The following is a 40,961-nucleotide window of genomic DNA, read 5'->3' on the forward strand; positions in this document are numbered from 1 at the left end:
ACCTAATGGGTGATGGACAAGACGGAGTTAAAGTTTGTTAAATCAACATTAGTTAGCGTTAAAAGAAAAACTATGAATTATTCAGGTATATATATAATATTTAATAGTATTTTATAATTTTCTTTAATTGAAAAATGTATCAAATAGGAACATAAATTCGATCTCTAGCTATGCAAACCCCATCTTTTACAATATAACATTCCACAAAATGTTTCCCTCTAAAATCAGAAGTCTCCGTTTGAGTATTGTTATTTGTTTTAAAAATCTGTCCCCTTATTTGATTTCGCTCATATGCTTTTGGGCCAACATTTCTAACTTTCCAGTAAATATCATATGGTTTTGGCACCGCAATTGACTGAATAAAAAATTTAATTTCCTTATTTTTAGGTATAAAGTGTCTCTTTTTTAAAATATTTGACAAAGTACTAGGTCGGAATCCTGATATTTCAATACTTGCATCAATTTCTAGGGGATACTTTAAGAGAACTGGAAATAATTCTTCGATGTACTGTTCTCTATAATTCTCCACTTTTGAGCTATCGTTCACTTTCTGTTCTTCTTCTGAGTATAATTTATCCCAAAAAGTATGATTAAAAAGAGTTTGCCAGGCTTCAATTGCATCCAATCTAGTACAATTAGGATTATTAAGTATCTCTAGCTTTTCTTTATGTGATTTTAATCTTTTTTTTAACGATTCCACTTTTTGTTTATCTTTTTCATTATACAGAATTGATTGGTATGGATATACCGGACTTGTAATATTTCCATCAATATCTAATCTATTGATGATATTTTCAATTGTATAATACAGGATTTTATCCAATGTATTATGTTCAGTGGCTAATGATTCTTCAACTAATATAGTCGTGATTAGTCCTCCTGGCATTTTCCAATGACCTCTTGATCTATTGAAAATTTTAATTAGTTTGATAATTACTGGCAAACTGTTACCTTTATATAATTTTTGTGTATCAAACCAACTTTGGATTGCTTCAGGGCTTCTTTCTCTCCACACACTTCCTGCGTGTTCCACTACATCTATGTCTCTATAAACAGCAAAATCAATTTGATACCCATCATAATATGTAAACCTAATACAGTTGGTATGTTTTTCAGGAGGAGTTTTAAAGTTTAAATTTTGTTGATTAAAAGCACTCAATATAACATTTTTTATTTTATCGCTGCCAATAGAATCTAAGCCATTTCCGTCAACTAAAATTCCAACATCAATATCATAATCTTTCTCTTCATTTTGGGTCACTGTTCCCATCCCCACACTACCTTGAACGTACGACTCTTTAACGACATAAGAAGTATTATTTTTTTCATTATATTTTTCTAATCCTTTTTCCAGTCTAGAGATATTTATGTCTTTTTTTTCAAATAATTCATCTATTCTATCTTGCGGTAGCTTGACATGCTCATTATAAAAATTAATTAGTTCTTCAGATAGATCGTACATAACTAATCCCTCTCTCTTAACCCTTCTTTATTAATTCTTCTTTATTATTTCCATTAACAACTATTCCATACTTATATCTTGAATTATATTGAGCAATATAGTGGTAGAAAATTATCTGCTGTAATTGATTTTCTCTATTTTTAATGCATCTTCCAAGCTCAAGTGATAACATCCCTGGAATAGCAGCTGCAACATGGATACTCGAAAATCTTTTAGAAATATTTATCAGCTCATTTACTATCTCATTTGCGATAGTAACAATTTCTTGCTGACTAGATAGATTGTTTTCAATGATATTATCAAAAGATATCTTTACTTGATTTGTTACATCAAACTTTGATAAATCAGTTTCATGAATATGAAAAGTACCTGAAATAGAAACCAATACCTCGTTTGAACTATTTGTTCTAGATTCGCAAAAGTCTTTTTCTACATTTATATTTAAGCGTTTTCTTTTCTTAATCTCATTAGGTAATAACTCAAATTCAGATTCAAGCCTATTATAATTTATATACTTAATATTACTTCTATTACTTAAGTAGGTTCCAAAAAGTACAGTATAAGGGATCGCAGCCATTGAAGTCAGATAAATGTTATCTTTAACCGGATAATTGTTAATGGTTTCAGTTTCTCTACGAATAATCTTATTAATAAGTTCATTAGTTTTTTCATTCATTTTCTGTGATTCTAATAACAACATAAAATCTATGCTACGTTCGCGTACAATTCCTGTTTTAATATTTTTTACTTTAAAATCATTTTTTATTAATTCTATTTTGTTATTTTCACCTAATAAATTAAAAACATGATATTGCTTCTTTTCACGATAGCTTATAAAGCTTCCTATAACAATTAATGTTAAACCAAAAACGTACTGGATAATATCTGTATATCGGAATCCTTTACTATCTGAATTGACTAAATTTAAAAGAAAATCAATATCAGTGGAAAAAATACTCAATCCACCTGTTATTAATAATGTAGGAATATCCTTCTCTTCTTCTTTCTTAAACATAGTTCTGAAAAAGTAGATTATAATTAGTAACCAAACTATGCCCTGTACCATATTTTCTATATTCATGGCAACCCCCTTTGTTTTTTATTTGATTTAAAAAAACACTCAGCTAATTAGTGAGTGAAACATCATACAGTTTAGTATTTAACAAATTTATTGTTCAGTTTTTCTTTCTAATTTATGAACATTATCTATTTTTATGATATATAGAATTCACCGCCATTTTTTCCTTCTGCGCTCGCAAAGTTACTTAAGAAATATTCATATACTCGTCCGATAACATCCTTTTCTCGACTATCTTCATCACCGACTTTAAATGAAAATAAATCAATTGTTTCACCTAGACGTGTTTTATCTAATTCCGGGCGTGCAAATGATTTAGGTAATACCCCCACTAATGATGGATTTTCTTTCTCAATTGCAACCATCGCAGCATCAATTAACTGACCTACTTCGGGTTTTTTAGCATTATCTTTAATAAATGACCAACGTGCTTCTTTCGGTACAAAGAATATATTCTCCGCGACATATTCATCACGGTCTTCCTCGTCCGCCCACTCATCTCCTTTTAACTCCGCATATTTTTCTTCAAATGCGTCAGACACATATTTTAAAAATAATAACCCTAATACCACATTTTTATATTCACCAGAATCCATTGACCCTCGTAATTTATCTGCCATTTTCCATAACTTTTCTTCAAAACCTAAGTTTGCTGTAGCCATGTTGTATCCTCCTGTAGCCATGTATTTTCTATACCTATTATATCAATTTTTCAGCACACAAAATTAGATGATTTTAGATAATAATAATTTGGCTCTATGTTCATAATTTTTTTTACTATGCTTCGCCTTCTGGATGGTAATGCCTTTGTCTTCAATCTCTTTCAACGATTCTTTCAACCATGCACCATTATCTTTGATCAAATTCCCTAATAATTGCTCAATAACAATATCCCAATGGATTCCCTGTTGTGCTTCTAAAATAAGCATCGAAAGGGATTTATACTCACGTTCTATTTCCAAAATGAAATAATGATGTCCCTTTAAGAGTTGGACACTTCCTAAAGCATATTTTCTTCTCGTGATTCCATCATCTAAGAAACTAAACTTTCTACTGTCTTCAAAAGTTGGTAACTCTTCAATTTTCACACTGACTGTCTGAACATCAGGAAAATCATTTAATTCGTTTAATATTTTTATAAACTCTCCTAGTTCCCCCATCATTGAAGCTTCATGTACGCTAATTAGTTCGATCCCTCTTATTAAACTATTTCCTCCCGTATCTGCGACGGTACGCTTGTTGGTATCTTCTACCCTGAATTGTTTTGTGTCTTCATTCTGGTCTTCTCTAAGTTTACTTGTGCTAGTCATCAATTTTTCTAGTTGTGGTAAATTCGTATAATTATGATCTTGATTATCTATTGAAACCAGATCAAATTCTTCACTAGCACCTGCATCTTTATGGTCCAGCTCATATGGTTCATCTACTACATCGCTTTTCAAAAATGTATACTTCTTCGCTTCACTGCTTTTCTCCTTCGTTGTGAATTCTGGATGTGTAAAAGAGACCTTAGCATACGGAATTTTTTTATTTCGCACAGAAAGAATTCTTAGAATTAAATTACTGCTCGCTCTTTTTTTAATAGCAACTTTAATAACAATCGGTTGATCTATCATCCATTCGAATTTCAGCTTTCCCGTATTTACAAATTCATAGCCAATGTTCATATACAAACTACGTACATCAGAGTTTGTAATTATCCATAACAATTGAAATAAAAAATCTTTTTTAGTGTACTTCTTTTCATAAGTAGAATGAAAATCAATATGAAGATGATCGTCACGCTGACTTTCTATAAAATAATTTAAGAAAGAATTATTCATTTCTAGCAAACGATAAAGTAAAAAACGATTGGGTGCAAAAATACTTCGAATACTTTCAATTAGTGGCAACGTATAATACTGATTTCCATATTTAAAATTAAAACCAGTTGATTTAGTCTTTTCTCCTGTATTAAAAATCTTCCATTCACTTTCAAAGTATTTAACTTGATCGGGATAAATCGTTATTTCTATTTCTTCGGTAGGTGCAGGAGTGATACTTTCACTAACTATTCCATCTACATATGAGTGTTGGATAGCTAAAAATGGTAGCATCCCCCAATCTAATAAAAGCTTTTCTGTTTTACCATTAGCAAAAAAGTAACAATGTATCATTAATTTTCTTTCATGCCAAAAAGGAGAGCTAATCCAAATCAATTTTGCATGCTCTCCCTTTTTAAATGGCCAATTACTTAATTTAACCGAGCGATTTCTCATCTTCTAACACATCCCTTCTATGCTGAATATACGCTTCTAAGATTGGTTTAATTTCTTTAAATTGCTGAGACTTGATGCCTGCTTTTCTTTGTACTTGCCATAATTTAATTGGCGCACCATCAATCATTAATTCATCTATTATTTTGTATGTGCGTCTGATTTGAAATTCTCGGACTGTTTCTGTGATTTGATTAAGTAGTGATTCTGTTAGTGGTAATTTAGCGAGATGATATTGTAAATTTGCTAGAATACTTAAGCGTCTACCAATGGCAGAAACAGTAATCCTTATTGGCTTTTCTTCTTTCAACATCTTTTTATGCAACAACTTAATTTGTTGTACGTAATGTTGATCTCGCTTAGCCCAATCAACTTTTATATTTGGAGTGGCTTTATATTGTAGTTTAGGACAGTTAGACAATAACCACTCTTTATCATGACGATATAAATACATATACACAGCTTTATTTTTCTCACGTAAAGCGGTGCGCGATATCTGTGGGTAAATTACTCGTAGCTCTTGCCACTGTCGTTTACATTCTTGTAGTCTACTTATGGGTAACTGCTTGCATTCCACTTTATTCAATTCCAACTGATCTCCCAAATATTTTTTAACCGTTTTTGAATCTACACCTAGCATCCGAGCCATGGCTCTAATACTCAAATTTTCGTTATTTAATTCGTGTAATCGCAGTTGCCATACATAACCAAACTGCTTCACCTTACCAATTTCAAAACGATTAGTGGTCTGTTTCCTTGTATAAATAAATCCACATGAACATGTGAATGTACCAATAAGATTTTTTGAATTAAAATCTTTTGTCACTTTTACTTCCGAAATAACACATTCCCTGTAATGAGATGCAGCCTTATTTAAACAAGGAAATGGCCCTTCTCCAAATACACTCGTACAATTAGGGATAGCTTGTAGTGTTTCAATATTTTGTTTCATAAAGTACAGGAATAATACGTGTCTAAATGGATGTACATGGCGCTTAGAATTACGTAATAAAACTTTTAGCCAATTGTATTCATAATCCTCATCAAGATTGCTCTCATATTGTTTTAAAAAATCTTGTGGATAAAATGCTGAAAATGCTTCATATAACTCTTTTTGACGAATACGTTTACCTGCTGTCATCAAATTTTTTTCTTGTAGCAATGAATTATATTTTATTCTAATTTGCGACCTATTTAATTGATGTAATGGAAGTTGTAACAACTGGTAAGCAAGCTTTGCTAGTCCTACACAAATAGGTTTGTGCGGGTCGACTTCTTCTAATTCAGAGAATTTCATATGTTTCATTTCAAAGCGAATATACTCAATTCGACTATCACTTTGAATTGGATATTTTCGCAATTTTATTTCATGATGTGAACAATAATTAATCGCTTCTAGTTGATGCTCTCGATGGATATAAGGTTCACCATATTTTTCAGCGTCAGCTTTTGCACACTTTGAGCAATAATATAATCCGTCTTTTCTGCAAATACCTCCAGCAACAAATCCTAACCGGGCATACAATCCTTTTCCATCGCCTTTTACATCTTCAAAGATTTCTTGTTGCCTTTCTTTCGATAAAAAAGAAGCGTAATAAGGATAAATCGTATGGTTAGCTAATAAATACTCTACCGAATATTGAGGTCCTAATTTCTCTACTAAATTAGTAAGATGGCTACCAATCTCAACACTCGGTATCACAGAACGACTATCAAATAACTCTTCTAATGTATCTTTACAATCAAGATTCCCACTATAAAAATGATAACGTGCAATTGCTGAATACAATAATTCATCTGGATATGGATTCGTGAAGAAAGGTAGCATTTAATTACCTCCTATATTCAATAAAAATTTCTAATTAAAACTGAAACTCTTCTTTACTTTTCTTAGTAATATTAGTACTTGTTACTTTACTAGAAAGATACTTTACATAAACAAGAAGTTTGTCAATAAAATAAATAGTTTCTTCATAACTAATTAAACTGAAATCAAAGTTGTTCCCATGCCTAATATCCTTATATTTATTATGAAACATGTTCCACATAGTAATGCCCTCTTTAATAATAAAACCTTGTCCCCATGTCTCTTCATCATCTCTCATAGCTTTATCAGCTGCTGAAATATCCGTCGTTTCTGTCAAATAAGTCATTAAAGCTTCCATAGCCGATAAACAATCACGTATAGCATCTTTTCTAGCTCTAAGTTCATTCACTCTATTCAGTTGTTCCCGTGCTTGTTTAATATGTTCTGCTGTTTGTCTACAAAGCTCTGAAGTAGTAATTATCAATTCTTCAAAATTCACTACCTCACCAACATTAGGATTAATACATAACCAGTTATATTTAGATTCATTTGTTAATTTGTAACCAAAATTATGATCTTCGAAAATATCATTTAAAACTTCGAAAACATTATCATTCTTCGCCAATTCACTCATAGCATCCATAAATTTATGGAATTTACCTATTTTAAAATCTACAACTTGCTCTTCAAAATCTCTAATAATAAAATCATATCCCCAATTTTTTGTTTTTTCATTATTAGTGTAAATCGATACTACATCGCAAGCATTTTTAATAGTTCTATCTAAATTTAAATACCTGTCTTCCTGTTTTTGCTGAATATATACCCTTGGTAGTCTTTGAGCAATTTCTCTAAGTAATTCCTCTGTTACAACATTCATTAAATACTCTTCATTTTTATAATTTAAATAATCAGGAAATTGTTTTTTAAATTCCATCAAAAATTCTACTCCTCACTCCAAAGTTACGAAAAATTCTACCATTGGATTTTTTATATAATTTTCTTCTTTAAGTCCTTCATACACATGTCTTTTCTGTTTCAATGCTTTCTCCCTAGTATCTAATAGTGGTAATACTTTACCCGAAGATACTACCTTCACTTTTTTCTCCTTAACCTTCTCATTCAACTCAATTAAATTAGGAATAAGTTGTATTTTCAGTAGGTTATAATCCGTTTCTATCGGTGAGTTTTCTACTAATTTCTTTGTAGCTTCTTTAATATCCCTAGGAGTTAACACATCAAAAATACCAATTGCTGCAACTTCTTCACTCAAACCTTCAATTAATTCTTGGCGCTTGTATGCTAACGTATTTTTTCGCTCTTTCATTGCCTCTTTAATACGACCTTCGTATTCAGTACTTTGCTTATGACTTTGCATCAATTCATCTAAATTAATCATAATATCTTCGTACTGATACATTGCCCTAAAATCATTTTTTCGAATAGCATTTAACATTGGCTGAATAATCTTCATATCTTCTTTTGCAGTTTTCTTCAAAACTCTCACATCCAATCGCTCTTCTTCATTCGATTCATCATATAAAGCTCTCTCTTGAGCTAATATGAACAGATTAACAGCAACTGAAGTAATTCCCTGGCATTCACTATAGAAAGTCTTTTTAACGTCCTCTGTAAGCTCTGAATACGTTTTAAGGCATTGTAATTCCCATAATGTTTCTAAGAAGAATTCCCATTCCTCGCTATCCTCACCCATGCGGTCCCAAATAATCGAACCTTCACTAGCTGCGCGACGAGCCTGTCGAAAGTTACCTTTAAATAATTGTTGAGCCTTAGAAGTTCCTATCAGAACTGTAGGAATACCAACTGTATTAGATAGTGTCACGAAGAAATTAAGCATCTCTTCTTGATCATTTTTAGCATGCAATAAATGCTGAATTTCATCGATTACCAATACACCAATCCCATACATACTAGCTAATGAGGTCATATGTAGTAGCATCGTTGACGTTACTCGATTCAAATATCCAAATTTCTCTAAATACCGTGTACCTAATAAATCATCAATCGCTTTAAAGAAACTTTTGCAAAGTGTGGAAAGGCTGCCGTCATATGGACAATCAATTTTCAGCCAGACAATTTGTGTGCGATTGAATGGCTGTTCTTCATATTTCTCATGCTTAATTACTTGTGGATACATTAGCAATAATCGCTCAATAGCTGTCGTTTTTCCAATACCTGAAATGCCGATAATAGATAAGCTATCTGCTGTCGAACGAATATAATTCAATCGTTCGTCTATATATTTATGGGCATCTTCTTCATTTTCTCTTAATTGATGTAAAACTCGAATGCGTTCCAGAAATGTTTTATCTAAAGGATTTCTAGCTAAATAGCCTCTACGAATTAATGTAGATAAACGACGTTCTACTTCAAAATGAATGGGTAAAGGTTGAATAAAGTTCTTTATACGTTTAAGCACATGATAGCGAATGTTTGTGGCACTTTGCTTATCTTGCCTTGTAATTCGTGGTGTCACCATAAATCGATCCATCACATCATCTTCACTGAAAATTGGTGGAAGCGCCTCAATAAAGGGGTTTTCACTGTATTCCGACAGCTTTTGCTCTTTATACTCAGCTTCTTCAAAGTTGCCTTTTAAAACTCCATTAGTCATCTTTTCCAAGCTGCTCATCTCGTTTCTTTCGTAATTTTGTCATCAAACGTGAACTAGAATGATGATTAGTTTCTTTTTTATTAAAACTAACAACTTCCGCCTTTCCAGATTTTTTTCTGACATCTAAATTAAACTTTTCATCCTGTCTATTCATTAATTTCTCTGCTTGTCGATTTATTTTAATATTTTTAAGTTTTTCTGCTTTTGTTTGATTTAGATTAAGCGTATTTTTCTTTTGGTTAGTTGCTTCTTTAATGATCAATTCAATTGCAGAATCTGTATTAACGGTATTCTCTAATTGCTGATTTTTTTCATTAGATTTCACTTCTTGTAAAAGTTGTTTATAAAATTCAACTTCGTCCAAAGAGTTATCTTTATATTGCACACTTGTATCTAATAAATAGCATATATCAAAACTTTTCCCACCATTATGTGGTATATAAATTTGATTCATTGACCTTGGATCATAGACTATTTCAATACTTTGATTTTTCATTTTTAAATACCATTGTTCGTTTAATGCTTTTTCCGAACCGTATGCTAATCCTTTAAATTTAATTCCTGCTCTAGTTATGCGAGCATTGGCTTTTGGCAGTAAGTTCATTCTAAATTGATTTCGATTAGTTACAGATTGCAACCTTCCTTTTTTATTTGCTATACCCCATCTCCATAAATTAATTGGTGTCGCTGTAATTTGGTCTACTATCATTTCTTTTTCTAAAGGATATTTATCAATATTTTTTTGATTATGGTTCAATACTAAATGGATAATAATTTGTGTGAATTCTTCAAGAGTAAGACTAGCATCTAAACGATAGTCCCTATCGCCACGTTCTCGATATTCTTTTTGTATAGCTCCCGGTGCTTTTCGTTTGATTTTTCCATTCAGTGTACGAAATTGACGTTCAATAATCCCTTTTAAGTCCCCACGATATGGTGATGTGTTTTCAATTTTTATATTCAGATTGTTTATTAAGCTCTCAACTGAATATCCTTCAAACTCTCCTCTATCAGCGATAATAATTTCTGGTAAATGATGAGCAGGCCATTGATTTTGATTAATTTCAATACCGTACTCCTTACAAAAGTCAACTTTGTTAGTCACCATATTATCTAATGCCATCATTGCACCCGTCCACGAAGGGCCCTCTAACCCTACATAAATCCCTACTAATAACCTTGAATAAACATCAACAACCCCATAGACTATTGGTCTACCTATTATTAAATTACGATCAAATGAACTAACTAAATAAATATCTGCAATTGTTGCATCTACTTGAAAACGTGTCCCTGGTCCATCAGTCTCAAGAGCAGAATGACTCAATATAGGTCTATGTTTTAATTCATACTCTTTTGAACTATTACGAAGTCTAAAATCTAATTGAGGTTCTTCAAACTTTTTAAACCAATAATAGAATTGGTGATATGTTGGGATGCGTGTATCATCCCATATCTTGTACTTTAAAACTTCACCTTCATAATACTTATCCGAATAAAATTCTCTTAATAAATGTTCATAAGTATCAGTAAGCGTCAGCTGTTCTTTCTGTCGATAATATTTTTTAATAACATGACTAAACTGCTGTTTAATATCTTCAGTAATATTAATACCTTTAGATGAGTAACTTCTAGGTCTTCCTACTTTAGCTGTCGCAGACAATTGACGTTCTTTTCCTTTTGCACCTGAACGTATATAATCTGGCAATAAAGCATTCTTATTTAACCCTCTTTGCCAAAAACGTGTAAACGAGCGTTTCACTTTCAATTTTGATACGTTATTATTTTCAGCTAATTCTTCAAATATCGCATTACGTTGTCTTTTATTTAGTAACTCTTTTTTATATAAATCCCAACCTATCGAAACAATATTCCAGTCTTTGTCACGTTTTTCTTTTTGTATATCTGTTAAATCCTTATCTACGTAAGTCATTAAATATGGATCTGAAACCAATAATAAAATGCTTGATTGAATTTCATTTTCTAAATCAGCTAAATTAATTGCTTTAGGCATAGCAGTATCACCGTCTAAGTCAACAAAATAAGCAACGAATTCATCCACTTCAATAATTCGAATTCGATTTCGATCTTCTCTATCCACATATTGATATACCTGATTGTAAAAAATCATATCGCTTCCACCTTCTTGGAAAAATCTCCTCTTACATATTTGATGTTTAATTGCTGATTGACATCTAATTTTTGCGTCATATCTATTTCAATAACCTTTGTCATTAGCAAATGTTTAAATAATGATAGGCCACAACCACTACTCATTCCAAAGTGATGATCAAAGTGAGAAGCAGTTCGACGTATCGTTTGCTTAGCTTCCAATAGTAACCTAATAAAATAAATACTCATGTCCTCTAATTCTTCAACAAGTATATTTTCGAATCCTTCAATGACAGAAAGGTTTGAATAACCATGAATAAACGCGATATTATGTGCCATATCTTTGGGTACTTCTAACTCTGTTACAATCCCCCAATCCACTTCTTGTCTTTCCCAAAAAACACGCTCTATTTCAAATTTTTCTAATACACGTTTATCCATTAATTCATCTTTATATTTCAATGTTCTAGCAAACTTTTTAACTTCTGTATTGTTCTTTGTTGTTACTAAAAAATCTGTTGTCATCACTATTGGTTCTCCACTTTTAAGGTCTGTGGGGTGTTTAATTCCTAATTCATTTGCAATAATAATCGTTTCCTCAATTGGTAGCAAAGGGTATTGTTCTTGAATATCTTCAACTAAATCCGAATATTCTAATAAATAAAAGTAATTTCGTTCTAAATCTGAAAGAAATTCAAATTGTCTTGGAATCTTATATCCTTTTAATCGAGTAACCCTTCCCAATGAAGGTACATCCTGAATAGTTATCCATGGTTTATAATCGATTCCGATACCTTGACCGTAACCCTCTTTCATTTTTTTCTCATACGAACTTGAACGTTTTCTTTTAGCCATATACACCCTCCTCTTTATTAATTTTTAATTTTAAAACAAAAAAACAACCTCTTATGGACATCATACCCATTGAGGTTGCTTTAATCAAACTTTATTATAAATAATCAAACTTTGTTTTAAATGAACGAACTTTATTATAAATAATCAATCTTTTTTATAAAACTACAAAATGTAATTTGTGATAGTGTTTATTATTCTACTGTTACTGATTTCGCTAGGTTACGTGGCTTATCAACATCTAAACCGCGGTCTAATGAGGCATAGTATGCAAGTAATTGTGTTGGAATGACTGATACAAGTGCAGATAACAACGGTTCTACAGCAGGTATGACAATGTCATCACCTTCACGGTCTAAACCTTCCATAGAGATGATTAATGTATTCGCTCCGCGCGAACGCACTTCTTCAATATTACCACGTGAGTGTGCAGCGGTATTCTCTTGTGTGATTACACCGATTACTGGTGTACCATCTTCGATTAATGAGATTGTACCATGTTTCAATTCACCTGAAGCGAAACCTTCAGCTTGAATATATGAAATCTCTTTGACTTTCAAGGCAGCTTCACGACTTACTTCGTAGTCGATACCACGGCCGATGTAGAAGGCAGATGCCTTGTCAGTGAATAATTCAGTTGCTAACTCGTGGATTTCATCTTTGTCATCGATCATTACTTGAATAGCGTTGGCGATGATTGATAGTTCATGTTCCATGTCAAATTGCGCTTCGAACCCTAAGTCACGACGTAAAGCTTCAGCTAATACAGCCATTACTGCGATTTGACCAGTGTATGCTTTAGTAGATGCTACAGCGATTTCTGGACCTGCATGTAATAATAATGTGTAATCAGCTTCACGTGATAAAGTAGAACCTTTCACATTAGTGATTGTTAATGATTTATAGTCTAATTTATTGGTTTGAACCAATACTTGACGACTATCGGCAGTTTCACCAGATTGTGTTAAGTAGATGAAGAATGGTTTTTCACTCAACACCGGCATGTTGTAAGCAAATTCAGATGCTACATGAACTTCAACTGGAATGTTAACCATTTTTTCGATGATGTTTTTACCAACTAAACCTGCATGCATTGAAGTACCTGCACCGATGATGTAGATACGGTCGCTAGCGTTAATCGCATCGATAATTTCTTGGTCAACTGTTAATTCGTTGTTATCATCAGAGTACTCTTGGATAATACGACGCATTACAGCTGGTTGCTCATCAATTTCTTTAATCATGTAGTAAGGGTATGTCCCTTTATCTAAGTCGTTGGCATCTAATTGTGCTGTATATGGTGCACGTTCGATTGTTTCGCCAGCTAAGTTTTTAATAGTAACGTTTTCTTCAGTTAAGATAACCATTTCACCGTCATGAATTTCAACGTATTGGTCAGTTAAATCGATTGATGCCATTGCATCAGAAACGATTGTGTTGAAGTCAGTTCCTTTACCGATTAATAAAGGTGATTTGTTTTTCGCTGCAAAAACAACACCTGGTTGTTCTGAGTCGATTAAAGCAAATGCATATGAACCTTCAATCACGTTTAAGGCTTTTAAGAATGCAGTTTCTGCATCTAAACCTTCTGTTAATGCAAAGTGCTCAACTAAGTTTACAGCAACTTCTGTATCTGTATCTGAGTGGAAAGTCACGTCAGATAAGAAATCTTCTTTCATTTCACGGTAGTTTTCAATAACACCGTTATGTACTAATGTGAAACGACCTGTTGATGATTGATGTGGATGGGCATTACGAACACTTGGTTCGCCATGTGTTGCCCAACGTGTGTGTCCAATCCCTGTGTGGGCATCTAATGACATATCCACTTCACTTTGTAGTTTAGCGATACGTCCTTCTTCTCTGAATAAATGACCGTTTTGACCATTTCCATCGACAACGTATACACCCGCTGAATCATATCCACGATACTCTAAACGCTCTAAACCGTTTAATAATACCTCTTGAGCTGATCCATTTCCAATATAACCTACAATACCACACATGTTGCAGTTTCCTCCTAATTAGGCGACATAAAATTAGACCCTATTCAGATAGGTGTCTTATCGCATTTTTTTATTTGGCTACTACGTACGTGGCGGTAATTTGATAAGGCAAGATGATGGTCTAGATCATTGATTACCTTACTTTTTTCCCACCTGTGGATTGTACAACCCCTGAATCATCCGCCGAACATTTCGATTAATTCAGTCCTCGTCACTTGCTAAGCAAGCCTGGCGCTATCTCAAAAATTACGTTTGAGATTTTATTAAAAGTAATAGCTCTTTACATTCTATAAATACAAAAACTTATTGTCAACCTTTTTAGCTGTCCGTGGCCATAATTTAACCTTCTCTTAAGAAGATATATAGGTTATCCGCTAACTAGATTGCAAGAATACAAAAAAGAGCCAGGAAAAACCTGACTCATTTGTTTGTATTTTAAATAACGGTTTCTATATAGAAGAAACTTTATCTTAGTACCAACCGTTAGCGTTCCAGAATGCTAAAGCAGCTTCCCATGAACCGTAACGTTCAGCAACATATTTGTCAGCTGCAGCTTCTTGTTCTGCTGGAGATGCACCGTAAGCTACTAATGTTGGGTTCAATTGGTAACGACCGTAGTAACCACCCGCAGCGTTGTAAGCTGTGTAAGATCCACCTGACTCACGTTGAGCGATGATTTCTTTAGCTGAATTGCTAGAGTATGAAGTAGTTGAAGCAGTTGTTTCAGCTGCTGGTGCTTCGTATGTAGTTTCTTCTGCTACATAAGTTTCTTCAGCTGGTGCTTCGTAAGTTGTTTCAGTTACTACTTCTTCAGCTACATCGTAAGTAGTTGCTTCTTCTGATGCAGAATCTTCAACTGTTACTTCGTTAACTTCACCAGTTGTTTCATCTTTAGTGAATGAAAGTTTAGTGCCTGGGAAGATTACGTTAGCGTTTTGGATGTCGTTGATTGCAACTAATGCATCTACACTTACGTCAGATGCTTGAGCGATAGCTGCTAAAGTATCACCGTATTGGATAGTGTATGAAGTAGTTGTATCGTCTGTAGCTTCTAAATCAGCCGAAACTTCAGCAACTGTACGAGCAGACCAAGTAGCTGCTTCTACGTTATTGTTGTTTGTAGCAGCGAATAAACCTGCTAATGCAAATGACGTACCTAAGATAATTTTGTTCAATTTCATGTGTTAATACTCTCCTTATAAGAATACTGCTTTTTAATTTTATTTTTTAAGTTGTCTGCTGCCATCTAGTGGATGACCCACTATTTACCGCATCTTTATTGTGCGACTATATTCTAGATAAAGAACACCTGTCTCATCTACAAGCAATATCTTAACACGGGCCTTTTTTTTAGTCATGTAAATCAGGTATCTGTTAAAGCCTCTTAACTATCTTGACATTAAATCTGGGGTTTTTGAAAACCTTATGTAAATTTGTAACAACTTTGTAACATTATAAAGGTGAAATTATATATATAAAGTGCTAAAAGCAATTATTTTCACAAACTATGTCATATTATTTGAAAAATTATGCGTTTTTATTATAAATCAAATAAACAAAGACTTTAAAAAACCCTTTGTATAAGTATTTTAAATTCATGTCAAATCGCAATCGTTCTGTAACATGACATATTATAATTGCGAAATATTCTTTTTTGATGTCTAATAATACAAATATTTAGATAGGCTATTGGGTGTTTACTTATTTCAAAGCAATAAAAAAGACCAGGCTACCGCCTAGTCTTCTTGGTTTATATTACTGGGATAGCTGGATTCGAACCAACGCATGACAGAGTCAAAGTCTGTTGCCTTACCGCTTGGCTATATCCCAATGTAATGGAGGGAGAAGGATTTGAACCTTCGAACCCGAAGGAACGGATTTACAGTCCGCTGCGTTTGGCCACTTCGCTATCCCTCCATATGGTAGTATTCTTGAGATTTTTTGCCTCAAAAATATCGTACTTGATTAGTATAGCATCAGATATTATAGATTTCAACAGTTTGGCCAAAAGTTTTTTGAAAAATTTTTTTGATCTTATTTTACCGCCTTTTTCCCTCAACTTTCTTTACGCTTATCATATAGAAGAAAGATGCTTTTGAGTGACTGGATTTCCGCTTCATTTAGTCGGCGATACCCCCCTTCCACTAGGCCGTCAATACTTAAATCGCCAATTGTTTGTCGGTATAAGTCTGTGACTTTTACCCCGCAAGCAAGGAACATTTTCTTCACTTGGTGGCGGCGCCCCTCTGAAATCGTGACTAAACCAGTTGAGGATTGCGGGCTTGCCGAAATGATTTCAAGCCTTGCTGCTTTACAGATCGTCCCATCCTCAAAAATGATACCAGCTTGAAATTGTGCGACCATTTTGCCATCAATAAGGCCATTCACGTTGACGCGGTAGGTTTTTGGAATATCAAATTTGGGTTGTTGGAAGATGTAATGGAGCTGGCCGTTGTTGGTGACGAAGACAAGTCCATGGGCATCGCGGTCTAGACGGCCGGTAATTGCTAAATCGCCGGGATTATCTGCTGGTTGAATCAGGTCAATGACCGTTGGGTGGGTCTGGTCTTTATTGGCTGACAGGTAGCCTTTGGGTTTATGGACCAAGTAATATGTATGGCCAAAATGGTGATCAATTACTACTTGGTCGACGGTAATTTCTTGCCAGCTGGGATCAACAACGGTGGCGAATTGTGTGACAACTTGGCCGTCAACGGTGACATGGCCATCTTTCAATAGGCGTTTGCAGGCCTTTCGGGTCACTTGCCCAGCATCCATAATCAATTGTCCAAGTAACATGCCATTCCTCCTTCACTCCAGTTTACTTGTTTCTACTATTATAAACATTTTTGGGAAATGTGTCTTAAGTTTCTATCGATAAAAGGCTGATATGGTATACTTTATAGTGAGAAAACTTAGAATGGAGGATAGACGCATGCAAATAGATTGGTCTGGTATTATTTCTTGGACGAATGTTTTCAATCTAATTGATATTTTGATTGTTTGGTTGTTTATCTACCAGCTCTTGAAGATCCTAAAGAATACGAAAGCCTTCAATATTTTGAACGGGGTTTTCATCTTCTTGCTGATTAAAATTATTTCCACCCTCTTCCAGTTGAAGACGGTAGATTGGATCATGAACAATATTATCCAATGGTCTGTCGTTGGTGCAATTGTCATATTCCAACCTGAAATCAGAAGAGGATTAGATCATTTGGGACAACAATTCTTTGCTGGTAAACGTGAGGCTGGGGCCCGCAATCCAAACGAAAAAATGGTGCGCGATTTAGTTGAAGCTTGCGAGTACATGGGTAAACGTCGGATTGGTGCTTTGATTTCCCTTCAACGTTCGCAACCTTTAAATGAATACGCAGCTACTGGGATTCGATTAGATTCAGCCATCTCATCTCAATTATTGATTAACATTTTCATCCCAAACACGCCCCTACATGATGGTGCCGTGATTATTCAAGATTTAGAAATTGCTTCTGCCGCTTCTTACCTGCCACTTTCAGAGAACTCGGAGATTCCTAAAGAATTAGGGACTAGACACCGAGCTGCTGTCGGCTTAAGTGAAGTAACAGATGCCATCACTATCGTCGTCTCAGAAGAAACAGGCGGTGTTTCAATTACTGAACGTGGCGAGATTACCCGCGACCTTAGTCAAGATGAGTTGTACACCATTCTAGCAGACAATTTCATCAACACTACTGATGAGGAAGCGAATGATAACTTCTTAACTAACTGGTTTAACCAATTAACAGGAGGTGGCAAGTCAGATGATCAATAAGTTTTATAACAATCGAATTGCCCTGTTAATATTATCGCTCTTCTTATCTATCTTAATGTTTGTATATGTGAAGGCTGAGCAGTATTCGGAAAACCCAGTGACTTTCTTTCAAAACGTCAGCGAAGCGACAACGGAAACGATTTATAACGTGCCTGTATATATAGATGGAAACGTGGATGCGTATTACGTCACTGGTCTACCAGATAGCGTTTCTGTCAGTTTATCTGGACCAAAAAACTTAATCGAACAAACACTTGAAGCCGATGACTTCCGCGTCATCACAGAAGACTTAACCAATCTAGGCGAAGGGTCTCATTACATCCAATTACAATTGGAAAATGTTTCAGAAGCCGTGTCTTATGAGATTTCACCTTCAAGCGTCAATATTTCAATTGATTCGCTACAAACAACTGAATATCCAGTCCAAGTGGAAATGTCTAATGAATCTGCAGTTGCGGATGGTTACGAAATTACAGATGTGTCTTTAAGCCAAGATTCTGTCACCTTAACTGGTTCGACATCTGACATTGAAAGCGTGAGCCAAGTTTATACAGTCGTAAATATTCCAGATAACTTATCTGAAGACTACACCACAACCGCCACTGTCATTACAGAAAATGCGGACGGTGATATCTTGAATATCAACACCGACCCAAGTGAGGTTGACGTGACCGTTCAAGTTTCGCCTGAAGGTGTGTCGGTCCCTATTGAAGCCAATATCACCAACGAACGCGAAGGCTACACCTATGAAGCAACGATTTTAGACAGCCAAAACGCGACTTTATCTGGTGACTACGATACCATCAATAACACTGAAAGCGTGTCTGCAACCGTTGATGTATCAGGGATTACAACAACAACTACTGTAGACGCGCCCATTGTCCTACCTGATGGTGTAACGAGTTCAGATCCTTCAAACGTTCGGGTCCAAGTGGTGCCAACCGCTACCGAGTCTTCGTCTTCGTCATCATCTAGCGCGTCATCTAGTGCCTCATCTAGTGCCTCATCAGAAAGCGATGAGGATAGCACCAGCTCAGACACCGCATCAAGCGAGTCTAGCGAAGAAAGTGCTACGAGTAGCGAAAGTGGCACTAGCGGTAATGAATCCACTATTGAAGAAGATACGACAAGTGATAGCGAAATCAGCGACAGCACCAGTTCAAGCACAAGCGAAGTTGGCGTAACGACTGGCGTCAGTAACAACTTACAAAATAGCAACGGCAATGTCCAAGCCGACCAAATCAATTCAACAAGCTCAGAAAGCGTCTCTAGCTCTTCTAGCGCAAATGTCTTTAACGGAATACTTGCTTTTTTAGCTAGTTTTTCCTAGTATTAACCAGTGTAATCTAGACTGCCTTTTTTCAAGGCAAGAAACATATCTTTAATTTTTAATTATGAATCATTAAATGTTATACTATAACGAAATCGACGACAAAATCGATATTCACTTTCGAAAACAAAGGAGTAAATTATGAGAAAATATTTTGGTACTGATGGGGTTCGCGGTTTAGCGAATGAAGAATTAACACCAGAATTAGCATTTAAATTGGGTCGTTTTGGTGGTCACGTGTTAATGCAACATGCACCAGAAGGAATGGAACATCCGCGTGTTCTAGTTGCCCGCGATACACGTATCTCAGGTCAATTATTAGAGCAAGCCTTAACTGCTGGTTTATTATCAGTAGGGATTGAAGTGCAACAATTAGGCGTTATTACAACTCCAGCTGTATCTTATTTAACTCGTACTACCGGTGCAACTGCTGGTGTCATGATTTCAGCAAGCCACAACCCTGCACCAGACAATGGGATTAAATTCTTTGGTTCTGACGGCTTCAAATTGTCTGACGCTCAAGAGGAAGAAATCGAAGCATTATTAGACCAAGAAGAAGATACTTTACCACGTCCATCAGCTGAAGGATTAGGGACAGTAATCGCTAACCCAGGTGCAGTTGGTAAATACTTAGAATTCCTAGCATCAACAATCTCTGGCGATTTATCAGGTATTAAAGTAGCAGTTGACGGCGCGAACGGTGCCACTTCACCATTAGTTAACCGTTTATTCGCTGACTTAGGTACTGACTTTACAACAATGGCGACTTCTCCAGATGGTATCAACATCAACGAAGGTGTTGGTTCAACACATACAGAGAAATTACAAGCCCTTGTAAAAGAAACAGGTGCTGATGTCGGTGTGGCCTTCGATGGTGACGGCGACCGCTGTTTAGCAGTTGACGAAGAAGGTAACCTAGTAGACGGTGACCAAATGATGTTCATCTGTGGTAAATACTTAAACGAACGTGGTAAATTAAACGACAACACAATCGTGTCAACTGTAATGTCTAACTTAGGTTTCCACAAAGCAGTTGAAGATGCAGGCATGAAAGCACCACAAACTAAAGTTGGTGACCGTTATGTGGTTGAAGAAATGCGTGAACACGGATATAACCTTGGTGGAGAGCAATCAGGTCATATCATCTTCATGGACTACAACAACACAGGTGACGGCCTTTTATCAGCAGTACAATTACTACATGTATTAAAAACTTCAGGTAAAAAATTATCTGAATTAGCCGGTGAAATGAAAACTTACCCTCAAGAATTAATCAATGTGCGTGTAACACGTGAAGGTAAAACAGAAGCAATGAATTCTGCAACGGTACAACAAGTTATTGATGAAGTGAACACAGAAATGGCCGGCAATGGCCGTATCTTAGTACGCCCTTCTGGAACAGAAAACCTATTACGTGTTATGGTAGAAGCACAAACCGACGAAGAAGCATACAACTACGCGAAACGAATCGCATATCAAGTAAGCAAAGAATTCGGCGTAGAATAAAAACAAGGTGTGACACAAACGTTTTATCGGAATGTGACCACCCTTATTAAGATGAAACAGCGTATGGCCATCGACATACGCTGTTTTTTGTACTTTTAACAGAATATATATTTATATAAACACTATTAAACTAGGGTCGTGATAAAACTATCGCGAGCCCTTTATTGTTTAAAAATACTCATTGGCACCCGCTTTCCACAAGACTTTTTTCTCTCTTCTACTTTTAGAATAGGATTTTATGACTATATTTTTATATTAGGTGATTTTTGATAGTTGCTTGCAAAAACGCTGTTGCCCCAGGTGCAATCTTCTCATAGTACTCCTTAAAACGCTCATCACTCATATACATATCCACCATAGTCATATGCATTTCTCCACTATATTGACCTTCTGGCCAGTAGAATGTCAGCCATTCTTTATGTAACTCGAAGACCTCTTTAGCTAGTGGTGAGTTAACATCTCCGATTATAGTTGCTTGAGCTAACTTTTCATGAAGTATTGCTGTCAACGCTTCAATCGATGTCCAAGTTTCTTGATCTACCGCCAGTAAACGATCATTGGCAGCATCAACTTGATCATCACCATATTTCTTCCGTACTTCTTCACCATAAGTTGCTTCATTTTCACCTACTAATGATTGTTTAAATACTTCAAATTTTTCTTCATTTAACATAATTATTTCGCCCCTTTGTGCTTTTATCGTTGTCTGCACCGTCTCTATTAACCGGTCAATACGACGGCGTTCCTTTGAAAGGTAAGTCAAATGTGCGTTTAATGTCGCCACCACTTGGTAATCTGGCGAGTGTACCAAGCTTCGAATATCCGCCAAGGCGATACCCATCTCTTTAAAGAACAGAATTTGTTGCAATAAATCGACTTCTGCTTGTCCATATAATCGGTAACCCGCCTCAGATAAAGTCTGTGGTTCTAATAAACCAATCTTGTCATAGTGGCGCAAAGTTTTTCTTGTCACACCAGTCAAATCGGCTAATTCTCCTATTGTATACATCCTACTCACCTCTCAATATATATAATAAAGCCTGCCCTTAGGTAAAGGTAAACCTCTTTTTTGAAAAAGGGCAAATCTTTTTAAGCTAAGTATCATTTCCCGCTATCTTCCTATTTTAATTTCAAAAAAAAGACGTGGCAAAATATCTTTCGCCACGTCTTTTACTACTATTCTACTTCATGATGGTGGTCATGTTTCTCCATTTGTGCAATCAAATATGCCCGGTCTTCGTCAGACATTTCCTCACGGTTGCGACGTAAGGTGAAATGGTCTGGTACTGGATCTAGCCCCCCTGGCACCATTGGGTTACAACGAATAATACGCGCTGTACCCATAGCTGCCCCCTTAAGTGTGCCATGTTTATTGATTGCCTGAATCATATAAGTTGAGCACGATGGATAGTAGCGGCAAGTCGGTGGAAACATTGGGGAAATATGCTTTTGGTAACCCCGCACCATTTTTACCAGGGGTTTGTCAGCCATAATACGTTACCCCTTTTTCTCTTCAACTATTGGTAATAATAAACCATCAGCAACCTCTTGTGCTTTAGCAACGCCTTTTAGAATTCGAATAATATCCAAAGCAAAATAAACTGCTGTGGCTGGTCCACGTGAGGTCAATACTTTATGGTTTTCATCGTAGTAGGTAATATCTTCATGGAACGTTTTATAATGTACTTGGTCTTCAAAGCCTGGGTAGCATGTTCCTTCCAAGTCTTTTGTGATGCCTGCTGCTTCAAGAGCGATTGGTGAAGCACAAATACTCGAAACGTATTTATCGTTCGCTACTTGTTTAGCAATCAAGTCAGTTACTCTTTTATCATTGGCCAATTTTTCTGCACCTGGGCGCCCACCTGGCGTAATGACCATGTCATAGCTGTCAGCATCAATATCATCTAGCATCTTATCTGCCATAATCTCAATGCCATGGTCACCAATTGTCGATAGCGTTTCGTTGATAGATACGATATCTATTGGGATTTGTGCTCGACGTAGGTAATCAATAACTGTGATTGCTTCTACTTCTTCGTAACCTTCACCTAGTAAAATCATTGTTTTCATCTTTAACCCTCCAATTTAAAATGCCGCTTTTCTTACCTCTATCTTACCTAAATTCTGGGGATAAGAAAAGGATCGACACTTGGCCGACCCCTCCTACACATGATAATAGATACTAGCTATCTATATATGTTAGTTATTATTGTACTCTTGAACCATCTGTAAATTCACCATTTTGGTGGGCACGACGGCGTTCTTCAGCGCGTTGACGTTCTTCTTCAGATTGTTGTTGTTGATAATCTGCACGTGTCATCACGTCGTTAACATTCATGTTCACTTCAACAACTGTTAAACCAGTCATTTTTTCAACGTTTGCTTTCACTTTTTCGATTGTTTGGTTAAAGGCTGCAGGAATGTTTTTGCCGTATTCAGCAATTACTTCTAAGTCGATGGCTACTTCTTTACTACCAACTTCAGCATTAACACCTTTTGTTTTATCATCTTCAGAAGAGAAGAAGCTTTTCACGCCAGATGTGAAGTTACCTTTCAACTCTAAAATGCCGTCAACATCTTGAACTGAGTTATTCGCAATACGTTCTAACACGCGAGGTTCAAAAGCTAAATTATTTTCGTGTTTTACTTGTTCATTTGTTTCAGCCATAATTTAATTCCTCCTAATATTTATGTTGGTCATCTAGCCAACTTTAAATAACCTATAAGTTAATGATAACGTGAATATTTCTGATTATCAACCGATAACCCTTCGACTATTTCATAAAGAACCGTAACCAGGCACGTAAGTCGACCTCACCATCAAAGTAAGCACCGATAATAAAGCCGACTGCTGCGATGATAAATACCAGTAACGCCATCCCGAAATTAAAGACTACCCACAATAGTGCAAAGATAAAGGCTGATAATAAGCCGATAATTCGCCCTTTGTATTGGCGCCAAATCGCACGTTCTTCTCGTTTATTCCGTTCTGACATATTATCCCTCCTCCTTATTGCACACGTGGTGCAGCTTTCTGTTTGGCTTGTTTTTCAGCTACGACAACACTACGATCAATTTGATTGACCATCACATTAACATCCGCAACTGGAATCCCCAATGAAACGGCCACCGTATCACGTACACGTTCTTGTACCCGACTAGCCAAGTCAATCACATTGGCTACGTCATCCACTTGGAAAACAACGCTTACTTTTGTATCTTCAGGACGTTTACCAAATCGCACTTTTGCTTCAGGGAATTTTACCCCTGACACACGCTGGCTAGCGCGGACTGCTGTATCTTCAACAGAATGTTTGGTAAAACTTAATACACCGGCATCCGTTTTGACTTCTAAGTGGTCACGTTTCGCTGGTGCCACAACCGCCTGTAGGAAAACAACTAACACAAGCAAGGCTACAAAGGCTAAACCAGCTAACATGGCCCATTGACCATAGGTATTGCCTAAGACAGTCTCTTTAACGAAAGGTGTTAGGTATTGAATTGGGTAAAACAAGGCAATTGCAGCTAATAATGCAACCAAGCCCACTAGGGTTAATATAATTTGTAGAAATCTTCTAAAACCACCCATCGGATCCCCTCCTAATTTATTTATATATTATAAATGATTATCTATAGGTTACAATAAAAGTTATGACAATTCAAACATTCCGCATAATATTTCGAAAACGAAACAAAGCGTTTTCCAAGCCTATCAAAACGTGTTACACTATATAAAAATAAGTAATTATTCAAATATATATTACCCATTATTACAATTGAAAAAGGAGTTTACCCACCATGAAGACAGTGGTTATCAGCGGATCAAATGTCGGCACCAAATCACGTGTTGCTGCAGATGAATACATTAAACAAGCAAAAAGCTACCGCCCAGATGCGGACATGGAATTAATTGACCTGGCTGAAAAGGTCATGGTTTTTTCAGATGGCCGCAATTATTTTGAATACCCTGGTGACACTGGCCAAGTCCTTAAAACCATCATGGCTGCAGATGTCTTAGTCTTGACCATGCCGACTTTCCAAGCTTCATACCCAGCTACCGTGAAAAACTTGTTCGACCTGCTACCTGTGAATGCCTTCCGGGACAAGGTGGTTGGCGTCATCAACACTGCTGGTTCTCCGCGTCATTATTTAATGGTTGAAACCCAATTAATGCCGATCTTAAATTATATGAAGGCCACTGTCGTCAACAAGTACGTCTTTATTGAAGACCGAGACTTCAGCCGCAACGAAATCGTCAGTGATGAGATCATTTTCCGTATTGAACGATTGGTCGATGATGTCTTCACCATGGCAGACGTACAAGCAGAAATTCAAGCCAAAAAAGATGCTGCTTACGGTTTTTAATAGCCAGCGTCATCATATTGGAAAAAGCGTGCCCCAGGAAGGTCAGTCAACTCCCTGAGGCACGCTATTTTTATGGCGAAAATTTTTGACAAAGGACTTGTCATTTTTTTAAAAAACAAGCACTTAATTCGATTGCATTAATTTGTCTACATAAGCCACAACATCTGGTTGATTGGCTTCAATTTCAGCAATCTTGTCAGCAGATTGTGGTAAATGCGCTTTGTGAGCATATAATAATTCGTCCAAGACGCGTTTAGCCATCTGACCACCTGGTACTAGGGGGTTAATCGTGAAGGCATGTAAAGCTGCCCCGTAATTCCCTTCAACGGCGGCATGGATAACCGTTTCTTCCATCCCCTTCATCAATTGGATCATCCCACGAGCGGCTGGCATAAATTCACCCCAGTTGAATGGTACAGCGCCGTGGCTAGTGATTTGGGCAGATACTTCCACAATGGCATCGTACGGTATGTCTTGGATCGTCCCGTTATTTTGGGTAGAAACCCACCATAACAGTCTGTTTGTCGTTGTAGATAGAAGCAATTACCTCACAAGCGGCGTCAGAATAGTAAGTCCCACCACGTTGGGTTAATTCTTCAGGCTTGTAGTCTAAAGCTGGATCTTTATACAATTCAAACAATTGTTGCTCAGTCTTCTTCACGACTTGTGCACGTGTTGCCCCTGCTTTAAACTCTTCAATAGAATGTTGTAACATCTCATCTTCAGAGTAGTAGTAACGGTGGTAACCACATGGTAAGATGGCCAAATCTTGAATTTGTTCAATATGATAGTTGGCATCATGGATATTCTTCAAGGCTGATTCTAGGCCATCATCTGATTTTTTGTATAATAAATCAATGACTTTAGCTGTTAATTCCTTGCCTTGACGGTCCCAAACTTTATGCCAGTGAAAGTGGTTAATACCAGCAAATTGGTAGAACAAGTCTTCCTGTTCAACATCCAACTGCCCAGCAATATCCATACAGTGGGTAATCGGCACATTACATAAACCAATTGTCCGCTTCCAACCGAATTGTTTAATCGCTGCTTCAGTGACCATCCCCGCTGGATTGGTAAAGTTAATCAACCAAGCATCCGGACATTGTACTTTCATATCTTCAATAATTTGACCGATAATCGGAATGGTTCTAAAGGCCTTCAACATCCCACCAGCACCATTAGTTTCTTGACCTAAAATCCCGTGAGATAAAGGAATACGTTCATCCTTCACACGTGCATCTAGCAAGCCCACACGAAATTGCGTTGTGACAAAGTCCGCATCTTTCAAGGCATTGAACCGGTCTAAAGTTAAGGTAACCTTCCAGCAGCCTTCACCATCCGATTAGCCATTTCCCCAACAATATTTAATTTTTCCTGCCCTGCCTCAATATCCACTAAGACAATCTCATCAATTGGCATCTCATCTTTACGTTTAATGTAACCTTCAATTAATTCTGGTGTATACGAAGAACCGCCACCAATTGTGACAATTTTTAACCCTTTACCCATCCTGTTCAACCTCCTATAATTTGATTACCCTCATCATATTTTATATTGTAACCCTTTACAATATGAACAAATCAAATAGTAAGGCCAAACACAAAGTAAGTCCACTTAATTGAAATTCTTGTGTCACCCTTACACAAAATATGCTATTATCTGTAAAAAAGGGGGGGTATCGCCATGTTGCTGATTGAACAAATGAAAACCACTCACTTTTCCCACGCTGAACAATCCATAGTGCAATACATGATTGAACATCCAGAAAAACTCGACCAATTAACGACTACGCATTTCGCAGAAATTACCCATACCAATCCAACCAGTCTCATCCGGGTAGCCAAGAAACTGGGTTACAAAGGTTGGACGGATTTACGCACCGCCTACCTAGACGAATGGTTGTATTTAAATAGCCACTACAATGCCATTGACGCCAACCGTCCTTTCGCCAAAAACGATTCCCTAGCCACTATCGCCAACAAGATGGCCAGTCTAGACCAAAACACCATCCAAGATACTCTATCTTTACTGGACTACCAGGAGATTCAAAAGGCCCAGGACATTTTGTTGAAGGCTAAAAATATTAAAATTTTCGGTAGTCATACCAATGCCATGATTTCACAGGAATTTGTTACCAAGATGCGACGGATTAACCGAAACGTGACTATCGCTTCCACCTTTCATTATGTAGACTATGAAGCCTACTATTCGGATCAAGATACCTGCGCTATTATTATTTCTTATTCTGGAGAGAATGCTGGGTTAATTAAATGCATGGAAATATTGAAGCATAAGGAAGTGCCTATTATCAGTCTGACCAGCATTGGGGACAACAAGATTTCACAGATGAGTGATTGCCGGTTGAATATTACGACTCGGGAAAAATTGTACTCCAAAATCGGTAACTTCACCTCTAATACCTCGATCATTTACCTACTTAACTTGCTTTACGCCATAGTCTTTGCCAAAGACTATGACGAAAACCTGGACCACATCATCACAGTCGGCAAGCACTTTGACCAACGAACCACAAGTGTTGATATTATGCGTGAAAACTAGACGAAACTTCGGAATAAAAACATGTCCTAAAAGAATTTCCATAATCTGTAGGCTTATGCTTTCACTATCATTGACTTAGATGCAGTTGAACCGCCCTTAGCCGTGGCCTAAGGGCTTGTCTGGCTATTCATTCTGTAAGGTTAAAGTCCAAAATAGAATGATATGCACCAGGCTATCCAGAACCACTGCGAAGGCATGCTAGGAAAGCGCAGTTGTTTTCTAACGACGCTGTGGAGGTGTTCTTTTTAAAAAGTAGTACGTAATAAGCAAACAACTATTCTAAAGTTTGGTCGATAAAGCCAGCGCTAATACCCGTTGACAAATACATTTATCGCTAACAAAAAAAGTCGCCCTTTTTCAAGGACGACTTTCTTTGTTTCTATTAACCAACTTCAATTTGTGCGTCTGGATTATTGAATACATCTTCGTTTAGAGTGCCCAAACGTTTAGAAGTGACAACACCTGCTAGGATTGAGTCGTTAACGTTTAAGGCTGTACGGCCCATGTCAACAATTGGTTCAATTGAAACCATTAAACCAATGATTTCTACTGGTAAGCCTAGAGTTCCGAATACGATTAGTGATGCGAAGGTTGCACCACCACCAACACCGGCTACACCGAATGATGAAATAACGATAGCTCCAATAATGGTTAACCAAACCATTGGGTCAGATAGGTCCATACCCACTGTTGGGGCTACGATGGCTACTAACATGGTTGGGTAGATACCCGCACAACCGTTTTGACCGATGGATAAACCAAAGGTACCGGCGAAGTTAGCTGTTGCATCTTCTACACCTAAAGCATCTGTTTGTGTCTGGATGTTCATTGGTAATGCCCCACCACTTGAACGTGATGTAAAGGCAAAGCCTAATACAGAAGATGCTTTCTTGAAGTAGTTGATTGGGTTGACTTTGAAACCAACTAAGATCAAGGCATGAATTGCGAACATGATAATAATGGCTACGTAAGCTGCGATAACGAATGTGGCCATATTCAATAGGGCTTGGAAGCTTGATGATGCCATGGCTTTCACCATTAAGGCAAAGATACCATAAGGCGCCATTCTCAAGACTAATGTCACGATACGTGAAACGATGGCGTCTAACATATCGATCATTTTCTTAAAGTATGAAGCTTCTTCTGGGTGTTTTCTTGCGATACCTAGATAAGCGACACCAACGAAGGCTGAAAAGATTACTACTGCGATGTTACTTGATTGACGTAAGCCCGCTAAGTCTTCAAAGATATTTGTTGGGATAAATGACAGGATTTGTTGCGGTAGGGTTGTATCAGCGATTTCAGCTTGGCGCTCTTGGATATAAGCGATTCGTGCTGTTTCGGCTGCCCCTTGGGTAAATTCTGCACCGTCTAAGTTGAATAGTAAGGCAATGGATAAGCCAATAACGGATGCAACGGCTACTGTGATAATTAATACAGCTAGGACGTTGAAACCTATTTTGCCAAGGTTCTTCTCACCTTCTACTCTGGTAAAGGCGCGGACTAGTGAAACGAAGATTAATGGTACAACAAGCATTTGTAGGAAGGATACGTATCCGTTCCCGATGATGTTGATCCAATCTAAAATTGTTGTGGTTGTACTTGAGTCGGAACCAAATAGTAATTGAATAATAATACCAAAAACAATCCCAATACCTAATCCGATAAAGACACGGTTTGAATATTTCACGTGTTTCCCTGCTAAACGGTTTAGGAATAACAATACAAGTACAAAAATAGCTAATGTAATGATAACTGCCATCTTGTCTTCCTCCTGAATATTGATATAAATGTGGTGCTGATTAAGAATCAGCAGATCCAATTACATCATTCAACTGGTCGTTCAAAATGCCAATGAATCGTTCGGCTTCGCTAGATAGTTTACGGTATTTGTTTTGAATGTAAATAATATGGTTGTCTTCAACATCTGTAACAGGGACGGTGGTCATCATGTCACGGAATGGTGAAGTCAATATACCTGTACCCACTAGGATAGCGTCAGTTTTCACTAAGACATTAATCGAAGTCGCCCGGTCGCTGACGTAAATGGTTGATTGTGTAGAGTCCTCTCCCAAGTCCAATGCTTCCTCAGTTAATTGAGCTGAGGAACCTTGTGTCTGTTCGAATGTAACAGATGGATAGGCCAGCAAATCTGCTTGGGTTAGGCTTTCTCTATCTGCTAAGGGATGTTGTTTACCGACGAAAACATGGGGTTGAAAGGCCCCGATTTCTGTATAGCTCAACTCGTTATGGTTTAGGTACTGCTTAATGACCTTTTGGTTGTAAGCATTCATGTATAAAATCCCGATTTCAGAATAGGCATTTTTGACATTTTCCATTACATCAGTTGTTGAGGTTTCTAATAAACGATAATGGTGGGCGCGATCTTCATCATTTGCAACTAATACCGCAAAAGCTTCTGACACAAAGTCATAATGCTGACTAGATACAGAAAACAATTTTTTTCGGTCGGCATCTAAGTAACGATTCTCCATAACGGATACCTGCGACAAGACATCACGAGCGTACGATAAGAATTCGCTACCTTCTTCAGTAATGAAGATACCGCGTTTTGTGCGCTCGAAGATTTGTAAGTCATACATTTCTTCCAACTCACGAATGGCCGTTGATAAAGAAGATTGCGCCATGAACAGCCGTCTAGCTGCCTCACGGAATGATCCGCTATCAGCGACGACAACAGCATATTTTAGTTTTTGAAAGTTCATGGCTCTCTCCATCCTTCCCTTGTGAACTCTTACACTCACAATTTCATATATTACACTAATCAAATTCGTTTTTCACTATTACTGCTCACAGATGATCACTTTTTTAAACGTTAAAAGCTTGGTTAATATCTGCCACTAAATCATCACTATTTTCAATCCCTGTTGATATCCGTAAAACCTTGTCAGTTAGGCCGTATTGCGCCCGTAATTCAGTTGGGATATCCGCATGCGTTTGTGTTTCTGGGTAAGTAATTAAACTTTCTACCCCACCTAAACTCTCTGCAAAAGTAAAAATCTTCAAGCTGTTCAAGGCATCACGGATAATGCCAGCGTCTTTCACTGCGAATGATACCATACCCCCGCGTCCTGAGTAATACACTTTCTCAATTGCTGGGTGGTTTTCTAAAGCTTCTACTAAGGATTTGGCGTTCTTTTCATGTTGTTGCAAGCGAACTGCCAAGGTTTTTAGTCCACGCATGATCAACCAACAGGCAAAAGGATCTAAAGTTGCCCCTGTTGTATTCAATTGGAAGACTAATTTTTCATTGATATCTTGACCCTTGCTGGCTACTAAACCACCTAAGACATCATTGTGACCACCAATATATTTCGTTGCTGAATGGATGACAACATCCGCCCCTTCTTCAAGTGGGCGTTGGATGAGTGGTGTGTAGAAAGTATTGTCTACAACAACTACAGCGCCAACTGCATGGGCACGTTTAGAAATTTCCGCAATATCAAATTCCACCATCATTGGATTAGTTGGTGTTTCGATGAAGACTAATTTCGGTCCTTTTTCAATTTCAGCGTACACTTCATCTTCTGTTAAACAGTAAGTGAAGTTGTAGAAGCCCTTTTCCTCCATGTGATGGAAGTAACGGTATGAGCCACCATATAAATCTTGTAGGGTAACGACTGTATCACCATGTGATAATAAGCCTTCAATAACTAATTGAATAGCTGCCATACCTGATGACGTAGCAAACCCTTGTTCACCATACTCCAAAACTGCAATTGCTTCTTGCAAGACGTCACGAGTGGGGTTGGCCGTACGCGTATAGTCGTAACCAGTGGATTCACCTAGGCCTGGGTGCTTATAGGCTGTTGAGAAATATAGTGGCGTGTTAATCGCACCATAAGCCTTGTCACTACGGTTACCAATTTGTGCAAGCAAAGTTTCAATATGTCGTTCTGTCATCGTCATTACCGTCCTTCTATTAAAATTCAATTAAATTCTGTTATCGCTTTTACCAATCATAACATGGTTTAAATGATTAAAATTTATGGATATTAGAACGGTGTTGTTCGCTAAAAACGAACACAATCAAGTTGTTGATTGGACGACATTTTCCCACAGCAAAAAGGACCATCAACCATTAAGCTGATAGCCCTTCCGTCAATAAGAATATTGGATTATTTAAAATCTACGTATACGATAACGCCATTCGCGTCTTTGGCTGTTACATGATTTGCTTCTTCAGCAACTACGCGACCGTTAGCTTTTAATTTCGCTACGATGTTATTGTATAATTCTTGGTTATGGTAAGTTAATGTGTATGCTGCTAAACCAGTTTGGTCTTCAGCGTAAGGTACCATCGATTCTGCACCCCAAGCGTTTACAGCGATGTGGTGGTGGTAGTCAGAGTATGAAGTGAAGTGGACATTATTCGTGAAGCCCATTTGCTCTTCTAAGACCATTTCATCTGTTAAGAAACCGAAGAAGTCTTCTACTTTAGCTGATGATAAGTGTAAGTGACCGATGATTGTCCCTTCAGCGAAGAATGCTTGTGGTTCGTCAGATGAACGGCTAGCTAATACGCCTTCTGCATCCATTGGTTCAGTCACACCAGTTACCCCACCGTTTGGACCATGTGTCCATTGGTCAGCAATACGATCAGCGTAAATTTCAATACCATTGTCTTCTGGATCTTGTAAGTATAATGCTTCTGAGTAAGAGTGGTCTGAAGCACCTGATAATTGTGTTTGGTTTAATAACATACGATATAAAACGTCACCTAAAGCGGCACGAGAAGGCAACAACCAAGCTGTGTGGAATAGACCGTTTTTCGGACCAGTGATTAATTTGTAGTCTGCTTTACCGTCTAAGATTAATTGCGGTGCATCTTGCCCTTTGGAACCTAATTCAACGATACCTTCAGTTTCTTCATCTTTTAAGATTTCTAAACCGATTACTTCGTTGTAGTAGCGTTTCATTTTGTTTAAGTTTTTTACGCGGTAAGTAACTGTTGAGATTGTAACATCATTAAAAAATTGTTCTTCCATTTTATATTTCCACCTTTTATTTTGTTTATATATACGAGTTGCGTTTGCTTCAACTATTATCATTAAATTTTGATTTAACAACTTACTTTTTTAAAAAACACTTACTAAAAGTAAGCTCATATACAGTATACCTTATTTTTTCTCAGTGGTAAACACTCTTGCTTCTTTCTTCTCATATTTTTTGGTATCCCGAATAAAAAAACCAAAACTTTGCTAATTCCAATGAAATGCTATACCAAATGATTTATAATAAAAGTGGAATATTAGGAGAAATGGAGTGAATGTGAATGTTTGAATGGTTTGCAACTGCCAACCCGATTTTACAAGCTACGCTGGCCGGCGTCTTTACTTGGTCGATGACGGCCTTAGGTTCAGCATTGGTATTTTTCTTTAATGAAATTAACCGTCGTATATTGGATATTATGAATGGATTTGCTGCTGGGGTTATGATTGCCGCAAGTTTCTGGTCACTTCTTGCCCCATCAATTGAATATGCAGAGGCAGGTGGGTGGGGCCGTTTTGCCTTTGTACCAGCCTTAATTGGTTTTATCGTAGGGGGACTTTTCCTACGTTTGATCGATTACATCACCCCCCATTTACATATGGGACAAAATAAAATGGATGCTGAAGGACCTAAGACCAAGTTGCCAGCAACAACCTTGTTATTATTAGCCGTAACCATCCACAACATCCCCGAAGGTCTATCTGTTGGGGTAGCATACGGGGCCAACGAATTTAATGCTGCAAGTCTGGCTTCTGCCTTGGTATTAACCATGGGGATTGGGCTACAAAACTTCCCTGAAGGGTCAGCCTTATCTATGCCAATCCGCGCAGAAGGTGCCAGCAAATGGCGTGCCTTCCAGTTGGGTCAAGCATCTGCCCTAGTAGAAATCGTCGGTGCCGCTTTAGGCGCTTTACTGGTTTCTCAAGTGACTGTTATCTTACCTTATGCACTAGCCTTTGCAGCAGGTGCCATGATCTTCGTTTGTGTGGAACAACTGATTCCAGAATCACAATCGCATGGTAACTCAGATATCGCCACCGTCGCTCTACTTATTGGCTTTGGTGTCATGATGACCCTAGACGTTGCTTTAGGTTAAATCCCTTGCAAAACTCTTTGTAAAAAAACTATTGCGATAAAACCCATCAACCAGACGCAAACAGCGTACGCCAGGTTGATGGGTTATTTTTTGTATATTTAAGACAGGTATTTTGAAAAATAACTGTCTGTTAGAATTTCACATCCGCGTCTTGCATGGCTTTTTGAATGTAAGCTGCCGACTCGTGCAATTTTGCCTCTTCCCAAGCATTCAAGCTAACGGGTAGTCGTTTTTCCACGCCATTAACGCCAATAATACAGGGCATTGATAGGGCAACGTTACCGTTATAGCCGTATTCGCCCCGTAAGGTGGTGCAGGCTGGGTAGACACTACGTTCATCAAGAACAACGGCCTTAGCCATCGTAACTGCTGCTTGAGCAACACCCGCATTGGTCCACCCCTTGCCATTAAAGACATCATAAGCTGCAGAAACCACATTCTTCTTGATATCTTCAGGACTTGATAGGTCAACTTGTGGGTCGCGGTCAAAGTATTGGTCTAGTTCTTCGTAAGCCACTCCTTGAATATTCAATTTACTCAAGACTGGGAAGGCTGTAGCCCCGTGTTCCCCCATCATATAGCCGACAACTGATTTAGGGTCAACGTCGTAAGCGTTGGCGAAAACATTACGCAAGCGAGCTGAATCAAGCATAGTTCCTGTTCCAAAAATCTTCCCTTCAGGATAATCAAACTCATTTTCCGCAATATATAAAATGGTGTCTAGCGGGTTGGTAATCACAATGATAATGGCCTCTTTGGTGTGCTCAACGATGTTCTCCATTACGTCACGAATGGTTTTTGAAGTGATTTTCGCTAGGGTTGCCCGGTCCGGTTCGGCAGTTGGGTTATTGGGATCAGGTTTCATAGAATTCCCGGCCGCAATTACGATAACATCCGCATCATCTATTTGCTCGTAACCACCGTGGGTCACTTTAATATTGTTCATGTAAGTTAAAGCTCGGGCCTGCTCTTGATCGACCGCTTCACCTCGCGCGATATTTTCATCGATATCAATGACGCCAATTTCACCAAAAACACCAGCCTTCATGGCATCCGCCAATACGTAAGAACCTACGTGACCAACACCCACAACTACTAATTTATTTGTTTTCATCCCATTGCCTCCGTCTCTCTAATTCTTTTTTAATTATTATAACGCAATTGTCAGGAAAAATCATTAACCAGACTGAGGATAGGAAGCAGTCTATAACCTTGCCACCAAGATGCAAAAAAGAAGCCAGGAATTCGTATTCCCAGCCCCTCATGTTAGTTAGCTCGTTTTTCATCCTCAATCGCTCGAGCAAAGCTATTGAGTTCAAAACCATTATTTTATGACTAATACATGTGATTTGACGTTACGTACTACATATTCAGATACGGAACCCATCATGGCTCGTTCAATTGCCCCTTTACCAGTTGCACCTACAACCACAAGGTCCGCTTTGGCTGTATCTGCGAACTCTACAATACCGTATCTTGCGTCGCCTTTGATGATTTCAAGGGTTACATTTTCAAGGCCAGCTTCTTTGGCTTCTGCTTCATAAGATTCTAAGACACTTAAAGCATCCGCCCGCAAGTCGTCATATAATCGCATAGAGGCTTCCGGATTACCGAAACGCACAAAGTCATCTAACACATTCAACACGATCAACTCAGAATCATTTCGCTTGGCGATAGATACTGCTTCTTTAAAAGCACGGTATGAAGCATCTGATCCATCTACTGGAATTAAAAGCTTTTTGTATTCTGCTACTGACATGATAACCCCTCCTCATGGGTGCTTGTGTTCATCCCCATCCTATTTCACAACTAGTACTGGGATTTTAGATAGTCGTACTGTGTTCTCTGCCACAGACCCAACTAGGGCACGCGTTACAGCGCCTTTACCAGTTGCACCAATTACAACTAATTGGTAGTCACCTTCATTAGCAATTTTGGCTACTTCACGTCTTGGGTTTCCAAAAGAGGTGAAGGTACGTATGTCATTGAAATTACGGGTTTTACCATAATCTTCATATTTTTCAAGGGTTTCTAGGGTACGTTTTTTCATCTCGTTGATATCTGTTTCAGATACCCGCAAGTCACTAAACACATAGTCATCTGCAATTACTGATAGGACGTCTACGGTAGCATTTGATCGCATGGCAATCTCAACTGCATCTCGAAAGGCTGCTTTACTGTTGTCCGAGTCATCTACTGGCACCAATATACGTTGAATGTTATCAAGAATCATTTTGGTTACCCCCTTACTTTCTTTCTATATAAAGTATAACATAAAAATGGAATCGCTTACAAAAGTAAGGCCCTTATATTTCAAGAAAAACAATTAGCCTCTTTTCTCTAACCAATGCTTGAACCTTGCGCCAGTAGGCTATTCAAATCGAAGCCAAGCAAAAAGACTATGACATTTTGCCACAGTCTTTTGGGTTTCTATGCTTATAAGTCCTGTAATGATGTGAAGGCTAGGTCCTCTGCTGTTAAGCCTTTTAAGAAGGCTACGGTGACGTCCACAGTGTCTTGGAAGTCTTGATAGGCAGATATTAGGTAATGAGTATGTGCATAACGAGTTGGCATACCTAGTGTAATCACTGATACCCCATTATTTGCAGTATGGATTGAACCAGCATTTGTACCACCACCATCGCGGACGGCTTGTTGGATTGTGATGCCCGCATCTTCACTTGCTTTTAAAAATAGACCATTTAAATGGTCAGAAGCGATATAAGTTGAATCGCGATACCGCAATTGCGGTCCTTGTTTCACGCGTCCTTGGCCAAGTGTAGCTGACTTTGCATAATCGTCTGAAGGCGTTCCTTCAAAAACAATGGCCACTTGTGGATCAATGCGGTTTGTTGTGACTTTAGCCCCTCTTAAACCAACTTCTTCTTGAGTGGCAAAAGCGCCAACAAGATTGAATGGTAAGTTTTTCACGCCTTCAAGTCCTAATTCATTGAAGACAGCGATGGTTGCAGCTACACCAAGACGGTTGTCAAAGGCTTTACCAATCATCATGCCATTCTTTTCGTTGACCTGGAATTTGGTTGCTGGTACAACGGGTTGTCCGACTGTAATACCAAAATCGTTGATCACTTCTTCTCTTGAAGTAGCACCCACATCTAGCTTCAAGTCTGTTAAGGCTACTGGTTTAGCTTTTTCTTCTGCAGTCATGAAATGGATAGGTTTACTTGTGGCAACAGCTGGTACATAGCTTTCATTATCATTGGTTCTAACCATGAATAATTGCGACTGGGCAGAGGCTGCCGTCCAACCACCTAGAGCTTGCATCAACAATAAACCATTTTCATCGATGGCTTGCACCATAAATCCGACTTCATCCATATGGGAGTCTAACATAATCGTTGGTTTGTTGGGGTCGATGTCAGTAAAGTTCATGTATAGGTTTTTCATTGCATCGGCTTGTAAGCTAAAATCGCCTTTGTTGGCTTTCACTACTTCGATCACTTGGTCTTCATATCCTGGCGCCCCGTAAGCATTCGACACGTCTTCTAATAATTTAATATATTTCATATTGCACCTCTTTAGACTTTCTAATGTAACCATTTTACCGATATTTATTGGAAAATGAAAGCGAGTGCCCTTCAAAGTAAAAAGCCATCCCTCTCCTTGCTAGCCAGCAAAGACAGGGATGGCTCTTCTTCAATCCTTATTTGTCTACATTAATGTGGTCGTATTTCGCTGGGTTTTCGTTGAATTTCTTCACGACATATGGGCATACGGCTTTAATTTTTCGGCCTTTTGCCTCTGAGTCGGCAACTAGGTGGTCGACAAGTTGCGCAGCGACACCTTGTCCGCGTAAACTTGGATCCGTCCATGTGTGTGTTGCGACGATGACATTATCTGCCTTTGGTTGATACTCGATTTCAGCAATACGTTTGTCGCCTGCTTCGTTAAAAATGGCAAATCCATTGGTGACTTCTTTAATTTCGTATCCCATATATTCCCTCCTCAACTTGTGTGACGCTTTATTACCTTAATTATATCAAAATCTAGGGATAATAGCTCAAAATTAGCCTTGGTTGACCTTATTTTCATTTACTCGGTATAATGAAGTGAACTTAAATGGTAGACAACTGTTTTACAAAAAAAGGAGTGGCAATATGGGCTTATTTTCAGGATTATTTGGTAATGCTTCTGAAGCGGATAAGGAGCGAGTTTCCGAGGCTTTGGAGAAGGTACTCATTCCCGGTGAATCAATTGAATTATCTTACAACATCTTGCGAGACTTAGTCGTATTCACATCATATCGATTAATTTTAATGGATAAACAAGGGATTACCGGTAAGAAACGAGACTTCATGAGTGTACCTTACAAGTCAATTTCACGCTTTTCAGTAGAAACTGTGGGGAATTTTGATGTGGATGCTGAAGTAGATATTTACTTATCTGGTAACGACCAACCAACGATCGCGCTACAATTTAGAGGTGGCGACGTGGTATATGATGTACAGCGCGCCCTAGCAGCAGCCGTATTACTGTAAAAATTTAGATGAATTTTATGAGAGGTGACCGTATAATGGTCAGCTCTTTTTTGTATTGTACTTGTAAAGCAGTTGATAACTGCCGGTTCAGCATCCGGTGATCATTTTGACAAAAAAATAACCCCTAAAGCTAGATTTTTGGTCTAACTTTAGAGGATCCCATTTAACAAACGATGCTGCCTAACTGTTGGCTTTTAGGCTTGTTGATGATTTGGTATTTTTTATTGGTCTATATTTTGATGTTTAGCTATTAACGGCTAGCACCGAGATACAAAGGATCACCTCCTTACGGCGGAACAGCTTTTGAATGCATCATCCGGTTAACAAACGCGAGGTTAAAACTGTGTTGTTTGATAGCGATCAAACATTTTTTCATTTTATCTTTCCTCCTAAAGATGTGAAAATACACAAAAAAATAGCGTCAGACACTAAGGTCAAACGCTAGGATTTTTAATAGATATTTTCATTGTAGTCGGTGTAAGGACTGTAGCATCAAGGGCACAAGGGCAGTCAAAACCGTTAGCTAGTAACTTATTCAATCGTGCATTCCATGTGTTAAACAATAGATTCGTCATTTCATACCTCACAAATCTGGCAAATGCGTTGAATTCAATTGGCTGATTTTTTGCTACAATTTTTACACTTTCATCATAGCATGACCAAATTTCGCTTGTCCAATAATTATACTTTAAAAATAATGAGAAAAATGTTCGGCTTTTGCTCATACTTGATTGGCAAAGGGATTTTGTTGATATATAATAAAGCAGTATGCCATAAAGGCACAAGAGAATTTTGAAGGGACGATTATTTATGTCTAGAGCTGTAGGTACTGTTGTAAGAGGGTTACGTGCCCCAATTATTAAAGAGAACGATGACCTAGCTGGTATCGTTGTAGATACTGTCTTAAACGCGGCCAAAGAAGATGGTTATGAAGTTCGTGACCACGATATCGTAACAGTTACAGAGTCAATTTTAGCTCGTGCACAAGGAAACTTTGTTGAGTTAGAGGCTGTTGTAAAAGATATCCAACGTCAAACAAAGAGCGAAACGATTGGTATCGTTAACCCAATCCTTAGCCGTAACCGTTTCTACGCAATCTTAAAAGGTATCGCTATGTCAGCGAAAAAAATCGTGATTCAATTAAGCTACCCTTCTGATGAAGTGGGTAACCGTTTAATTTCACGCGATGAATTAGAAGCATCTGGTTTAAACCCATACACTGACGTTTTGACAGAAGCTGAATTCCGTAGCCACTTCCCAGAATTGGCGCATGAGTTTACAGGTGAAGACTACGTTGCTTTATACAAAAAATGCGTGGAAGAAACTGGTGCAGAATGTGAAATTATTTTCGCAAACCACCCACAAACAATTTTAGACTACGTAGATACAGTTGTAATCGCTGATATCCACGACCGTAAATACACACGCCGTACTTTAGAAAAACATGGCGCTAAAGAAATCATTGGTTTAGACCAGATCTTAAACCAATCAATCGACGGTTCTGGTTACAACGAAGACTTCGGTTTATTAGGCGCTAACCTTTCTGGTAACAATAGCTTGAAACTATTCCCTCGTGATGCACAAGCATTCGTTGAAGACGTTCAAAAACGTTTATTAAAAGCAACTGGGAAAGCTGTTGAAGTAATGGTTTACGGTGACGGCGCTTTCCAAGATCCAGTTGGCCATATCTGGGAATTAGCTGACCCTGTTGTATCACCTGGTTTCACTAAAGGCTTATCTGGCACACCAGACGAAATCAAAATCAAATACGTTGCGGACAACCAGTTCGGTGACTTATCTGGTGAAGAATTAACAGAAGCGATGCGTGCTTACATCAAAGACCATGACAAAATCGATGAAGCTGGACATAACACGTCATTAGGTACAACACCGCGTAACATCACTGACTTAGTTGGGTCATTATCTGACTTAACTTCAGGTTCAGGAGACAAAGGTACGCCGTTTATCTATATCCAAGGCTACTTTGACAAATATTCTGACTAATAACAGGATCTGAATGACACCGTTCAGCTCAAAAACGATAACGTAAATAGGCAAAGTGACGGCACATCATGAAGGCTATTTGCGAAGCGGACTTGAGCTGGTCGCACGAACTCAACTTCAGGGTGTGAGTTTCGGCGCTAAGTCTGGTCCCCACTCTTAATCAGATAATAACTTTAACTATTAGGGACACGACCTTGCTTGTGTCCCTTTTTTGCGTATTCAAAAAATAACCAGCCGTTGGGAGGACAGCTGGTTAAAATTGTAATCTTTCAATTGGGAGGAGAAAGATTTATGAAGAAAAGTTTGGTTTGTTTATTGGGTATGCTTATATAATAGGCGATAAATTTGAAGATATGATGAAATTGTCAGCAATTTTTGTGGTAAATATGTGATAAAATTTTTAACAGTTTCTAAAGACAGGATTTTTCCGCAAAGAAAGGCCTATGACTTTCAAATCATAGACCTTCTTGAAAATAGTTACTATATTGAACAGGTGCTCACACCTTGTAGTCGGATTCGATCGACCATCTCAAGTCCACTTCAGACTAGTTTACGCTTTAGCGTTTACTCGGTGTGTTTTGCAATAGAGAAG

General features: G+C 37.8%; 34 protein-coding genes, 2 tRNA genes and 2 pseudogenes. 8 read left to right on the forward strand and 30 right to left on the reverse strand.

The annotated features are described in order from the left end of the window. Window positions 1-139: 139 nt before the first annotated feature. The 14 genes and pseudogenes from B2V22_RS04855 to B2V22_RS04920 all read right to left on the reverse strand — a co-directional run bounded on the left by B2V22_RS04855 (window position 140) and on the right by B2V22_RS04920 (window position 17,006). On the reverse strand, window positions 140-1,462 hold the full coding sequence (locus tag B2V22_RS04855) for a nucleotide-binding domain-containing protein (protein WP_102199211.1): 1,323 nt from the start codon (window positions 1,460-1,462) through the stop codon (window positions 140-142). Between the two features lie 16 nt (window positions 1,463-1,478). Then, window positions 1,479-2,543 carry an SAVED domain-containing protein gene (locus B2V22_RS04860; protein ID WP_102199212.1) on the reverse strand — a complete coding sequence of 355 codons (1,065 nt, stop codon included), beginning with the start codon at window positions 2,541-2,543 and terminating at the stop codon, window positions 1,479-1,481. 140 nt (window positions 2,544-2,683) lie between these two features. Further along, a pseudogene (locus tag B2V22_RS04865) lies at window positions 2,684-3,202 on the reverse strand (type I restriction-modification system subunit M N-terminal domain-containing protein); the annotation flags it as partial. Between the two features lie 63 nt (window positions 3,203-3,265). Further along, window positions 3,266-4,798 carry a Tn7-like element transposition protein TnsE gene (locus B2V22_RS04870; protein WP_290490845.1) on the reverse strand — a complete coding sequence of 511 codons (1,533 nt, stop codon included), beginning with the start codon at window positions 4,796-4,798 and terminating at the stop codon, window positions 3,266-3,268. Continuing rightward, a complete protein-coding gene (locus B2V22_RS04875) occupies window positions 4,779-6,623 on the reverse strand; it encodes a TnsD family transposase (protein ID WP_290490846.1) in 1,845 nt (614 codons plus the stop codon). The genes B2V22_RS04870 and B2V22_RS04875 overlap by 20 nt, the downstream gene beginning before the upstream one ends. A gap of 34 nt (window positions 6,624-6,657) precedes the next feature. Next, on the reverse strand, window positions 6,658-7,539 hold the full coding sequence (locus B2V22_RS04880; protein WP_290490847.1) for a hypothetical protein: 882 nt from the start codon (window positions 7,537-7,539) through the stop codon (window positions 6,658-6,660). A gap of 15 nt (window positions 7,540-7,554) precedes the next feature. Beyond that, window positions 7,555-9,237: an ATP-binding protein gene (locus B2V22_RS04885; RefSeq protein ID WP_290490871.1), complete on the reverse strand. Its 1,683-nt coding sequence runs from the start codon at window positions 9,235-9,237 to the stop codon at window positions 7,555-7,557. Then, on the reverse strand, window positions 9,230-11,368 hold the full coding sequence (locus B2V22_RS04890; protein ID WP_290490848.1) for a Mu transposase C-terminal domain-containing protein: 2,139 nt from the start codon (window positions 11,366-11,368) through the stop codon (window positions 9,230-9,232). The genes B2V22_RS04885 and B2V22_RS04890 overlap by 8 nt, the downstream gene beginning before the upstream one ends. Then, window positions 11,365-12,204, reverse strand: a complete 840-nt coding sequence (locus tag B2V22_RS04895) for a TnsA endonuclease N-terminal domain-containing protein (protein WP_290490849.1) — start codon at window positions 12,202-12,204, stop codon at window positions 11,365-11,367. Before B2V22_RS04895 ends, B2V22_RS04890 begins: the two co-directional genes overlap by 4 nt. Window positions 12,205-12,395: 191 nt before the next feature. Then, window positions 12,396-14,207: a glutamine--fructose-6-phosphate transaminase (isomerizing) gene (glmS, locus tag B2V22_RS04900; RefSeq protein ID WP_290490850.1), complete on the reverse strand. Its 1,812-nt coding sequence runs from the start codon at window positions 14,205-14,207 to the stop codon at window positions 12,396-12,398. A gap of 470 nt (window positions 14,208-14,677) precedes the next feature. Further along, on the reverse strand, window positions 14,678-15,388 hold the full coding sequence (locus B2V22_RS04905; RefSeq protein WP_290490851.1) for a LysM peptidoglycan-binding domain-containing protein: 711 nt from the start codon (window positions 15,386-15,388) through the stop codon (window positions 14,678-14,680). A 577-nt stretch (window positions 15,389-15,965) separates the two neighbouring features. Further along, window positions 15,966-16,037 (reverse strand) — tRNA-Gln (locus B2V22_RS04910). A gap of 6 nt (window positions 16,038-16,043) precedes the next feature. Further along, window positions 16,044-16,124, reverse strand: a tRNA-Tyr gene (locus tag B2V22_RS04915). A gap of 138 nt (window positions 16,125-16,262) precedes the next feature. Next, complete coding sequence (locus B2V22_RS04920; protein ID WP_290490852.1) at window positions 16,263-17,006, reverse strand: pseudouridine synthase; 744 nt, start codon at window positions 17,004-17,006, stop codon at window positions 16,263-16,265. A 136-nt stretch (window positions 17,007-17,142) separates the two neighbouring features. Between B2V22_RS04920 and cdaA the strand changes: the two genes are divergently transcribed. The 3 genes from cdaA (at window position 17,143) to glmM (ending at window position 20,833) form a co-directional block, all read left to right on the forward strand. Then, the gene (cdaA, locus tag B2V22_RS04925) at window positions 17,143-17,997 is read left to right on the forward strand and encodes a diadenylate cyclase CdaA (RefSeq protein WP_016897342.1); all 855 of its coding nucleotides are present in this window, start codon (window positions 17,143-17,145) and stop codon (window positions 17,995-17,997) included. After that, the gene (locus tag B2V22_RS04930; RefSeq protein WP_290490853.1) at window positions 17,987-19,327 is read left to right on the forward strand and encodes a CdaR family protein; all 1,341 of its coding nucleotides are present in this window, start codon (window positions 17,987-17,989) and stop codon (window positions 19,325-19,327) included. Before cdaA ends, B2V22_RS04930 begins: the two co-directional genes overlap by 11 nt. 141 nt (window positions 19,328-19,468) lie before the next feature. Beyond that, a complete protein-coding gene (gene glmM / locus B2V22_RS04935) occupies window positions 19,469-20,833 on the forward strand; it encodes a phosphoglucosamine mutase (protein WP_290490854.1) in 1,365 nt (454 codons plus the stop codon). 250 nt (window positions 20,834-21,083) lie between these two features. Here the strand turns inward: glmM and B2V22_RS04940 are convergent, their stop codons facing one another. The 6 genes from B2V22_RS04940 to amaP all read right to left on the reverse strand — a co-directional run bounded on the left by B2V22_RS04940 (window position 21,084) and on the right by amaP (window position 24,422). Continuing rightward, a complete protein-coding gene (locus B2V22_RS04940; protein ID WP_290490855.1) occupies window positions 21,084-21,842 on the reverse strand; it encodes a MerR family transcriptional regulator in 759 nt (252 codons plus the stop codon). Window positions 21,843-22,009: 167 nt separating this feature from the next. Next, window positions 22,010-22,324, reverse strand: a complete 315-nt coding sequence (yidD, locus tag B2V22_RS04945) for a membrane protein insertion efficiency factor YidD (protein WP_290490856.1) — start codon at window positions 22,322-22,324, stop codon at window positions 22,010-22,012. Between the two features lie 6 nt (window positions 22,325-22,330). Continuing rightward, window positions 22,331-22,903, reverse strand: a complete 573-nt coding sequence (locus B2V22_RS04950) for a DJ-1 family glyoxalase III (protein ID WP_290490857.1) — start codon at window positions 22,901-22,903, stop codon at window positions 22,331-22,333. A 136-nt stretch (window positions 22,904-23,039) separates the two neighbouring features. Next, a complete protein-coding gene (locus B2V22_RS04955; protein WP_069285465.1) occupies window positions 23,040-23,501 on the reverse strand; it encodes an Asp23/Gls24 family envelope stress response protein in 462 nt (153 codons plus the stop codon). A gap of 106 nt (window positions 23,502-23,607) precedes the next feature. After that, window positions 23,608-23,829, reverse strand: coding sequence for a DUF2273 domain-containing protein (locus B2V22_RS04960; protein WP_290490858.1), 222 nt, complete (start codon window positions 23,827-23,829; stop codon window positions 23,608-23,610). A 14-nt stretch (window positions 23,830-23,843) separates the two neighbouring features. Next, entirely contained in the window at window positions 23,844-24,422 is a 579-nt protein-coding gene (gene amaP, locus B2V22_RS04965; RefSeq protein WP_290490859.1) for an alkaline shock response membrane anchor protein AmaP, read from the reverse strand. Window positions 24,423-24,631: 209 nt separating this feature from the next. On the opposite strand from amaP, the gene B2V22_RS04970 reads away from it, so the two are divergent. Beyond that, a complete protein-coding gene (locus B2V22_RS04970) occupies window positions 24,632-25,198 on the forward strand; it encodes an NADPH-dependent FMN reductase (RefSeq protein WP_290490860.1) in 567 nt (188 codons plus the stop codon). Window positions 25,199-25,321: 123 nt separating this feature from the next. Here the strand turns inward: B2V22_RS04970 and B2V22_RS08500 are convergent. Continuing rightward, window positions 25,322-26,707: pseudogene (locus B2V22_RS08500) on the reverse strand (6-phospho-beta-glucosidase). A 174-nt stretch (window positions 26,708-26,881) separates the two neighbouring features. Here B2V22_RS08500 and B2V22_RS04980 point away from each other — a divergent pair. Then, a complete protein-coding gene (locus B2V22_RS04980; RefSeq protein ID WP_290490861.1) occupies window positions 26,882-27,757 on the forward strand; it encodes a MurR/RpiR family transcriptional regulator in 876 nt (291 codons plus the stop codon). A gap of 382 nt (window positions 27,758-28,139) precedes the next feature. On the opposite strand, the gene B2V22_RS04985 is transcribed toward B2V22_RS04980, so the two are convergent. The 4 genes from B2V22_RS04985 to B2V22_RS05000 all read right to left on the reverse strand — a co-directional run bounded on the left by B2V22_RS04985 (window position 28,140) and on the right by B2V22_RS05000 (window position 32,766). Continuing rightward, window positions 28,140-29,519 carry an L-cystine transporter gene (locus B2V22_RS04985; RefSeq protein WP_290490862.1) on the reverse strand — a complete coding sequence of 460 codons (1,380 nt, stop codon included), beginning with the start codon at window positions 29,517-29,519 and terminating at the stop codon, window positions 28,140-28,142. A gap of 40 nt (window positions 29,520-29,559) precedes the next feature. Continuing rightward, a complete protein-coding gene (locus B2V22_RS04990) occupies window positions 29,560-30,483 on the reverse strand; it encodes a LysR family transcriptional regulator (protein ID WP_048729424.1) in 924 nt (307 codons plus the stop codon). A gap of 103 nt (window positions 30,484-30,586) precedes the next feature. Then, entirely contained in the window at window positions 30,587-31,687 is a 1,101-nt protein-coding gene (locus B2V22_RS04995; protein ID WP_290490863.1) for an aminotransferase class V-fold PLP-dependent enzyme, read from the reverse strand. Between the two features lie 209 nt (window positions 31,688-31,896). After that, complete coding sequence (locus B2V22_RS05000; RefSeq protein WP_290490864.1) at window positions 31,897-32,766, reverse strand: VOC family protein; 870 nt, start codon at window positions 32,764-32,766, stop codon at window positions 31,897-31,899. A 287-nt stretch (window positions 32,767-33,053) separates the two neighbouring features. Between B2V22_RS05000 and B2V22_RS05005 the strand changes: the two genes are divergently transcribed. After that, window positions 33,054-33,866 (forward strand): ZIP family metal transporter, encoded by an 813-nt coding sequence (locus B2V22_RS05005; protein ID WP_069285473.1) that lies wholly within the window; start codon window positions 33,054-33,056, stop codon window positions 33,864-33,866. 130 nt (window positions 33,867-33,996) lie between these two features. On the opposite strand, the gene B2V22_RS05010 is transcribed toward B2V22_RS05005, so the two are convergent. The 5 genes from B2V22_RS05010 to B2V22_RS05030 form a co-directional block, all read right to left on the reverse strand. After that, a complete protein-coding gene (locus B2V22_RS05010; RefSeq protein WP_290490865.1) occupies window positions 33,997-34,980 on the reverse strand; it encodes a lactate/malate family dehydrogenase in 984 nt (327 codons plus the stop codon). A 210-nt stretch (window positions 34,981-35,190) separates the two neighbouring features. Beyond that, window positions 35,191-35,625, reverse strand: coding sequence for a universal stress protein (locus B2V22_RS05015; RefSeq protein ID WP_290490866.1), 435 nt, complete (start codon window positions 35,623-35,625; stop codon window positions 35,191-35,193). A 39-nt stretch (window positions 35,626-35,664) separates the two neighbouring features. Continuing rightward, entirely contained in the window at window positions 35,665-36,099 is a 435-nt protein-coding gene (locus B2V22_RS05020) for a universal stress protein (RefSeq protein WP_290490867.1), read from the reverse strand. A 203-nt stretch (window positions 36,100-36,302) separates the two neighbouring features. Beyond that, the gene (locus B2V22_RS05025; RefSeq protein WP_290490868.1) at window positions 36,303-37,394 is read right to left on the reverse strand and encodes a M42 family metallopeptidase; all 1,092 of its coding nucleotides are present in this window, start codon (window positions 37,392-37,394) and stop codon (window positions 36,303-36,305) included. 136 nt (window positions 37,395-37,530) lie between these two features. Next, window positions 37,531-37,821 (reverse strand): GNAT family N-acetyltransferase, encoded by a 291-nt coding sequence (locus B2V22_RS05030; protein WP_290490869.1) that lies wholly within the window; start codon window positions 37,819-37,821, stop codon window positions 37,531-37,533. A 163-nt stretch (window positions 37,822-37,984) separates the two neighbouring features. Here B2V22_RS05030 and B2V22_RS05035 point away from each other — a divergent pair, with 163 nt between their 5' ends. Together B2V22_RS05035 and B2V22_RS05040 are read left to right on the forward strand one after the other, a co-directional pair. Beyond that, window positions 37,985-38,365 carry a PH domain-containing protein gene (locus B2V22_RS05035; protein ID WP_003143637.1) on the forward strand — a complete coding sequence of 127 codons (381 nt, stop codon included), beginning with the start codon at window positions 37,985-37,987 and terminating at the stop codon, window positions 38,363-38,365. An 810-nt stretch (window positions 38,366-39,175) separates the two neighbouring features. After that, the gene (locus B2V22_RS05040) at window positions 39,176-40,369 is read left to right on the forward strand and encodes a coenzyme F420-0:L-glutamate ligase (RefSeq protein WP_290490870.1); all 1,194 of its coding nucleotides are present in this window, start codon (window positions 39,176-39,178) and stop codon (window positions 40,367-40,369) included. Window positions 40,370-40,961 lie beyond the last annotated feature (592 nt).

This window comes from Aerococcus sp. UBA6277 (assembly GCF_002440555.1).
In the GTDB taxonomy this organism is placed as follows: domain Bacteria; phylum Bacillota; class Bacilli; order Lactobacillales; family Aerococcaceae; genus Aerococcus.

Coding starts and splice junctions, on each gene's coding strand:
- B2V22_RS04980 (WP_290490861.1), top strand. CDS start 26,882: ATGTTGCTGATTGAACAAATGAAAACCACTCACTTTTCCCACGCTGAA.
- B2V22_RS04860 (WP_102199212.1), bottom strand. CDS start 2,543: ATGAATATAGAAAATATGGTACAGGGCATAGTTTGGTTACTAATTATA.
- B2V22_RS05015 (WP_290490866.1), bottom strand. CDS start 35,625: ATGTCAGTAGCAGAATACAAAAAGCTTTTAATTCCAGTAGATGGATCA.
- B2V22_RS05020 (WP_290490867.1), bottom strand. CDS start 36,099: ATGATTCTTGATAACATTCAACGTATATTGGTGCCAGTAGATGACTCG.
- B2V22_RS04960 (WP_290490858.1), bottom strand. CDS start 23,829: ATGTCAGAACGGAATAAACGAGAAGAACGTGCGATTTGGCGCCAATAC.
- amaP (WP_290490859.1), bottom strand. CDS start 24,422: ATGGGTGGTTTTAGAAGATTTCTACAAATTATATTAACCCTAGTGGGC.
- cdaA (WP_016897342.1), top strand. CDS start 17,143: ATGCAAATAGATTGGTCTGGTATTATTTCTTGGACGAATGTTTTCAAT.
- B2V22_RS04885 (WP_290490871.1), bottom strand. CDS start 9,237: ATGACTAATGGAGTTTTAAAAGGCAACTTTGAAGAAGCTGAGTATAAA.
- B2V22_RS05030 (WP_290490869.1), bottom strand. CDS start 37,821: ATGGGATACGAAATTAAAGAAGTCACCAATGGATTTGCCATTTTTAAC.
- B2V22_RS04920 (WP_290490852.1), bottom strand. CDS start 17,006: ATGTTACTTGGACAATTGATTATGGATGCTGGGCAAGTGACCCGAAAG.
- yidD (WP_290490856.1), bottom strand. CDS start 22,324: ATGGCTGACAAACCCCTGGTAAAAATGGTGCGGGGTTACCAAAAGCAT.
- B2V22_RS04930 (WP_290490853.1), top strand. CDS start 17,987: ATGATCAATAAGTTTTATAACAATCGAATTGCCCTGTTAATATTATCG.
- B2V22_RS04890 (WP_290490848.1), bottom strand. CDS start 11,368: ATGATTTTTTACAATCAGGTATATCAATATGTGGATAGAGAAGATCGA.
- glmS (WP_290490850.1), bottom strand. CDS start 14,207: ATGTGTGGTATTGTAGGTTATATTGGAAATGGATCAGCTCAAGAGGTA.
- B2V22_RS04955 (WP_069285465.1), bottom strand. CDS start 23,501: ATGGCTGAAACAAATGAACAAGTAAAACACGAAAATAATTTAGCTTTT.
- B2V22_RS04950 (WP_290490857.1), bottom strand. CDS start 22,903: ATGAAAACAATGATTTTACTAGGTGAAGGTTACGAAGAAGTAGAAGCA.
- glmM (WP_290490854.1), top strand. CDS start 19,469: ATGAGAAAATATTTTGGTACTGATGGGGTTCGCGGTTTAGCGAATGAA.
- B2V22_RS04895 (WP_290490849.1), bottom strand. CDS start 12,204: ATGGCTAAAAGAAAACGTTCAAGTTCGTATGAGAAAAAAATGAAAGAG.
- B2V22_RS04940 (WP_290490855.1), bottom strand. CDS start 21,842: ATGTATACAATAGGAGAATTAGCCGATTTGACTGGTGTGACAAGAAAA.
- B2V22_RS04855 (WP_102199211.1), bottom strand. CDS start 1,462: ATGTACGATCTATCTGAAGAACTAATTAATTTTTATAATGAGCATGTC.
- B2V22_RS04880 (WP_290490847.1), bottom strand. CDS start 7,539: ATGGAATTTAAAAAACAATTTCCTGATTATTTAAATTATAAAAATGAA.
- B2V22_RS04985 (WP_290490862.1), bottom strand. CDS start 29,519: ATGGCAGTTATCATTACATTAGCTATTTTTGTACTTGTATTGTTATTC.
- B2V22_RS04995 (WP_290490863.1), bottom strand. CDS start 31,687: ATGACGATGACAGAACGACATATTGAAACTTTGCTTGCACAAATTGGT.
- B2V22_RS05005 (WP_069285473.1), top strand. CDS start 33,054: ATGTTTGAATGGTTTGCAACTGCCAACCCGATTTTACAAGCTACGCTG.
- B2V22_RS05035 (WP_003143637.1), top strand. CDS start 37,985: ATGGGCTTATTTTCAGGATTATTTGGTAATGCTTCTGAAGCGGATAAG.
- B2V22_RS04870 (WP_290490845.1), bottom strand. CDS start 4,798: ATGAGAAATCGCTCGGTTAAATTAAGTAATTGGCCATTTAAAAAGGGA.
- B2V22_RS04970 (WP_290490860.1), top strand. CDS start 24,632: ATGAAGACAGTGGTTATCAGCGGATCAAATGTCGGCACCAAATCACGT.
- B2V22_RS05000 (WP_290490864.1), bottom strand. CDS start 32,766: ATGGAAGAACAATTTTTTAATGATGTTACAATCTCAACAGTTACTTAC.
- B2V22_RS04905 (WP_290490851.1), bottom strand. CDS start 15,388: ATGAAATTGAACAAAATTATCTTAGGTACGTCATTTGCATTAGCAGGT.
- B2V22_RS04875 (WP_290490846.1), bottom strand. CDS start 6,623: ATGCTACCTTTCTTCACGAATCCATATCCAGATGAATTATTGTATTCA.
- B2V22_RS04990 (WP_048729424.1), bottom strand. CDS start 30,483: ATGAACTTTCAAAAACTAAAATATGCTGTTGTCGTCGCTGATAGCGGA.
- B2V22_RS05040 (WP_290490870.1), top strand. CDS start 39,176: ATGTCTAGAGCTGTAGGTACTGTTGTAAGAGGGTTACGTGCCCCAATT.
- B2V22_RS05010 (WP_290490865.1), bottom strand. CDS start 34,980: ATGAAAACAAATAAATTAGTAGTTGTGGGTGTTGGTCACGTAGGTTCT.
- B2V22_RS05025 (WP_290490868.1), bottom strand. CDS start 37,394: ATGAAATATATTAAATTATTAGAAGACGTGTCGAATGCTTACGGGGCG.